The 55,746-nt window shown below is 70.4% G+C and carries 53 protein-coding genes and 1 pseudogene (1 of these 54 only partly in view); 32 read left to right on the top strand and 22 right to left on the bottom strand.

The features are described 5' to 3' along the window. From ACFXBC_RS10290 to ACFXBC_RS10275, 4 genes are all read left to right on the top strand, one after another. Positions 1-647, top strand: the 3' portion of a protein-coding gene (locus ACFXBC_RS10290) for an HAD family hydrolase (RefSeq protein ID WP_385021247.1). 148 nt of this gene lie to the left of the window's left edge; the window shows 647 of its 795 coding nt (coding positions 149-795); the start codon falls outside the window, past its left edge; it ends in the stop codon at positions 645-647. Positions 648-747: 100 nt separating this feature from the next. Further along, a complete protein-coding gene (locus tag ACFXBC_RS10285) occupies positions 748-1,416 on the top strand; it encodes a TetR/AcrR family transcriptional regulator (RefSeq protein WP_385021244.1) in 669 nt (222 codons plus the stop codon). A gap of 39 nt (positions 1,417-1,455) precedes the next feature. After that, on the top strand, positions 1,456-3,657 hold the full coding sequence (locus ACFXBC_RS10280) for a HelD family protein (RefSeq protein WP_385021241.1): 2,202 nt from the start codon (positions 1,456-1,458) through the stop codon (positions 3,655-3,657). Between the two features lie 255 nt (positions 3,658-3,912). Beyond that, complete coding sequence (locus tag ACFXBC_RS10275) at positions 3,913-4,749, top strand: hypothetical protein (RefSeq protein WP_385021238.1); 837 nt, start codon at positions 3,913-3,915, stop codon at positions 4,747-4,749. A gap of 124 nt (positions 4,750-4,873) precedes the next feature. Here the strand turns inward: ACFXBC_RS10275 and ACFXBC_RS10270 are convergent, their stop codons facing one another. Continuing rightward, on the bottom strand, positions 4,874-5,425 hold the full coding sequence (locus tag ACFXBC_RS10270) for a sugar O-acetyltransferase (protein WP_385021360.1): 552 nt from the start codon (positions 5,423-5,425) through the stop codon (positions 4,874-4,876). Positions 5,426-5,604: 179 nt separating this feature from the next. On the opposite strand from ACFXBC_RS10270, the gene ACFXBC_RS10265 reads away from it, so the two are divergent. Then, the gene (locus tag ACFXBC_RS10265) at positions 5,605-6,027 is read left to right on the top strand and encodes a helix-turn-helix transcriptional regulator (RefSeq protein WP_385021235.1); all 423 of its coding nucleotides are present in this window, start codon (positions 5,605-5,607) and stop codon (positions 6,025-6,027) included. A 39-nt stretch (positions 6,028-6,066) separates the two neighbouring features. Further along, positions 6,067-6,477: a VOC family protein gene (locus ACFXBC_RS10260; protein ID WP_385021232.1), complete on the top strand. Its 411-nt coding sequence runs from the start codon at positions 6,067-6,069 to the stop codon at positions 6,475-6,477. 101 nt (positions 6,478-6,578) lie between these two features. Here ACFXBC_RS10260 and ACFXBC_RS10255 read toward each other — a convergent pair whose 3' ends face one another. Further along, positions 6,579-8,144, bottom strand: a complete 1,566-nt coding sequence (locus ACFXBC_RS10255) for a glycosyltransferase family 39 protein (RefSeq protein WP_385021229.1) — start codon at positions 8,142-8,144, stop codon at positions 6,579-6,581. After that, complete coding sequence (locus ACFXBC_RS10250) at positions 8,128-8,844, bottom strand: TetR/AcrR family transcriptional regulator (protein ID WP_385021227.1); 717 nt, start codon at positions 8,842-8,844, stop codon at positions 8,128-8,130. Before ACFXBC_RS10250 ends, ACFXBC_RS10255 begins: the two co-directional genes overlap by 17 nt. A gap of 215 nt (positions 8,845-9,059) precedes the next feature. On the opposite strand from ACFXBC_RS10250, the gene ACFXBC_RS10245 reads away from it, so the two are divergent. Beyond that, positions 9,060-9,956 carry a LysR family transcriptional regulator gene (locus ACFXBC_RS10245; protein ID WP_385021224.1) on the top strand — a complete coding sequence of 299 codons (897 nt, stop codon included), beginning with the start codon at positions 9,060-9,062 and terminating at the stop codon, positions 9,954-9,956. A gap of 68 nt (positions 9,957-10,024) precedes the next feature. Here ACFXBC_RS10245 and ACFXBC_RS10240 read toward each other — a convergent pair whose 3' ends face one another. After that, entirely contained in the window at positions 10,025-10,831 is an 807-nt protein-coding gene (locus ACFXBC_RS10240; RefSeq protein WP_385021221.1) for an SDR family oxidoreductase, read from the bottom strand. A gap of 303 nt (positions 10,832-11,134) precedes the next feature. Beyond that, the gene (locus tag ACFXBC_RS10235) at positions 11,135-12,130 is read right to left on the bottom strand and encodes an aldo/keto reductase (RefSeq protein ID WP_385021218.1); all 996 of its coding nucleotides are present in this window, start codon (positions 12,128-12,130) and stop codon (positions 11,135-11,137) included. A gap of 194 nt (positions 12,131-12,324) precedes the next feature. On the opposite strand from ACFXBC_RS10235, the gene ACFXBC_RS10230 reads away from it, so the two are divergent. Next, positions 12,325-13,185 carry a helix-turn-helix transcriptional regulator gene (locus tag ACFXBC_RS10230; RefSeq protein WP_385021215.1) on the top strand — a complete coding sequence of 287 codons (861 nt, stop codon included), beginning with the start codon at positions 12,325-12,327 and terminating at the stop codon, positions 13,183-13,185. Between the two features lie 18 nt (positions 13,186-13,203). On the opposite strand, the gene ACFXBC_RS10225 is transcribed toward ACFXBC_RS10230, so the two are convergent. From ACFXBC_RS10225 to ACFXBC_RS10215, 3 genes and pseudogenes are all read right to left on the bottom strand, one after another. Continuing rightward, positions 13,204-14,157 carry an SDR family NAD(P)-dependent oxidoreductase gene (locus ACFXBC_RS10225; RefSeq protein ID WP_385021212.1) on the bottom strand — a complete coding sequence of 318 codons (954 nt, stop codon included), beginning with the start codon at positions 14,155-14,157 and terminating at the stop codon, positions 13,204-13,206. 232 nt (positions 14,158-14,389) lie between these two features. Continuing rightward, positions 14,390-14,821 carry a VOC family protein gene (locus ACFXBC_RS10220; RefSeq protein ID WP_385021209.1) on the bottom strand — a complete coding sequence of 144 codons (432 nt, stop codon included), beginning with the start codon at positions 14,819-14,821 and terminating at the stop codon, positions 14,390-14,392. Between the two features lie 302 nt (positions 14,822-15,123). Then, positions 15,124-15,792, bottom strand: a pseudogene (locus ACFXBC_RS10215) (methyltransferase domain-containing protein). Between the two features lie 474 nt (positions 15,793-16,266). Between ACFXBC_RS10215 and ACFXBC_RS10210 the strand changes: the two are divergent. After that, complete coding sequence (locus tag ACFXBC_RS10210; RefSeq protein WP_385021206.1) at positions 16,267-17,163, top strand: hypothetical protein; 897 nt, start codon at positions 16,267-16,269, stop codon at positions 17,161-17,163. A 31-nt stretch (positions 17,164-17,194) separates the two neighbouring features. Here ACFXBC_RS10210 and ACFXBC_RS10205 read toward each other — a convergent pair whose 3' ends face one another. Together ACFXBC_RS10205 and ACFXBC_RS10200 are read right to left on the bottom strand one after the other, a co-directional pair. After that, complete coding sequence (locus ACFXBC_RS10205; protein WP_385021357.1) at positions 17,195-17,839, bottom strand: response regulator; 645 nt, start codon at positions 17,837-17,839, stop codon at positions 17,195-17,197. Between the two features lie 89 nt (positions 17,840-17,928). Further along, complete coding sequence (locus ACFXBC_RS10200; protein ID WP_385021203.1) at positions 17,929-19,257, bottom strand: histidine kinase; 1,329 nt, start codon at positions 19,255-19,257, stop codon at positions 17,929-17,931. A gap of 848 nt (positions 19,258-20,105) precedes the next feature. On the opposite strand from ACFXBC_RS10200, the gene ACFXBC_RS10195 reads away from it, so the two are divergent. The 3 genes from ACFXBC_RS10195 to ACFXBC_RS10185 are packed head-to-tail and all read left to right on the top strand — an operon-like array spanning position 20,106 to position 23,501. Continuing rightward, complete coding sequence (locus ACFXBC_RS10195; protein ID WP_385021199.1) at positions 20,106-21,200, top strand: ABC-three component system protein; 1,095 nt, start codon at positions 20,106-20,108, stop codon at positions 21,198-21,200. Further along, entirely contained in the window at positions 21,197-21,664 is a 468-nt protein-coding gene (locus ACFXBC_RS10190; protein ID WP_385021196.1) for an ABC-three component system middle component 2, read from the top strand. The genes ACFXBC_RS10195 and ACFXBC_RS10190 overlap by 4 nt, the downstream gene beginning before the upstream one ends. Then, entirely contained in the window at positions 21,657-23,501 is a 1,845-nt protein-coding gene (locus ACFXBC_RS10185) for a hypothetical protein (RefSeq protein ID WP_385021193.1), read from the top strand. Before ACFXBC_RS10190 ends, ACFXBC_RS10185 begins: the two co-directional genes overlap by 8 nt. 58 nt (positions 23,502-23,559) lie before the next feature. On the opposite strand, the gene ACFXBC_RS10180 is transcribed toward ACFXBC_RS10185, so the two are convergent. Then, the gene (locus tag ACFXBC_RS10180) at positions 23,560-23,727 is read right to left on the bottom strand and encodes a hypothetical protein (protein WP_385021190.1); all 168 of its coding nucleotides are present in this window, start codon (positions 23,725-23,727) and stop codon (positions 23,560-23,562) included. A gap of 240 nt (positions 23,728-23,967) precedes the next feature. Between ACFXBC_RS10180 and ACFXBC_RS10175 the strand changes: the two genes are divergently transcribed. The 4 genes from ACFXBC_RS10175 (at position 23,968) to ACFXBC_RS10160 (ending at position 27,562) form a co-directional block, all read left to right on the top strand. Then, positions 23,968-25,545, top strand: a complete 1,578-nt coding sequence (locus ACFXBC_RS10175) for an integrase (protein ID WP_385021187.1) — start codon at positions 23,968-23,970, stop codon at positions 25,543-25,545. A gap of 166 nt (positions 25,546-25,711) precedes the next feature. Continuing rightward, the gene (locus tag ACFXBC_RS10170; protein WP_385021184.1) at positions 25,712-26,308 is read left to right on the top strand and encodes a helix-turn-helix domain-containing protein; all 597 of its coding nucleotides are present in this window, start codon (positions 25,712-25,714) and stop codon (positions 26,306-26,308) included. An 18-nt stretch (positions 26,309-26,326) separates the two neighbouring features. Then, positions 26,327-27,091, top strand: coding sequence for a hypothetical protein (locus ACFXBC_RS10165; RefSeq protein WP_385021181.1), 765 nt, complete (start codon positions 26,327-26,329; stop codon positions 27,089-27,091). Between the two features lie 129 nt (positions 27,092-27,220). Next, positions 27,221-27,562 (top strand): DUF2516 family protein, encoded by a 342-nt coding sequence (locus ACFXBC_RS10160; RefSeq protein WP_385021178.1) that lies wholly within the window; start codon positions 27,221-27,223, stop codon positions 27,560-27,562. A gap of 215 nt (positions 27,563-27,777) precedes the next feature. On the opposite strand, the gene ACFXBC_RS10155 is transcribed toward ACFXBC_RS10160, so the two are convergent. The 3 genes from ACFXBC_RS10155 to ACFXBC_RS10145 form a co-directional block, all read right to left on the bottom strand. After that, positions 27,778-29,016: a PP2C family protein-serine/threonine phosphatase gene (locus ACFXBC_RS10155; protein WP_385021175.1), complete on the bottom strand. Its 1,239-nt coding sequence runs from the start codon at positions 29,014-29,016 to the stop codon at positions 27,778-27,780. A gap of 366 nt (positions 29,017-29,382) precedes the next feature. Beyond that, a complete protein-coding gene (locus tag ACFXBC_RS10150) occupies positions 29,383-30,486 on the bottom strand; it encodes an NlpC/P60 family protein (RefSeq protein ID WP_385021172.1) in 1,104 nt (367 codons plus the stop codon). A 177-nt stretch (positions 30,487-30,663) separates the two neighbouring features. Then, positions 30,664-31,398, bottom strand: coding sequence for a class I SAM-dependent methyltransferase (locus tag ACFXBC_RS10145; protein WP_385021355.1), 735 nt, complete (start codon positions 31,396-31,398; stop codon positions 30,664-30,666). Between the two features lie 273 nt (positions 31,399-31,671). On the opposite strand from ACFXBC_RS10145, the gene mshA reads away from it, so the two are divergent. From mshA to ACFXBC_RS10130, 3 genes are all read left to right on the top strand, one after another. Next, positions 31,672-33,021 carry a D-inositol-3-phosphate glycosyltransferase gene (gene mshA / locus ACFXBC_RS10140; RefSeq protein ID WP_385021168.1) on the top strand — a complete coding sequence of 450 codons (1,350 nt, stop codon included), beginning with the start codon at positions 31,672-31,674 and terminating at the stop codon, positions 33,019-33,021. Continuing rightward, the gene (locus ACFXBC_RS10135; RefSeq protein ID WP_385021165.1) at positions 33,014-33,523 is read left to right on the top strand and encodes a YbjN domain-containing protein; all 510 of its coding nucleotides are present in this window, start codon (positions 33,014-33,016) and stop codon (positions 33,521-33,523) included. The genes mshA and ACFXBC_RS10135 overlap by 8 nt, the downstream gene beginning before the upstream one ends. A gap of 137 nt (positions 33,524-33,660) precedes the next feature. Next, positions 33,661-35,367 (top strand): glycosyl hydrolase family 28-related protein, encoded by a 1,707-nt coding sequence (locus ACFXBC_RS10130; protein WP_385021352.1) that lies wholly within the window; start codon positions 33,661-33,663, stop codon positions 35,365-35,367. Positions 35,368-35,453: 86 nt separating this feature from the next. Here ACFXBC_RS10130 and ACFXBC_RS10125 read toward each other — a convergent pair whose 3' ends face one another. Next, positions 35,454-35,666 (bottom strand): DUF397 domain-containing protein, encoded by a 213-nt coding sequence (locus ACFXBC_RS10125; protein WP_385021162.1) that lies wholly within the window; start codon positions 35,664-35,666, stop codon positions 35,454-35,456. Then, complete coding sequence (locus ACFXBC_RS10120) at positions 35,663-36,547, bottom strand: helix-turn-helix domain-containing protein (protein WP_385021159.1); 885 nt, start codon at positions 36,545-36,547, stop codon at positions 35,663-35,665. The genes ACFXBC_RS10125 and ACFXBC_RS10120 overlap by 4 nt, the downstream gene beginning before the upstream one ends. Before the next feature lie 221 nt (positions 36,548-36,768). Here ACFXBC_RS10120 and ACFXBC_RS10115 point away from each other — a divergent pair, with 221 nt between their 5' ends. The 3 genes from ACFXBC_RS10115 to ACFXBC_RS10105 all read left to right on the top strand — a co-directional run bounded on the left by ACFXBC_RS10115 (position 36,769) and on the right by ACFXBC_RS10105 (position 38,510). Beyond that, positions 36,769-37,086 (top strand): recombinase family protein, encoded by a 318-nt coding sequence (locus tag ACFXBC_RS10115; RefSeq protein WP_385021156.1) that lies wholly within the window; start codon positions 36,769-36,771, stop codon positions 37,084-37,086. Positions 37,087-37,184: 98 nt separating this feature from the next. Continuing rightward, positions 37,185-37,574, top strand: coding sequence for an ATP-binding protein (locus ACFXBC_RS10110; RefSeq protein WP_385021153.1), 390 nt, complete (start codon positions 37,185-37,187; stop codon positions 37,572-37,574). A gap of 174 nt (positions 37,575-37,748) precedes the next feature. Next, positions 37,749-38,510, top strand: a complete 762-nt coding sequence (locus ACFXBC_RS10105) for a phosphoglyceromutase (protein WP_385021150.1) — start codon at positions 37,749-37,751, stop codon at positions 38,508-38,510. 80 nt (positions 38,511-38,590) lie between these two features. Here the strand turns inward: ACFXBC_RS10105 and ACFXBC_RS10100 are convergent, their stop codons facing one another. The 3 genes from ACFXBC_RS10100 to ACFXBC_RS10090 all read right to left on the bottom strand — a co-directional run bounded on the left by ACFXBC_RS10100 (position 38,591) and on the right by ACFXBC_RS10090 (position 41,121). Beyond that, positions 38,591-38,770, bottom strand: a complete 180-nt coding sequence (locus tag ACFXBC_RS10100; protein WP_385021147.1) for a hypothetical protein — start codon at positions 38,768-38,770, stop codon at positions 38,591-38,593. Positions 38,771-39,551: 781 nt separating this feature from the next. Then, a complete protein-coding gene (locus tag ACFXBC_RS10095) occupies positions 39,552-40,853 on the bottom strand; it encodes an alpha/beta hydrolase (RefSeq protein WP_385021145.1) in 1,302 nt (433 codons plus the stop codon). A 46-nt stretch (positions 40,854-40,899) separates the two neighbouring features. After that, on the bottom strand, positions 40,900-41,121 hold the full coding sequence (locus ACFXBC_RS10090; protein ID WP_385021142.1) for a hypothetical protein: 222 nt from the start codon (positions 41,119-41,121) through the stop codon (positions 40,900-40,902). Positions 41,122-41,563: 442 nt separating this feature from the next. Between ACFXBC_RS10090 and ACFXBC_RS10085 the strand changes: the two genes are divergently transcribed. Continuing rightward, the gene (locus ACFXBC_RS10085; protein ID WP_385021139.1) at positions 41,564-43,033 is read left to right on the top strand and encodes an LPXTG cell wall anchor domain-containing protein; all 1,470 of its coding nucleotides are present in this window, start codon (positions 41,564-41,566) and stop codon (positions 43,031-43,033) included. A 126-nt stretch (positions 43,034-43,159) separates the two neighbouring features. Here the strand turns inward: ACFXBC_RS10085 and ACFXBC_RS10080 are convergent, their stop codons facing one another. After that, the gene (locus ACFXBC_RS10080; RefSeq protein ID WP_385021136.1) at positions 43,160-43,309 is read right to left on the bottom strand and encodes a hypothetical protein; all 150 of its coding nucleotides are present in this window, start codon (positions 43,307-43,309) and stop codon (positions 43,160-43,162) included. A 98-nt stretch (positions 43,310-43,407) separates the two neighbouring features. Next, complete coding sequence (phoU, locus tag ACFXBC_RS10075) at positions 43,408-44,088, bottom strand: phosphate signaling complex protein PhoU (RefSeq protein ID WP_385021133.1); 681 nt, start codon at positions 44,086-44,088, stop codon at positions 43,408-43,410. A 286-nt stretch (positions 44,089-44,374) separates the two neighbouring features. Here phoU and ACFXBC_RS10070 point away from each other — a divergent pair, with 286 nt between their 5' ends. Continuing rightward, on the top strand, positions 44,375-45,898 hold the full coding sequence (locus ACFXBC_RS10070; RefSeq protein WP_385021130.1) for an ATP-binding protein: 1,524 nt from the start codon (positions 44,375-44,377) through the stop codon (positions 45,896-45,898). Continuing rightward, positions 45,895-46,575: a response regulator transcription factor gene (locus ACFXBC_RS10065; protein WP_102918029.1), complete on the top strand. Its 681-nt coding sequence runs from the start codon at positions 45,895-45,897 to the stop codon at positions 46,573-46,575. The genes ACFXBC_RS10070 and ACFXBC_RS10065 overlap by 4 nt, the downstream gene beginning before the upstream one ends. 195 nt (positions 46,576-46,770) lie before the next feature. Here the strand turns inward: ACFXBC_RS10065 and ACFXBC_RS10060 are convergent, their stop codons facing one another. Continuing rightward, positions 46,771-47,466 (bottom strand): DUF461 domain-containing protein, encoded by a 696-nt coding sequence (locus tag ACFXBC_RS10060; protein ID WP_385021125.1) that lies wholly within the window; start codon positions 47,464-47,466, stop codon positions 46,771-46,773. Positions 47,467-48,061: 595 nt separating this feature from the next. On the opposite strand from ACFXBC_RS10060, the gene ACFXBC_RS10055 reads away from it, so the two are divergent. The 7 genes from ACFXBC_RS10055 (at position 48,062) to ACFXBC_RS10025 (ending at position 55,577) form a co-directional block, all read left to right on the top strand. Then, on the top strand, positions 48,062-48,544 hold the full coding sequence (locus tag ACFXBC_RS10055) for a CarD family transcriptional regulator (RefSeq protein ID WP_006380568.1): 483 nt from the start codon (positions 48,062-48,064) through the stop codon (positions 48,542-48,544). Positions 48,545-48,925: 381 nt separating this feature from the next. After that, positions 48,926-49,720, top strand: a complete 795-nt coding sequence (gene ispD, locus ACFXBC_RS10050) for a 2-C-methyl-D-erythritol 4-phosphate cytidylyltransferase (protein ID WP_385021122.1) — start codon at positions 48,926-48,928, stop codon at positions 49,718-49,720. A 118-nt stretch (positions 49,721-49,838) separates the two neighbouring features. After that, complete coding sequence (gene ispF / locus ACFXBC_RS10045; protein ID WP_385021349.1) at positions 49,839-50,309, top strand: 2-C-methyl-D-erythritol 2,4-cyclodiphosphate synthase; 471 nt, start codon at positions 49,839-49,841, stop codon at positions 50,307-50,309. A 224-nt stretch (positions 50,310-50,533) separates the two neighbouring features. Then, positions 50,534-50,938: a PPOX class F420-dependent oxidoreductase gene (locus ACFXBC_RS10040; protein ID WP_385021119.1), complete on the top strand. Its 405-nt coding sequence runs from the start codon at positions 50,534-50,536 to the stop codon at positions 50,936-50,938. 216 nt (positions 50,939-51,154) lie between these two features. Next, complete coding sequence (cysS, locus tag ACFXBC_RS10035; RefSeq protein ID WP_385021116.1) at positions 51,155-52,555, top strand: cysteine--tRNA ligase; 1,401 nt, start codon at positions 51,155-51,157, stop codon at positions 52,553-52,555. Positions 52,556-52,640: 85 nt separating this feature from the next. Then, positions 52,641-53,597 (top strand): 23S rRNA (guanosine(2251)-2'-O)-methyltransferase RlmB, encoded by a 957-nt coding sequence (rlmB, locus tag ACFXBC_RS10030; RefSeq protein ID WP_385021113.1) that lies wholly within the window; start codon positions 52,641-52,643, stop codon positions 53,595-53,597. Between the two features lie 348 nt (positions 53,598-53,945). Next, complete coding sequence (locus tag ACFXBC_RS10025; RefSeq protein WP_385021110.1) at positions 53,946-55,577, top strand: DoxX family membrane protein; 1,632 nt, start codon at positions 53,946-53,948, stop codon at positions 55,575-55,577. The last annotated feature ends 169 nt before the right edge of the window (positions 55,578-55,746 follow it).

The raw sequence follows: 55,746 nt of genomic DNA, 5'->3' as shown, positions 1-55,746 counted from the left end.
TCGACGGTCCGCTCTGCCGGCTGTTCGGACCGGCCGCCGAGCAGGCCGTGTCCGACGGGATGCGGACGTTCCTGGAGGAGCGCGGGGTCAACGCCCTCGCCCCGGACGCGGATCTCGCCGGGCTCGCCGACCCGCTCGACATCCTGCGTACGGTCGGGGCGCTGCACCCGGGCAGCGACCTGGTGGCGGACCTGGAGGAGTGGCTGACCCGCCAGGAGCAGCGCGCCGTCGCCGGGGCATGGCCCACGATGTACGCGGACGGTGTCGTCCGCACCTGGTCGGCGACCGGCGGCAGGCTGGCCGTCACCACCAGCCACTCGTCCCGGGCGGTGCGCGATTATGTGAAGGGCCGGGGTCTCGCCGAGTGCTTCGGGCCGCACATCCACGGCCGGACGACCGCCGACCTCCAGCTGCTCAAGCCGCATCCGCACACGCTGGAGCAGGCGCTGGCCGGGCTGGGCGCGGACCGCGCCACGACGCTGGTGATCGGCGACACGGTGCCGGACCTGCGGGCGGCCCAGGAGGTCGGCCTGCCGTTCCTCGGCTACGCCAGAAGCGACCTGGCCGTCGACGAACTCGCGTCGGCGGGCGCCGACCTGGTGCTCAACACCTGGGAGCCGGTCCTGGACATCCTGTGGGGCCGGTGAGCGCTACCCGCCGGGCGGCGGACGGCGCGCGGGGGCCGGGCGCCGTACGGGAGGGACTCGCGCGGCGGCCGGGCGCGTTCCTTGCGTACGCTCGTCCGTCATGAGCGGCGGGAAGGGATTGCGCGAGCACAACCGGCAGCGGACCTACTGGGCGATCTCGGACGCCGCGATCCGGCTTTTCCTGGAGAAGGGGTTCGACGCGGTGCCGGTGGCGGAGGTGGCCGCCGCGGCCGGGGTCTCCAAGCCGACGCTCTTCCGGTACTTCCCGGCCAAGGAGGACCTGGTCCTGCACCGGTTCGCCGACCACGAGCGGGAGTCGGCCGGGGTGGTGGCGGGGCGGCCCGCCGGCCGGTCGCCGCTCGACGCGCTGCGGCTGCACTTCCAGGACGGGCTCGAACGGCGCGACCCGGTGACCGGGCTCAGCGACGCGGCGGAGGTGCTGGCCTTCCACCGGCTGCTGTACGGGACACCCGCCCTCGTCGCGCGGCTTTACGCGTACACGAGCCGTACGGAGGAGGCGCTGACCCGGGCGTTGGCGGAGGCGGGGTCCGGGACGGAGACGCCCGGCGGGCCGGGTGTTCTCCTCGGGGCGCGGCTGGCGGCCGGGCAGATCGTGGCCGTCCAGCGGATCCTGGCCATGGAGAACTGGCGGCGGATCGCGGAGGGCGAGAGCGCCGACCAGGTGTACCCGGACGCGGTGTCCGCCGCGGAGTGGGGATTCGCGCAGCTGCGGGAGGGCTTCGGCGGCCGGGCGTCCGCCAAAGAGTAAAAAATGTTACTCGGTAACGTTATTCGGTAGGCTCGCCGTATGACGACGCCACCCGACGAACAGCTGAGCGCCGAACTGGGCGCGGAACGGACCTACCACGACGCCTGCCGGGCGGCTCTGTCCGGAATGGCCGAGGACGCGGAGGAACGGGTCGTCAGCGGCGAGAATGCCTTCGCCTCGGGCGCCGACGCCGAAGTGCTCGGGTACCAACTCCGGAGCCAGGCGACGGAGTTGCGGGAGGAGCCGGACAGTCCGCTGTTCTTCGGGCGGCTCACCTTCGGCGCCGACGCCCCACGCGACCACCGCGGGCAGAGCTACCACATCGGCCGCCGCCGGATCAGCCGCCACCCGTCGGTACCGCCGCTGGTCATCGACTGGCGCGCGCCCGTCTCGCGCGCCTTCTACCGGGCGAGCGTGAGCGACCCGCAGGGCGTGGCGGTGCGGCGGAGGTTCGGCTGGGCGCCCTGGAGCGACGGGGCGTCCGACGACCTCACCGGCCTGGAGGACGAACTGCTCCAGCCGGGACCGGGGCCGTACCACCGCGCGGACGGCGAGCAGCGCGCGGACTCCGAGCACCGTGAACACGGCGAGCACCGTGGACCCGGCGAACCCGGCGAACCCGGCGAACCCGGCAGGCACGGCGCCCCCGGCGGAAGCGCCATCCTGACCGCCGAGATCGAGCGGCCCCGGGTCGGCCCGATGCGGGACATCGCCGCGACCATCCAGCCGGAGCAGGACGATCTCGTACGGGGTGAACTCGCCCTGTCCGTCTGCGTGCAGGGCGCCCCGGGCACCGGCAAGACGGCGGTGGGGCTGCACCGTGCCGCGTACCTCCTCTACACCTACCCGCAGCGCATCCGGCGCAGTGGTCTGCTGGTGCTGGGCCCGAACCGGACGTTCCTGGCGTACATCTCCGAAGTGCTGCCCTCGCTCGGTGAGATCGGGGTCAGACAGTCGACGGTGGACGACGAGCTGGCCCGCCACCCGGTGCTCGGCCAGGACCCGCCCGCCGCCGCCGCGCTCAAGCACGACGTCCGCATGGCCGAAGTGCTGCGCCGGGCGCTCTATGCGCGGGTCTCGGCGCCCACCGGGGGACTCGCGGTGCCGGACGGTTCGTACCGGTGGCGCATCGAGCCGGACGAGCTGGCGCGGATCGTCGCCGGGGTGCGGGAGGAGGCGCCGCTGTACGCGGTGGGGCGTGAACGCTTACGGGAGCGCGCGCTGAACGTCTTCCGGCGCCAGGTCGAGCGCAGGGCCGGGCCGCCGAGCCGGGAGTGGCTGCGCCGGATGGGCCGGGCCCGCGCGCTGTCGGCCTTCGTCGACGCGGTGTGGCCGAAGGTCTCGGCCGAGGAGGTGGTGGCGGAGCTGCTGACCCGGCCGCAGCTGCTCGCCGAAGCGGCGGACGGGGTGCTGAGCGCGGCCGAGCAGCAGGCGGTGCGCTGGCCGAAGCCGCCACGCTCCTGGCGCGGCGCGAAGTGGTCGGCCGCCGATCTGGTCCTCATCGACGAGGTGAAGGGGCTGATCGAGCGGCCGGAGGGATACGGGCACGTGGTCATCGACGAGGCGCAGGACCTGTCGCCGATGCAGTGCAGGGCGGTGGCCCGCCGGGTCGACTTCGGTTCGGTGACCGTGCTGGGCGATCTCGCCCAGGGCACGACCCCGTGGGCCGCCCGCAGCTGGCCCGAGCAGCTGGCGCATCTGGGGAAGCCGGGGGCGGCGGTGGTGCCGCTGACGCTGGGTTTCCGGGTGCCCGAGGTGATGGTGGAGCTGGCGAACCGGCTGGTGGGCTCGCTGGGCGTGGAGGTGCCGCTGGGCCGCTCGATGCGGAGGGACGGCGAGCTGACCGTACGGCGGGTCGATGAGGACGGCGACCTGGCGGCGGCGGTCGTGGAGTGCGTACGGGCGGCGCTGGCGCAGGAGGGATCGGTCGGGGTGATCGCTGCCGATGACGCGGTCCCGGGGCTCCGGGCGACGCTGGAACAGGCGGGGGTGCTCGGCTCCGGGGCGTTCTCGGACGCCGCGCCGGGGGAGGGGGCGGCCCCGGGCCGGGTGAGTGTCGTGGCCGCCGGGATGGTGAAGGGGCTGGAGTACGACCATGTGGTGGTCGCCGAGCCGGCCGCGATCGTGGCCGCCGAGGATCGCGGGCTGCACCGGCTGTATGTGGTGCTGACCCGGGCGGTCTCCCGGCTGGACCTGGTGCACCGCCGCGACCTGCCAGCGCCGCTCACGGCCTCTCCCTGAGAAGAGGGACCTCTCCCTGAGATGAGGGAGGGGAGAGGGAGGGATGCGCGGGTCCGTTCGGGCATGCGGTTGTCCGGGCATCCGGGCATTCGGTCATACGGGCGGGGGCCGGGTGTACCCCCGGGAGCAGGCATGGCGCATATTGAGGACCATGGTTGAGCAGGCGGAGGATGGGTCCGGGAAGGCCACTTCCCCGTCCGCCCGCCGGTCTTCGTCGATGCTTGCGGGTGCCGGGGACGGCCGTCTGTTGGCTGCGTGAGTGGGGACGACATGGAAATCGTGGTGGAGTTCGACCGGGAACCCGGGGCGGAGGACCGGCTGTGGCAGGAGCTGTGCGCGGGGCTGCCCGCCGGTACCCCGGCGCCCGGCGGGAGCCGCCCGCACCCCGGGACGCTGGGCGTCGCGGTTGCCCGCTCGGGCGATGGCGTACTGCTCGGGTGGGCGCCCGTGTTCCCCGGCGATGACCCGGACGCGGTGACGGTCGAGTGGCTGCTGGTGTCCCGGGAGCGTGAGCGCATCGTCCACGGCTCCGTCGCGGAACCGGACGGTACGGGGGACGAGGAGGCGGCCCTGGTCGCCCTCTTCCGGGCGGCGGCCGACGCGGCCGGAGCGGCCGGATTCCGGGCGCTGGACTGGCTGGACCGGGGTGACACGGGCGCCGAGCTGGACGCCCGCGCGGCGGCCGAGCTGGAGGCTTCGGTCCACCGGGAGCTGGGCCGGAAGTGGGGCGTGTCGGCGCTGTCCCGCTGGCAGCGCCCCGAGGGCCTGCCGCCGGTACGGACCCGCCGGGCGCCCCGGGGCACCGGGTGGCAGGGCCTGGAACTGCTGACGGCCGACGGGCGTACGGCAGCCCGGATCGCCACAGTGGTCGCCGGCCCCGAGGTGTACGTCGAGAGAGTCGCCCACCACGGCGTCGAAGCACCCGAACTGGGCTCCCTGGTGGCGGACTTCGTCGAGCAGATCCGCGAGGACCACCCCTCGGTCGAGTCCTTCCGGGTCCGCGAGGTGGACGACGAGGTGCTGGGCCTGGCGCTCAAGTCGGCCAAGCTGCGGATCAGCCACCGCTGGTGGCAGTACCGGCTGCCTCTCTGACCGGCGCCCTGGCCCGTACCCCAGGCCCGTACCCCTGGCCCGTACCCCTGGCCCGTACCCCTGGCCCGTACCCCAGGCCCGTACCTCAGGCCGGTGCAGCAGGCCCGCACCTCAGGCCCGTACCTCAGACCTCTTCGACCTGGTTGATCGTACGGATCACACGGGCCGGACTGCCGACGGCGACGACATTCGCCGGCAGGTCCTTGGTGACGACCGAGCCCGCCCCGACCACGGTGTTCTCGCCGATCGTCACCCCCGGGCAGACGATGACGCCGCCACCGAGCCAGACGTTGTCCCCGACGGTGACCGGCTCCGCCGCCTCCCACTTGGCGCGGCGCTTCCCGGGGTCGATCGGATGGGTCGGGGTGAGGAGCTGGACGTTCGGACCGATCTGTACGTCGGCGCCGATGGTGATGGTCCCCACGTCGAGGAAGACGGCGCCGAAGTTGACGAAGGTGCGCGGCCCGATGGTGATGTTGCTGCCGTAGTCCACCCGGAGGGGCGGCCGGACCTCCACATCCTCGCCGAGTGAGCCGAGCAGTTCGGTGAGCGCCGCCCGGCGGCCCGCCGGGTCGGTGGGCGCGCTGCTGTTGAACCGCTCACTCAGCACGGCCGCCCGCAGCGCGTCCGCGACCAGTTCGGGATCGTCGGGCAGATAGAACTCCCCGGCGAGCATGCGTTCCTTCTGACTGGTCACGGCAGACGTCCTCCAGCACTCTTCCCCCTCGGCCGCACGGTGCGCCCCCGCCACGATGCACCACACCGGCTCCCGGGCGTCCCCACCGCCGGGCCGGCTGCGGGTTTCCAGGCCGGTGGAGCACCAGGACCGGTAACAGGATCGGTAATCTGGGACCCATGAAACCGCGCGATCTTGAGAACCTCGTGCATCTGCGCCGGGCCCGGGATCTGATCGACAGGGAGTACGCGCGTCCGCTCGACGTGCCGACCCTGGCGCGGCACGCGCTCATGTCGCCCGGACACTTCTCGCGGCAGTTCCGCGCCGTCTACGGCGAGACTCCGTACAGCTATCTCATGACCCGCCGTATCGAGCGGGCGATGGCCCTGCTGCGCGGTGGCACACGGGTCACCGACGCGTGCATGGAGGTCGGCTGTACGTCGCTCGGCTCGTTCAGCTCGCGCTTCAGCGAACTCGTGGGGGAGTCGCCCACCGCGTACCGGGCCCGGGAGCACGGCGCCGTCACGGCGATGCCCGCGTGCATCGCGAAGGTCCGAACCCGGCCGACCAGGGGTTTCCCGGCCCGTCCGGACGGAGATTGACCGGCCCGTCCGGACGGGACAGCCCTTAGCTTGGTCCGCATGACCATCGCTCTCCAGTACTGCCACATCACCGTCAACGACGTCGACGAGGCCCTCGCCTTCTACCGCGACGCGCTCGGCCTCGAATCGCGCAACGACGTCGCATCGGGCGGATTCCGCTGGGTCACCCTGGGCAGCGCGTCCCAGCCGGGCCTGGAAATCGTGCTGTCGGAACCGCACGCAGGACGGTCCCAGGCCGACGGGGACGCCCTCCAGGAACTGCTCACCAAGGGCGTCCTGCCGAACATCGTCTTCTGCTCCGACGATCTCGACGCGACGTTCGAGACGGTGCTGGCGTCCGGCGCCGAGGTGCTCCAGGAGCCCATCGACCAGCCCTGGGGCCCGCGCGACTGCGCGTTCCGGGATCCCTCGGGGAACGTGGTGCGGATCTCCCAGGCCCCGAAGGCGTAACCCCGGGCGCGTCGCGGGGCGGCCGCCTCAGCTGTCGTGAACGGGCCGTGGGGCGGTGCGGCCTCAGCTGTAGTGGACGGGGCCGTGGGGGCGGTGCGGCCTCAGCTGTAGTGGACGAGGGAGGGCCAGAGCCGGTCCCAGCTGCCGCGCGGCTGCCGGCAGACGTAGATCGCCGCGTGGAACTGCGTCTCCTGGTCCTTCACTCCTCCCATCCGGACCGGAGCGACCTCCGTGACCCGGGCCCATGCCCGGTGCAGTGCGGCGGGGCTGAACTCGCCCACGCAGAGCGCGACATCCGGCCGTCCGGACGGCGGACCCCAGAGCGCGTACTGGTTCTGTCCGTTCACCACCAGCTGCCGCAGGCCCTGGGCCGGACCCAGGATCGTCAGCGCGCCCGCCTCGCCGTAGTTACTGGTGAAGATGGGTGTTCCGGGCGGTAGTGTGGCGGCGGCCCGCCGTACCTGTGTGACGAACCCCGGCCAGCCGTACGTCTCGATGACCGTCGGATTCACCCGCTGCACCACACCGGACGCATGCACCGGCAGGACCGGCAGCCCGATCACGAGCGCCAGCAGCGCCGAGACCCCCAGCGTCACCGGCCGCCCCACCCGGCCCACCCATTCCACCCGGCCCACCCGGCCCACCCGACCTACCCATCCCACGCGACCCACCCGGCCCCGGGACCGCTCCGCCGCTTCGACCCGTACCGCGCCCGCCGCGAACAGCCCGGCCAGTGCGGGCGCCGGGTAGTACGCCTTGCCGCCGCTCGCGGTGAACACCACGACCGACACCGCCGCGACGACCAGCACCCACCGGTGGGCGCGCCCGGCCGGGGACGCCAGCCACCGCACGCCCAGCACCCAGAGCGCGACCAGCAGAGGGCCCGCCAACAACAGAGCGAGCACCGGGACTTGCTCAAGCGAGCCGAGCGGCCCGCCCTCCCCGGCGGCGAGCACCCGGGCCATCCGCAGGTTCGGCCAGCCGTGCAGGGCGTCCCAGACCACGTTCGGCGCGGCGAGTGCGAGCGTCACGACGGCGGCGAGCCAGGGCCCGGTGGTACGCAGCGCCTCGCGCCGCAGCAGCACCAGACCGACGACGACCCCGGCCAGCAGAACGGCCACGGTGTCCTTGTTCTCCAGGCCGACGCCCGCCGTCACCCCGGCGGCCAGCCAGGAACCGGCGGTACGCAGCCGCAGCGCGCGGGCGACCAGCACCAGCAGTGCCGTCCATACGACCTGGTCCACCACCGTCGTACCGAACAGCAGCGAAGCGGCCACGAAGGCCGGGCAGGACGCGATCGCGGCGGCCGTGAGGGTCTGGGCGCGGCGGCCACCGCCGAACTCGGCGGCGAGCAGGGCCGCGAGCACGACACACCCGGTCTGCGCGGCCACCGCCAGGACCCGCAGCGGCAGCACACCACCGGGCAGTTCGGCGGCGAACCGGGCCAGCAACGGGGTCAGCGGCGGCTGGTCGGCGTAACCCCATGCCGGATGGCGGCCGCACAGGACGAAGTAGAACTCGTCACGGTGCCAGCCGTACCGGGTGGCGACCGCCAGGTGTACGACCGCCACGGCCGTGGCGACCAGCAGCACCGGGCGCCACGCCATCGCCGCGCGGCCGGGGTCGGAGTGTGTACTCGGTAAGGCGCGTTCAGCGGTGTCTGCCATGGCTTGCCTCCACAGGGGGGAACGCGGCCACCAGCAGTTGGTGCACGGTGCGACGGCAGCCTTCGTCGGTCAGCATCCGGGAGTCCGGGTCGTGGTGCCGGTGCATGGCGAACCAGGCGACCGTCTCCACGACGAACCGGGCGGCTGCCGGCACATCGGGGACCGGGCACAGCACTCCGGCCGTGATCCGGGCGTTCAGATACGCACAGAGCCGGCCGACGATCGCGCGCCGCCGCTCCACGAAGTACCACTGGGCCAGCTCGGGCAGCTGCTCGGCGCAGCTCTCGACCAGTTGCAGCACCAGGCGGTTCTGCTCGACGAACGCGTACAACTCGTCCACCACGGAGCCCAGTTCCGCGGTGGCCGGCAGTCCGGGCGGACCGGCCGACACCCTGGCCAGCAGCGGCAGCGCGGCCCGGTCGCCCGCCCAGGACTCGGCCAGCGCGATGACCTCCTTGGCCTCCGGTGTGGGCACCGGCACAGCGAGACCGGCGACCTCGTCCGGCCGCAGCACCCGCACGAGTGCCAGGTGGAGCAGGGCCTGCTTGCTCTTCGCGTAGGTGTAGACGGCGCCATGGCTCAGCCCGAGCGCGTCCGCGACATCGGAGATACCGGCGGACCGGAACCCCCGCGTCAGGAACACCCGCACCGCCGCGTCGGCGATCTCCTCCAGGGGCCGCATCGGCATCCGTCCACGCATGCGGTCACATTAGACTGACTGAGTCAGTCACTCAAGAGCCGATGCTGAACCCGGACCCGGGCCTGTATCCGGATCCGGGCCTACCGGACCTGGGCCTGTACCTGCACCTGCACCTGGGCCCGGAGTAAATCCGCGGCCGCCCTTGTTCGTACTCTCGTCGCGACGCGTGCGGCACGGTGGGCCACGGTCCACCGCGGCGATGAGAGCGGGAGCCGATGAGCCTTCGTCAGTACGAGTACGCCCTGGCCGTCGCCGAGGAGGGCTCGGTGACAGCGGCGGCGGAACTGCTGCATGTCGCCCAGCCGTCCATGTCCCAGCAGATCCGCGGCCTGGAGCGGGAACTCGGTGTGAAGCTCTTCGCCCGCACGCCGACCGGGCTGGTGCCCACCATGGTCGGCCGGGCGTTCCTGCGGGAGGCGGAGGTCGCGGTGAACGCGTCGCGGCGGGCGAGGGCGACCGCGCGGGCCGGCGCGGACGATGTCGCGGGCGAGCTGGTGGTCGCGGTTCAGATGGGCTTCGGTACACGGCAGTTGCCCGGCGCGCTGGGTGCGCTGCGCCGCCGCTTCCCGCAGCTGGAGGTCACCGTCTTCGAGGAGCCGAGCTCAGCCGAGCTGGACCGGCTCTGCCGCCGGGGTGTGCTGGACCTCGCCCTGATGGCGGCATGCGACCAGAGCCCCGCCGACGCCCACCACCTCGGCGACGAGGAGTTCGCCGTGGTGCTGGGCGCCGGGCACCGGCAACTCGCCGCGGACCGGGTCGAGCTGAGCGAGCTGGCGGGGGAGCCATGGGTGAGGTTCGACCGTGACAGCGCGCTCGACGGTGTGCTCCTGAACGTGCTGCGGGAGAACGACCTGACCCCGGTCACGGCCGCCCGCGTGTCCCAGACGGCGACAGCGGTGCGCTGGGCCGCCCACGGGCTGGGGGTCACGCTCGTCCCGGCCTCCACGGTGCCGCACGGCCACGAGCACCTCGTACGCCCGGTGTCCCCCGCCGTGTCCCAGCCCGTCATCGCCGTACTGCGGCAGGGTGCGGGCCCGGCGGAGACGGCGCTGCTTGAACTGCTGCGCCAGGAGAGCTGGTCCAGGCCCGCCGCTGAATTCGTTCTTCCGTAGCCGGATTCTTCCGTAACCGGATTCCACGAAAGCGACTTTTCTTGATTGCTTGAGTTACCCTCGTTGAGTTACCCCCGTGGGAATTCTCCGCCGTCCACGATGATATTGCTCCCGGTCAGCCAGCTCGCCCGCCCGGACACCAGGAAAAGTACCGCGTTGGCGATGTCGTCGGGCTGCCCTTCGCGCCCCAGCGGCGGCATGTCGTCGGCGTTGGTCAGGGCCGGCGCCCCGCCCATGCGTACGGTGACTTCCGCCCACTGCTCCCGGGTCGCCACGCCGCCGGGGGTGGCGGTTCTGCCCGGGGACACGGTGTTGACCCGGATGCCGGACGGGGCCAGCTCCGATGCCAGCCCCTGGCTGTAGGTCTCCAGGGCCGCCTTCGCCGCCACGTAGTGCAGGAACGATCCGACCGGGGTGAGGACCGCGGCCGACGAGATATGGACGATCGTCCCGGAGCGCCGTTCCCGCATGCCCGGTGCCAGCAGCGCGTCCAGCCGTACCGACGCCAGGAAGTTCAGGTCCAGCGCGTCCTGCCACTCCTCGTCCGAGATGGCCGCGACGCCCTCGCGCGGCGCCGCCCCGCCCGCGTTGTGGACCAGGATGTCCACCCCGCCGAGCCGCTCCTGCGCCGCTGCGGCGATCGCCTCGGCCCCGGCCCGTGTCCGTACATCGGCCGCCACGAAGCCGGCCCCCTCCGGCACCGTGCTCGTCGCCGACCTGGCGGTCGTGAGCACCTCGGCGCCCGCGTCCAGGAGCTGGCGCACGACGGCCGCCCCGATCCCACGGGAGCCGCCGGTGACCAGGGCCCGCTTTCCCGCGAGTTCCAGGTTTCCCGGGAAATCCCGCTTTCCTGATGTCTCTCCGACTGTGGTCATGCCACCGGTCCTCTCCATGGCGTATGTATCCGCTCGACGGAAAAAGTTTCGATGTGCGCGGAGCGCGAATTCTGGGGAAGAGTTCCGGAGAAATCGCGGTGGCGTCCCATCGATGTGTTCGACGGTACGTCCGCGAAAGAGCCAGGGGCAAAGACGTAAGAACAGCGGGTGCTATAGGGGTTGCCTATATGGGCTTCCTGAAGGGATTCCTATAAGGGGTGCCCATGAGGGATTCTGTTTCTTGAGTGGATGTCTCTTGGGGAGTTTCTACGGGCCGGTGCCGTATGCCCGACCGGACGGCTCTCAGTTCCCCACGCCGAGGCCGGACATGAGCGGGGACGGGTACCGGTCCCCGCGCGCCGCGCCCGCCGGTACCGCCTTCTCGATCTCGGCGAGGTCGTCGGCGGTGAGGTCGACCGCCAACGCCGGCAGTGCCTCGGACAGCCGCTCGCGGGTGCGGGCGCCGACCAGCGGCACGATGTCCCGGCCCTGCGCGGCCACCCAGGCGATGGCGAGCTGGGCGACGGTGCATCCCTTCGCCCCGGCCACCCGGCGCAGCGCCTCCACGAGGGCGAGGTTGTGTTCCACGTTCCCGTCGGCGAACCGCGGGCTGGAGCCGCGGCTGTCGCCGGGACCCGCGGTGTGACCGGCCGACCAGTGCCCGGAGATGAGGCCACGGCCGAGCACCCCGTACGCGGTCAGGCCGATGCCGAGTTCCCGGAGCGTGGGCAGGACCTCCGCCTCCACGGCGCGGGAGATCAGCGAGTACTCGATCTGCAGGTCGGCGACCGGGTGCACGGCGTGGGCCCGGCGGACCGTCGCCGCGTCGACCTCCGAGAGGCCGAGGTGCCGTACGTACCCGGCGTCGATCATCTCCTTGACCGCGCCCACCGTCTCCTCGATCGGGACCGCCGGGTCCAGCCGGGCCGGACGGTAGATGTCGACGTGGTCGGTGCCGAGCCGGTTGAGCGAGTAGGCCAGGAAGTTCTTCACCGCTTCGGGCCGGCCGTCCACACCGACGAACCCGGAGTCGGGGCCGCGCAGCACACCGAACTTGACGCTCAGCTGGTAGCTGTCCCGGTCCCGTCCGCGCAGCGCCTCGGCGAGCAGCAGTTCGTTGTGGCCCATGGCGTAGAAGTCGCCGGTGTCGATCAGCGTGACACCGGCCTCCAGCGCGGCGTGCACGGTGGCGATGCTCTCCGTACGGTCGGCCTCTCCGTAGGCGCCCGACATCCCCATCGCGCCCAGGCCCAGCGCGGAGACGGCGGGACCGGTACTGCCCAGTGTCCGTGTCTGCATCACGTTCTCTTCCGTCCGTCGTGTTCATTACTTTTGCGGTGTTCGTAGCATTCATGGCATTCGGAGCCTTCGTGGCCTTCGCCATGGATCTTCTCCCCACCTTGCGCCTGTGCGGCGCCGTACGGCAGCGGAGTGTTCATCATGGGAGCGCCACTCCCTGGATCGGCCCGCCCGCCGCGGGCGACGATGGAGCCATGCAACGGGACCAGCTCGCCGACTTCCTGCGCCGCCGCCGTGAGGCGATCCGCCCCTCCGACGTCGGTATCTCCGACGGTCCCCGCCGCCGTACCACCGGTCTGCGCCGGGAGGAGGTGGCCATGCTCGCCGGTATGTCGGTGGACTACGTGGTCCGTCTTGAGCAGGGCCGCAGCAGTCAGCCCTCGCCCCAGCTGCTCGGTGCGCTGTCCCGGGCGCTGCGGCTGTCCGACGACGAGCGCGGCCATCTCTTCCACCTGGCCGGCCACCGGCCACCGCCCGTCGACGCGGTGGCCAGGCTGGCCCGCGCCGGCCTGGTGCGGATGCTCGACCTGCTCGGCGACACCCCGGCCGTGGTCCTCTCTGACCTGGGCGAGGCACTCGCCCAGAACCGGGCCTCCGTCCTGCTGGCGGGCGACCACACCGGCCTCTCGGGCGACCGGCGCTACGTCGTGTACCGCTGGTTCACCGACCCCGCTTCCCGCGACGGCCGACCGGTCGCCGAGCAGGAGGAACACGCCCGTCAGCTCGTGGCCGACCTGCGCGCGACCGCCGGCCGGCGGGCCGGTGACCCTGTGGTCACCGGACTCGTCGACCGGCTGCGAGCGGCGAGCGGCGACTTCCGCAGGCTCTGGGCCGAGCACCAGGTGGCGGTCAGGCGCGCCGACCGCAAGACCCTGCTGCACCCACGGGTGGGCAGCCTGCTGATGGACTGCGAAACCCTGGTCACACCCGACCAGGGGCAGATGCTCCTGGTCCTCACCCCGGCCGACGCCGAGACACGCGAGCGGCTGGAACTGCTGCGGGTACTCGGCACCGAGGAATTCTCCGGGGGGACGACGCACACGCCGGCGCAGTGAGACGGCCGGACCCTCCCGCTACCCCCGCAGCTGCTCGCCGGGATCGACGCCGGTCAGCCGGCAGCTGGTTTCCCACAGCCGTGCCGCGACAGCGCTGTCGGTCAGATGGCTCCACACCGCTTCCCGCCGGGGTGCGCCCCGCAGGCCGAAGACGCGTGGCCCCCACAACTCCCCACCGTGGACGGCCGGATCGAGTACCGCCCGCACCGCCGGCCAGGCCCCGGCGTGCTTGCCCTGGACGAGAAGACCCACGGGCGCCGCGCCGAGCCGGGCGCCGAGACTCCGCGTATGGACCGGCGGGCGGGGCGGGGTGAGGGAGTCCAGCGCACCGCCGGGATGGACCACCACGCTCTCGACCGGGCTGTCGGCGGCGCGCAGACGGCGGTCCAGTTCGAGCCCGAAATACATCTGGGCCAGCTTGGACCGCCCGTATGTGCGCTTGGCCCGGTAGTCCCGGCGTGACTGGAGGTCGTCCAGGTCCAGCCGTTCCGACTTCGCCGCGAAACTGCCGACGGTCACGACCCGCGCCGCAGGGGCGGCCGACAGCAGCGGCATCAGCAGCCCGGTCAGCGCGAAATGCCCGAGGTGGTTCGTGCCGAACATCAGCTCATGCCCGTCCCCGGTCTCCTGGCGGGGCGGGTCGTCCAGCGCGACACCGGCATTGTGGACCACGGCGTCGAGAGCACGTACGCCCAAGGATTCCGTCACCGCCCCGAGCGACGCCGGGTCCGCGAGATCCATCCGTACGGCCCGCACCTCCGCACCACGCACCCGCGAGCGGATCGAGGCAAGGGCGGCTTCGGCGCGCGCGGGATCCCGGCAGCCCAGCACGACGGTGGCCCCGGTCGCGGAGAGCTGCTCCGCGATGAAGTACCCGATCCCCGCGTTGCCCCCGGTGACCAGGAAGACACGCCCCTCGGCACGCGGCAGTCGGTGAACATCCCAGGGCGGGGCGGAGGACATCGGCGGCATGGGGGCAGGCTCCTTCGACCGGAAACGGCATGACGGTGGCGGCGACCCCGGGGGGAGCGGCCTGGCACCCACCATCCCCTCGCGCACCGACACATCACCGACGGATCACCGGCCACCGCCGCTGAGCACCGACATCCCACCGACAGGGGCCGCGGCCGCGCCGCCCTGCCCTGGACACGTGTGGGCAGGGCGGGGGCCGTGACCTGCGGCGCCTTCACGGCCGGGCGGCCCTCTAGGGGCGGATGTAGGGCCGGGTCATGATCTCCATGTTGTGGCCCTCCGGATCGTCGAAGTACGCGCCGCGTCCGCCGAAGAGACGGTTGATCCGGCCGGGCTCGGTGTGGCCGGGGTCGGCGTAGTAGATGACCCCAACCGCGTCCAGACGGGCGATCATGCCGTCGAACTGCTCATCGGGAACGAGGAACGCGTAGTGCTGGGGCTGGATCGGCTCGTCACGCTTCTCGTAGTAGTCGAGCGTCACGCCGTTGCCGAGGTCGACCGGCAGGAAGGGGCCGAACGGGGCGCTGACTTCCAGACCCAGGATCGTCGCGATGAACTCGGCCGACAAGTGACGGTCACTGGCGTAGATGGCGGTGTGGTTCAACTGGACGCCGGCCGTCGCCGACGTGGGGTACGCGTCCTGCTGTTGTTGTTCGAGTGGCATCCGAGGCATGTCTCCAGGTCTTGAATCCGCTGGGTAGGACGCCGTGCGAGGGCGTCGGTACGAAAGACATGGAAGGCGGGCGGGGCTCTTGCCCGCCTCGCGCTCACGCGGAGGCCGGGCGTCCCACTCGTGAATGGCCCTTGGCCGACCCGGCAGTCATCCCAGCGACCTTAGTGCGCACCATGGGCCGGGGCAACTGTGCCTTCCGGGGGCGGTCGGGGGCGGTTCTTCCCCGATGGCCTGGTGGGGCGTCAGGCCGTGGGTCCCGGCACGAGCCCCTGGCTGCCTTCGGCGTCTCGGCCTCAGGCGGGGCGCTTGGCCATGACGACCACACCCGGCCCACTGAACTCATTTGCCGGGAGTTGAAGTTCGGCGACGGGGCGTAGTCCGGCCTGCTCGATCAAGTCGACGAACTGTTCCGGCCGCCATTTGTGCGTCGTCCAGCGGACGGCCACACCTCCGTAGGCCTCCGTGCGTACCGCGTCCTCGTCGCCGACGTGCGTTCCGGTGATGAGGTGTCCGCCCGGCTTCAGCGCCCGCGCGAACAGGGCGAGGACCTGGGGGAGGACGCTGCGCGGGAGGTTGAACAGTGACCACCACCCGAGTACGCCGCCGAGGGACGCCTCTTCGAGGCTCAGCTCGGTGGCGGAGGAGACGCTGAAGCGGCAGTGCGGATACCGACGCCGGGCGTTTTCGATCATGCCGGGCGAGAGGTCGACTCCGGACACGTCGAGACCGCGTTCGGCGAGGTAGGCGGTCACCGTTCCAGGCCCTCAGCCGACGTCGAGGACGGGCCCGAGTCCGCTCACGGTGTCGGCGAAGATGTCGATCGATGCCTTGAGCCAGGGATGGCGACGGATGTCGCCCATTCCCGTCGCCGCGACCATCTCGGCGTAGTTGTCGGCCACCCGGTCGTAGGACGCACGGACCACGTCGAGATCGGCCGGTCGGTCAATTCGGTGTGCGCCCATCGGCCAACCATAGGGCGACGAGCCCGCGGGGGTAGGAGGTTCGACAACTCAATTTCCGCAGGCAAGTTGTCGCGGCGTGTCGGTCCGCGAGACGAGCGGCGTGTCGGTCCGCGAGGCGAGCGGCGTGTCGGTCCGCGAGGCGAGCGGCGTGTCGGTCCGCGAGGCGAGCAGGGCCAGGACCGGGCGGCCCGGAAGGCGAGATTCCGGCCGAAGGCTTCGTGGCCGTCGACGGTGAAGCGCCACTCCAGCAGAGCCGACCGCACCGTGCGCGGTCCGGGCGAGCGAAGTGCCGCCGTGCCGCGACGGGCTGCATCGTCTCTGCTCGGCCGGGGGTGTGGCGGGCCACACCCCAAGTGGATGGCATACCTCAGTGACGGGGTGGTCGACGGCGCGACATCGTGACCGGCATGACGAGGGGGCCGCCCGGCACATGGTTCGGGCTGCCCCGTGCCCGATCGAGCCGAAGGACCCTCCATGCACACTCATAAGGCCCTGCCGCGATCTGCGAAGGTGCCCGGTCGGGCGCCGGCCGTGCTCGTCGTGCTCGCCGTGACGCTCGGTGCCGCCTTCGTTCTCGTCCCGGGCAGGCTGGCGGCGATCGGGACGGAGGACGGGTTCTCCTCGCAGCGGAACCTCGTCGACACCCTGAGCCCGGCGTTCGTCAGGTACTGGAAGTCCGGGAACCGGAGATTTCCCCCTGACCTGGAGAGGGTTGTGGACTACTGGTTCCGCTTCCACGTGGTCAAGGGCGTCTTGGCGGCGGCCCTGCTGATCGTGTTCGTCGCCCTCGCGGTCAGGCTCTGGAAGGCGTTCTTGAGGCCCGGTGGTCCCGGAGCGTCCGGTGGTCCCGGGGCGTCCGGTGGTCCCGGGGCCGAGGGCAGGGGCCTCGCCTTGGCTGCCGTCCTCGTCAGCGTGCTCGCGCTGGTGTCGCTGGCGGCGCTGATGGCGAATGTCCAAGGCGCGATGGCACCCTTCTCCTCGGCGACCGGGCTGCTCCCGCTCGGTGCCCCCAGCGGCCGATTCGCCGGTGCGGTCGATCAGATCAAGCAGGGCCTGGCCCACTACCCGAGCACGCACGGCCAGAACGCGGCTGCCCTCAAGGTGATGGTCGACGACTTCGGCCGGTACCACGCGGTGCTCGCCGTACTGGCGTCCGCCGTGGCGGTCGCCCTGATCGGCCTGAGCGTGCTGGCGTGGCGGAGATTCGCCGCGACGGCCCGGCCGGACGGGCGGACCCGGCGCACGATGAGGTCGTTCGGCGTTCTCTCGGCCCTGCTCGCGCTGATGGTGCTCGTCATCGCAGTGGCCAACGCGGGTACCGCCGCGGAGCCGGCGCCGGCACTCCTGGGGTTCTACGAAGGCGGCCTGTGACGCCTCGCCGGGCATCGGCGGACGGGCCAGGTCAGGAGCGGAGATAGGCGAGGACGGCGAGGACTCGGCGGTGCTGAGTGCCGTCGGGCGGCAGGCCGAGCTTGGCGAAAACGTTGCCGATGTGCTTCTCCACCGCGCTGTTGGAGAGCGCCAGTTGCCGGGCGATGGCCGTGTTGGAGTGGCCCTCGGCCATCAGGCTCAGGAGCTGACGCTCCCGTACGGTCAGCGCCTCCAGTGGGGCAGCGCGGCGCTGCCCGGCCAGAAGCTGGGAGACGACCTGGGGGTCGAGTACGGTCGCCCCGCGGGCGACCCGGTCCAGGGTGTCCAGGAACTCCTCGACCCGGGCGACCCGGTCCTTCAGCAGATAACCGATCGCGCCCGACCCGTCCGCGAGCAGCTCGGCGGCGTAGGACACCTCCACGTACTGGCTGAGTACCAGGACGGGGGTGCCGGGCAGCTGCGCGCGGGCATCGATCGCCGCGCGCAGGCCCTCGTCCGTATGGGTCGGCGGCATCCGTATGTCGACGATCGATACGTCCGGGCGATGGGTGAGTACGGCCTGGACCAGGGCAGGGCCGTCACCGACGGCCGCGACCACCTGGTGGCCGTCATCGGCGAGCAGGCGGACCAGGCCTTCCCGTAGCAGTACCGCGTCATCGGCCACGACGATCCGCAGCGGACGGACGGCCGCGTGGTCCGGCGGTGCTCCACCGGCCGATTCGGGAGCCGATGCGGGAGTCGGTCCGGGAGCCGATTCGGCCGAGGTCAGAGCCATGGAAGTTCTCCGGTGATCGTCGTGGGGCCGCCGTCGGGGCTGGACGTCAGCAGCCGGCCGCCGACCGCGCGCACTCTGTCGTCCAGGCCGCGCAGGCCGTGTCCCTTGGCCATGGCCGCTCCACCGCGGCCGTCGTCCGTCACCCAGACCCGCAGGAGCCCCTGACTGTGGCGCATGCCGATCGTGCACCGCTGGGCGTGGCTGTGCTTGGCCACGTTGGTCAGGGCCTCGGCCACCACGAAATAGGCAGCCGTCTCGACTGCGGGATCGGGCCGGCGGTTCAGGGGCACGAGGTCGAGACCGGCGGGTACGACGCTGCGCTCAGCCAGTGCGGTGAGCGCCGTCGGCAGGCCCCGGTCGGAGAGTATCGGCGGGGCGATCCCGCGCGACAGGGCTCTCAACTCCTCCAACGTCTCCTGTGCTTGAACGATCGCGTCGGCGAGCGCCTCCCGGGCGGTGTCCGGTCTGCTGTCGAAGTGGCGTTGGGCGCGGCCCAGTTCAATCGCCAGTCGAATCAGCCGCTGCTGGGGGCCGTCGTGAATATCGCGTTCCAGCCGGCGCAGGGCCGCCGCCTCGGTCGTCACCGTGGCGAGGGTCTGTGCGCGGGCGGTGTCCCGTTCCTGCTCCAGCCCGCTGATCCTGCGGTGCAGCGCTGACAGGTCGGACAACAGGATCTTCCCCAGCCCGGCCTGGGCGGTGACGCACGCGCGCGTCACCAGCGGCAGGGTGGCCAGCGTCAGCAGGCCGACCGTGACGCCGAAGGCGATCCGCTGGCCGGGCGAGGTCAGCCCCAGGCTCAGTGCGACGTGGGACTGGGAACTGCCCGCATAGAGGTTCATCGGCCGCAGTGCGTCGGACGTCGCGTACGGGTTGCGTAGCGCAACCGTGACTGCGGCCAGGCCGACGAACCACCACAGCACCGTCACCACCGACGTGACCACGACGACCGGGATCACCAGCAGCGTGTGCGCCACGTCCAGCCACAGCCCCGGATCGGACGCCTGCCCCGGACGCCGGCGTGCGCCCTGTGCCTCGCCCGCCCCGAAGCGCACCACGGCGATCCGCCACCGTTCCACGTCGGCCGCCCACCGCGCCACTTCCGGAGCGACAGCCCTGACTGGTGACGACAGCGGCCCGACAGCGCTGAGACACAGGGAGCCGAGCACCAGCAACAGGCCGAACGCGGCACTGACCGGTGCGGTCAGCAGGTACGACGAGTCCAGCAGCGTACGGCGTCCCAGGCGCGTCGCGAACCGGCTGCCCGACCGCCACCGACCCGCAGACACGCCCGTGACCACGGGAGGCAACGATTCAGCCATGCGCCCAGCGTATGGCGCTGGACGGGTGTCGCGTCGTGGTCAGCGACGACTCCGCCGCAAAGAAGAGGCCATCGGGGCCCATCCACTCGTCATGACGGCCGTGGGAGAACCGGTGGCAGGTGCCGGAGAAGTTCGAGACACCGCCTTCTCCCTTGACCAGACCTTCGTGAGAGGCCCGCCCCCTCTGGTACGTCATGACCATGTCAGACTCGACGCCCGCACCACCAGCGGTGACGACGTTGCCATCGTGCAGGCCCGGAACCGGGCAATGCCGCTCCGCGAAAATGCGCCCAGCGCCCACCGGGAAGCCCCTGCGACGGCACGGTGTAGGGCTTGGAGGTCTTCTTCTTGCCGGCCGTATTCAGCAGGGCCTGCTCGCAACAACGGAGCTGGACGAGGCGCGGGAGTTCCTGGCCCCGCTTGTGCAGCGGTTACGTGAGGACGACCGTGCGCTCAGCATCTACTTGCGTCGACCCGCATGGATCTCGACGCCGCTGAGGGCAGCGGTCGCAGACAACGTGCCGAGCAGGGCGCATCCGGGACACTGGAGATGAGCGCAGTCTGCCGATCCAGAACCTGGCACGTCGCGGATCAAGAGATCGGCCGGTTCACGCTCGCGGCCCTGACCATGCCCCTCGGGGACCCCCCCGGGCCACGTCTGAGGGTGTACGTCGCCGAACCCTGTACCCCGGTTCACGGTGCTGTCCTCCTGCTGGGCGGCACAGGACGTGTCCAGCTTCGATTGAGGCAGCCCTGCCAGAGTTGGACCCGGTCTTCCGGGGAACGTCACGGTGGTGATATCACGGTGTCGCGGTCGGTGATCACCGGGCTATGGAAACGGGGGCGGTGTGGACGAGGAGTGCGTGGCGAGCGGCAGCGTCGACCGGCAGCCTCTGACGCTGTTGCCTCCGCAGCTGCGCACGATGCCTCTGCCCTCCCCGAAGCAGCTCGTCATTCTCTACGACCCCGATCAGTTCGAGGAGTTCGTCAAGGAGTGGGTGCCGGCACTGGACGTGGACTATCACCTCGTCGAACGGCATGGCGGTTCGGGCGATCACGGCATCGACGTAGCGGGCTACCTCACCCCGCAGCGGCTGGAAGGCGAGTGGCACAACTACCAGTGCAAGCACTACAGCAACGGGCTGGCGTGGGGGACTGCCGCGCACGAAATTCGGAAGATGTTCGCTGCGGCGGTTGATCGGCATTTCACGGTTCCGAGCCGCTACGTCTTCACCGCGCCCATCATTTCCCGGGGACTCGTCCGCCAGCTCGCCAAGCCCAGTGAGGCACGGGAGAAGTTTCTCCAGGAGCTCGCCTCCACCACGGACAAGATCTTCACCGACCTCAGCGTGGAGAAGCGCCATGAGGTGACGGAGCTCGCGGCGGCGACGGACTTTTCCATGTTCGAGTGCGTCGACATGGACGGGATGCTTGAGCAGCACCGCAAAACGCCTCACTGGTCTGCCCGTTTCTCCCATCAGGAGGTGGAAGGTGGACCCGAGCCGATGGCTCCCCCGCCGGAGCATCAGCCGATCGAGGCGCGCTACATCCAGCAGCTGATGGACGTCTACCGGGAGCGGTGGGGCCAGTCCATGAGCTCGCTGGAGCAAGTCGTCGCACATGCAGTGGCCCGTGAGCACCTGCGGCGTCAGCGGGAGGCATTCTACTCCGCCGAGGCACTGCGGCTCTTCGCACGCGACCGCACGCCCGAAGGGCACTTTGAGGCGGTTCTCGACGACATCAACGACATCGTGGTGGAGGTCGCCGCGGCCACCCACGCCTCGGGGTGGGACCGCTTGCAGGCCGCACTGCAGGCCGCTGGGAGCATCGTCCTTACACAGACGGTCCTCAGCCCGTTCGTCCGCTCCAAGGACAGAGTGGGGGCGTGCCACCACCTGGCGAACGCCGACCGCTTGATCTGGTGCCCGGAAGGAGAATCATGAACCCTCTCAACAGTCCGCTGGAGGTGGGGGTGCGTGCGCTTGCTCTCCTGTCAGAAAGCCATCCCGAGCCCCTCGACCTCGCTGAGCTCGTCCTCCTGGACTACGCACTGCTCCACAGCGGCGAGTTCAGCGGGCCGCCCAGCCTTCACCCCGACCTCCCCGGCCGGGAGGGCGAACTGGGAATGAAGCGCGCCGTGCTGGAGCAGGCGCTCCTGGTGCTCGTCCGGGCAGGCCTGGCCGAGATCAAAGCCGGCCCGGACGGCCTTGCCTACCTGGCAACCGGTCAGGGCCCCGCGTTCGTAGACGTGCTCCAGTCCTCCTACGCGGAGAACCTGCGGCAGCGCGCTGAGTGGGTCGTCCGGGAGTACGCGCCCGGGGTGGACGTACGGGCCGGTACACACGCTGTCACCGGCCGCCGTGCGGGTGGCCCCGAGTCTTCCGGATCCGAGGCGCGCCATGACTGACCTGCGGCTGCTCCACCTCACCTACGCCGGCTCTGGCAAGCCCACCGCCCGCGTCGAGTTCGACGACGCCCTCACCGTCGTCTACGGGGCGTCGGACAGCGGGAAGTCCTTCATCGTCGAGTCCATCGGGTACATGCTCGGCGGCGACAGCCCCTCGCGCATCCCCGAGGCCGAGGGGTACAGCCAGATCCTGCTGGGACTGCGGCTGCCCGACGACCAGGTGGTCACCCTGCTGCGTACGCCTGACTCGGGCGCCGTTCACCTGCACCGAGGCGACTTCAGGGACCTTGTCACCCAGCCCTCCGACGCTGTGCTGACCGCCACCCATACCGCGCGGAGCACGCACAGCCTCGCTCTCTTTCTGCTGGGTGAGCTCGGTCTCGACGGCGTGCGCATCCGCAAGAACGAGGCCGGTGACACGCGGTCGCTCGGGCTCACTGATCTCGTACATCTTTCGGTCATCACCGAGACACGCATGTGGCAGCCGTTGTCGCCCGTCTTCCGCTCGGCTGCCTCCAGTGGGCGCACCGCGGCGAAGTCCGTCCTGAAGTTCCTTCTCACCAACGATGACGACCCCGTCGTGGACACCGGGCCGAACCCTGGTCAGCGGCGCCTCAACAAGAGCAACATCGCCCTGATCGACCAGATCGTGCTCGATCTCCAGGCCAAGCTGACCACGCAGGAGAACCAGACTCAGCTCCGCGAACGCCAGCGCCGGATCCAGACCTCGATCGACACGGGGTCCCAGGCTCTCCGGGCGGCAGCCGACCGCCACCTTGCCGCGGTGACGAAACGTATGCACAGCACTAAGGAACTGGCTCGGACAGAGGAACGTCTCGCCGAGGTCACCGAGCTTCTGGAGCGGTTTGGACTGCTGGAACGGCAGTACCGTTCCGACCTCGACCGGCTCGCCATGGTCGCCGAGGCGGGCAGCCTGCTCGGCTACTTCCGCGTCGGCACCTGCGTGTTCTGCGGCGCCGAAACCCAGCACCAGAACCCCGGCCACGGCGCCCAGGAGACCACACAGCTGCACGCTGCCGTTCAGGCCGAGACGGCCAAGACCTTCGCCCTGCTCACCGACCTGCTGCCCACCATCGCCGATCTGCGTACCCAGGCTCAGGAGCTTCACTCGGACCGCCTGTCGCTGCACAACCAGATGGATCAACTGGCTATTGAGATCAGTAACTTGGAGGACCAGACCGGCCCCGATCGCGCACACCTGGACGAACTCCTTCAGGCGCGATCCACTGTGGAGCGGGAACTCGACCTCCAACAGCGCATCGCAGAGCTCGAAGAGCGCCGTTCACGACTCGACGGGGCAGGCGCCCTGGCTACGCACCGGCCTCCCGGCCATATTCCCAGCAGATTCCTGACCGCCTTCGACCGCACCCTCCAGCGCACCCTGCAAACCTGGCAGGTGCCGGCTGTGGAGTACGCCGAGTACGACCAGTACGGTGCGGAGATCCGTGCCGGAGGACGCGACCGGTCCAGTCGAGGCAAAGGTGTCCGCTCCGTTCTGCACGCCGCGTTCACCACCGCGCTCGCCCGGTATGCCCTCGATGTCTCCGGACCCCGGCTTGGATTCGTGGTGCTGGACTCACCGGTGGTGACCTACCGGGAACCAGTGGGAGAGGACGTCACCATCACCTCCCAGGTGGTGGAGCGCTTTTACCGCGACATGCTCGAGTTCCCCGGGCAGGCCGTCATCATCGAGAATGGCGATCCGCCGGCCGACATACTCGAGCACGCGCGTACCTACCAGTTCACCGCGACGTCGTCTGGACGTGCTGGCTTCTTCCCGCATCCGGTGAGGAGAGTTTCCCAAGACACGACGTGAGCAGCTCGCGGGAAAACAGTCGCCTTCACTGTCACCGTCCTCTCAGCCGTGCCCGGGTTCAGGGTATGACCATCTCGACGATCCGCGGGTCGTCGTACGCCAGCCACGTGGAGGCGTTCTCGTCGAGTTCCCTGATGGCGGCCATGCCGACGGTACTGAGTGCGAAGTCGAAGACCGCGAGGTTCTCCCCCACGCGACGGTGGGAGGCCATCTTGGGGGTGGCCACGATGTCGTGCTCACCAGTCGGCGCAGGATGCTCTGCGCCCCGGTCTTCCCGTGATGCTCACAACTCGACGCGATCACCGAAAGAGGACAAGAAGAAAGGGGCAGTGGCCATAGTTGGCGAGTGCCCCTTTAAGTCTTCCAGGAGATTAGCACGCCAGGGGAGAGCTCCGCTACGGTACCCGGCGTGAACGCATCATCACACTTCGCACCCGACTCCTATGCGAGACACGCGCTCGCACGCATGATCGACTATTTCACCGACGAAGGCACTCCATGGGCCCGGAGATTGTGGGACATCGGGTCGGTGCTGGCGCTGGAGGAACTGTGGGAAGCCGGTTCCTGGCAAGCCCAGGGCGTACTGTCGCCTGCGGCCTGCGACTGGCAGCGGGCCGAACTGCGCGCACTCATCGGCCCGGACCGGGGGCTGGGCGAGCGTGAGCTGCGCAAGGAGATCACCGCGCTGCTGAGCGCTCCTCTGCCCGACCCGAGCCCGGCCAGACGCCGTCTGCGGGAGATCGTCGATCACGCACGCTCGGGCTACCTGGAGCGCTGGACTGCCGCCGTCGCTGGTAGCAGTCGCCCCGGCCCTGAGCGGTTCTCACGCACTGTTGCCGCGCATCTGCTGGACCTCGGGTACAGCGCGAGTCATCTGCTGGCCTGGGCGCAGGGGCTGTACGCAGAGCGAGCGGACACAGTCCGCATCGCCGAGAGTGCCGCGGCCCTTGCACGATCTTCTCCCCGCTCGTTCGACGTCCTGATCGCACTGCACAGCGTTCCGCAGCGAGATCTCGCTGAACCATTGGCGAACTGGATGCCAAAGGGGAAAGTGATCGCTTGGCTTCGCGAGCACGGACACGACACCGCTGGCATTCGGTCTGGTGGGGGGTTCCTATACCAGTTCACCGCGCTGGATGCCTATGGGGCCGCCGAGCAGGCCCGCCAGATGATCGAGCGCATGGTCGCCCGGTCCTCGTTCCTGCGCCGGAATCGTGGGGGCATCGTCCCGCTGCCGTACATCTGGGTCGCGGGACACCCGCAGCCGATTCCCGTCACCCCGCCGGCCAGGGGCGCCGACGTACTGACGCTGGTCAACGAGGGGCACCTCTACCGCATCCATGAATCCCGCAGTCGCATCGACGACGCGCTGGAACTGGCCGCACCGGTCAACCAGGGCCCTCTCGGGCCTGCCGTCGCCGGCGCCTGGGCCGCCGTCGAGGCACTCCTCTCCCACCCGGACGACCCTCAGGAAGTTGAGCGTTCCGGCAAGGCGGTCGCCGCCGACCGTCTTGCGGTGATCATCGCCTGCTCTTGGCCCCGGGCCGAGTTGACCGCGCTCGCCCACCGGCACAAGCCGCAGAGTCCCGACGCTCTGTCCGAGCGCCTTGCGGCATGCAGGACTAACCTCGACCGTGCGTCTTGCCTCTCCGATGTGTTGCGCGTCTCGGGTGTGGACGCCTTCGACTTCTCGGGTGCCCGCACGAAGCACAGCGACCGCCCGGCGGCGGAGCGGATGGCTGCTTTGCTGGCAGATCCGCGCCGCGTCCTGAATGAGGTCATGGGCACCTATCGCATCGCGCTGCGTCGTCTGTATCGCACCCGCAACATCGTGCTGCACGGCGGAGCCACGCAAGGGGTGGCCCTGCATGCTTCTCTGCGCACCGCAGCCCCACTCGTCGGAGCGGGTTTGGACCGCATCGTCCACGCCGCTCAAGTTCAGCAGGTTGCCCCTCTCGACCTGGCCGCGCGCGCCGAAGTTGCCCTGCGCCTAGTCGGAGGCGAGACGGGGCTGCCCGTCGTGCGGCTCCTCGAACCGGCGTAATCGTGAACGTGCGACCTTTTGGGCACGATCAACCACGCTGATGCGACATATGTCGCGCTCAGACGACACCTACCGTGCTCAGTCACAACCCCCGGCCACCGTGGCGCGTAACACTTTTGCAAGCGCCTGCTTGCAAAAGTTAGCGACATGGGTGCAGCATCGTCCTATGGCATCACTCAACGTCGGCAATCTCGGTGGGTACCTGCGCGAGCAGCGGCGCTCGGCGCAGCTCTCCCTGCGGCAGCTTGCCGATGCCGCCGGGGTGTCGAATCCGTATCTGAGTCAGATCGAGCGCGGTCTGCGCAAGCCCAGTGCGGACATCCTCCAGCAGCTGGCGAAGGCGTTGCGGATCTCTGCGGAGACCCTGTACGTCCAGGCCGGGATCCTTGACGAGAAGGAGCGGGACGAGCTGGAGACGCGTGCCGTCATCCTGGCCGATCCCTCCATATCCGAGCGCCAGAAGCAGGTGCTGCTCCAGATCTACGAGTCCTTCCGCAAGGAGAACGGGCTCGAACTCGCACCGGATGCGCCGCGCGGCACGGCGGACACCGGCCCGGCGGACGGCAGTGGTGCCGCCCAGCGGCCCCGGCGGGCAGCGGACGACACGCGTGCGGCGCGGGAGGCGCATGAGGCGTCTGAAGTGACGGACGCTGACGAAGTGCGTGAAGTACACGAAGTACGTGAAGTACGTGAAGCGCACGGAGATGTACGAGACGTACGTGACGTGCCAGACGTACGCGACGACGACCACGAGCAGAACTGATCCGGGAGGACCACAGTCATGGCCATCACCGATGACCTGCGCAAGACCCTCACCGACCCGACCCCCCTCTACTTCGCGGCCGGTACCGCCGACCTCGCCGTGCAGCAGGCCCGCAAGGTGCCCGCGCTGCTGGAGAAGTTCCAGGCCGAGGCGCCCGCCCGTATCGACGCGGTGCGCAACACCGACCCCAAGGACGTCCAGGACCGCGTGACCACCCAGGCCAAGGAGGCGCAGGCCAGCGTCACCGCGAAGGTCAACGAGGTGATCGGGGCGTTCGACACCGACCTGAAGAAGCTCGGTGAGACCGCGCAGGATCTGGCACTGCGCAGTGTGGGCGTGGCCGCGGAGTACGCGGTCCGGGCCCGTGAGACGTACGAGAAGGTCGCCGAGCGCGGCGAGCAGTCCGTACGGCAGTGGCGGGGCGAGGCCGCCGACGACATCGTCGTGTTCGGCACGGTCGTCGAGCCCGAGGCCCCGGCCAGGCAGAAGCCCGGTACCAGGACGGCCGGCAAGGCCACGCCCCGGACCGCGCCGAAGTCGGGAGCCGGGAGCAAGGCCGCGCCGAAGCAGGGGGCCGGGAGCAAGGCCGCGCCGAAGCCCGGCGCCAGGACCGAGTCGCGGATCGCGCAGCCCAGGACCGCCGCCAAGCCCGCCTCCGCCTCCGCGCCCGCGCCCGGATCGAAGTCCGAGGTGAAGGCCGAGGCCAAGCCCGCGGCGGCCAGGAAGAGCACCGCGCCGCGCAGCACGGCGGCGAAGAAGAACACGCCGCCTGCCGGGAAGTAGGACTTCACCGTTTCACCGTCCCACCGGGTACGGATGGATCGGGCCGAGCCGGGCACCTCCTGGGTGCCCGGCTCGTTCTTTCGGTAGCGTGGCCGTGTAGGCGGCCGGTCGAACAGGCGGTGTTGTGCAGTGCTGATGCAGGGTTTCGCAGGGTTGATGTCGCTGTTGAGTCTGGCGCTCATCCTCTTCAGCGGGTTCGCGCTGGTGGACGCGGCGATCCGCCGGGAGGACGCGTACCGGGCCGCGAGCAAGCAGACGAAGCCGTTCTGGCTGATCATCCTGGCCATCGCGTTCGTAGTGAACTGGCTGTTCTCGATCCTGTCCTTCCTGCCGGTCATCGGACTGATCGCGACCATCGTCTACATGGTGGACGTGCGCCCCGCGGTCCGGCAGGTCTCGGGCGGCGGCCGCGGTCGCCGCGGCGGCTCCAGCAGCGACGGACCGTACGGGCCGTACAACGGCGGGCGGTAGACCCCCGGCTTCCCCCGCCCGATCACCGGCAGCACAAACGAAACGCCTCGGACGCCCCGGATGCCCCGGAACGGTGGCCGGGGCGTCCGTCGTCTCGGGGCGTCCGTCATCCCCAGGGCGCCGGATCCCCATGGCAACCGGGGCGTCCGCCGTTCCGGGGCGTCCGTCATCCCGAGGCGTCCGCCGTTTCCGGGTATCCCTCGTCCCAGGACCGGCTAGCCGCCCAGGCGGGTGCCCCCGCGGCGCTCCAGCAGGAGTACGGCCACGTCGTCGGTCAGCTCGTCGCCGTTGAGGTCGCGGACCTCTGCCACCGCCGCCTCCAGCAGGCTCTCGCCGCGCAGGCCGGCCGTCAGCTGGCGGTCGATCATCTCGACCATGCCCTCCTGGCCGAGCCGCTGCGTGCCCGGTCCCACCCGGCCCTCGATCAAGCCGTCCGTGTACATCAACAGGGCCCAGGACGAGCCGAGTTCGACCTCGTGCCGGGGCCAGCGGGCCTGGGGGAGCAGCCCGAGCGCCGGGCCGCCGTCCTCCTGCGGGAGGAGCCGCGCGGTACCGCCGTCGCGGGAGACCAGCGGGGCGGGGTGGCCGGCCAGGCAGAGTCCGGCCCGGCGGCCGTCCGGGGCGATGTCCACCGTGCAGAGCGTCGCGAACAGCTCCTCGCTCTCCCGCTCGTGCTCCAGTACCCGCTGGAGCGTGGAGAGCAGCTGGTCGCCGCAGAGCCCGGCGAAGGTCAACGCCCGCCAGGCGATACGCAGTTCCACCCCCAGCGCCGCCTCGTCGGGACCGTGCCCGCAGACGTCGCCGATCATCGCGTGCACGGTCCCGTCCGGGGTCCGCACCACGTCGTAGAAGTCACCCCCGAGCAGCGCGCGCGAGCGGCCCGGCCGGTACCGCGCGGCGAAGCGCAGGTCCGATCCTTCGAGGAGCGGTGTGGGGAGCAGGCCGCGCTCCAGGCGGGCGTTCTCCTGGGCGCGCAGCCGGGACTCGGCCAGTTTGTAGTGCGCGGTGTCGGCGCGCTTGCGCTCCACCGCGTACCGGACGGCGCGGTTCAGCAGCCTGCCGTCCAGCTCCTCGCGGAGCAGGTAGTCCTGTGCCCCGACCCGGACCGCGTCCGTCGCGCTCTCCAGGCGGGCGGCCGGGGCCAGTGCCAGGACGGCATGGCTGGGCGCGAGCTTCAGGACATGGCGGAGTACGGACAGCTCGTCGTCCGCGTCCGCTCCCGGCAGTGCCAGGTCGAGCAGGATGCAGTGCACGTCGTCCGTGAGCAGCCGCCCGGCCTCGGTGAGGTTGCGCGCGGTACGGACGCGTACCCGCGTCCCGGCGGCGTCGAGCAGCTCCGGGACCGTGAAAGTGCCCGCTGGATCGTTCTCGATCACCAGCAGCGTCAGGTCGGTGCTGCCGGTGGAGTCCGGTCCCCTGGTCTGGTGGGGCAGAACGGTCTGACCGTTCTCCATCGCTTCGGTTTCCTTCCCTCCCCCCGAGGGCGCGGTGGAGCGCCAGACGACGCACCACCGACGGGGACCTTAGCGGTTGGCGGGCCCACTGCGGAATGGCATCGGGGAAACCGCCTGGGTCATATGCCCACTCCAGACCCGCATCCGGCGGTTTGACGGTGTGCAGACCCATGACGAACGTCACTCGGGGACTCGCCCGCGTCATCAGTCGGGGACCCGCCCGCGTCACTCGGGGACCCGCCCGCCCCGGGGTGACGCACACCACGCGCACCCGGGAGCCAGGGGCCGCGCTGTCCCGCCGGACGGCCCACGGTCAGGTGCCGCCCGCCGGCCGGACGGCCCACGTGTCCAGTCCCGCCCGCCGGCCTACGCGTCCGGCCGGACCACCCCGAGGATCGGCATCGAGCCCGCGCCGCCGATCGTGACGTTCCGGCCGGGCCGCGGGGCGTTCACCATCGCTCCGTCGCCTATGTACATCCCGACATGGGTCGCGTCCGAGAAGTAGATGATGAGGTCCCCGGGGCGCATGTCCTTCACCGCGATGTGCGGCAACTGCTTCCACTGCTCCTGCGAGGTGCGCGGGATCGGGTCCCCGGCCGCGGCCCACGCCTGGGAGGTCAGGCCGGAGCAGTCGTACGAGTTCGGTCCCGCCGCGCCCCACACGTACGGCTTGCCGATCTGGTCCGTGGCGAATTTGACGGCCTTCTTGCCCTCGGTGCTCGCCTTGTTGTTGATCTCCTTGAGGATTCCCGAGCTGAGCCAGGCCGACTGCGCCTTGAACTCCTGCTCCTCCTCCAGCTTCTTGAGCCGCGCGCGTTCCTTCTTGGCCAGGCCCGATTCGAGCTTCTTGGCCGCCTTGATCTTCTGCTCGATGTCCTTCTTCTTCTTGGCCTGTTCCTTGCGGTTGGACTCCAGCTTCTGCCACTGGTCGCCGGCGTCCTGGGTGTACGCCGTCAGGTCCTTCTGGGTCTGGTCCATTTCGGCCAGCAGGTTCTTCTGGGCCTGCTGGCCCGAGCGCAGCCGGTCGGTGCCGTCGAGGAAGCTGTCCGGGTCGCCGCTGAGCATCAGCTGCGCCGCGGGCGGCAGACCGCTGTCCCGGTACGCGGCACGGGCCTCGGCGCCCGCCTGTTTCTTCAGCGCGGAGATCTTCGACTGGCCCTTCACGATGCGCTGGGCGAGCTTGACGATCTCGGACGACTGCTTCTCGGACTGCTCCTTGGCCAGGTTGTACGCGTCGGTGGCGGATCCGGCCTGGCGGTAGAGGTCGTCTATCCTCTGGCGGACGGCTTCGAGACGCTCGGTGCCCGAGTCCGACGACCCCGACCCCGACGACCCTGACCCCGAGTCCGAGTCCGACCCCGAGTGCGACGGCCCGGGATCGGCGTACGCGGCGGTGGCGGTCGGCGCGGTCAGTACGGTCAGTGCGCAGACCAGCGTGATCGCGGCGGCAGCACAGCGGCGTCGGTTCACGAGCTCCCCCTCCAGAGCTGAAACCCAGAGCTGAAACAGACCTGATTTACCGTCAGTAACTTGGGTGGCGTTGGCGCGATAGTGCCATGCCCTGCGCGAATGCGACAGAGGTGTACAACAACTCCCCGGCCCCACCCGTGCCCCCGCGTCACTCCCTGCCCGTTCCGACGAACGGCGTCAGGCCCGAGTTCCCGTCCGGGGCGCCAGCGCCGCCCACCGCACGGTGATTTCACCCTGCCGCCAGCGGCGGACGTCGTCGGCCAGCGGCCAGTCGGCGGCGAGTGAGCGTACGGCGGCAACCCAGCGCTGCCGGGCGCCGAGCGAGGCGTACGGGGCGGCCGAGGCCCACGCCCGGTCGAAGTCGCGCAGAAAGGCGTGCACCGGTTCGCCGGGGACGTTCCGGTGGATCAGCGCCTTCGGCAGCCGTTCCGCCAGGTCGGACGGCTGGTGCAGCGAGCCGAGCCGGGTCGCGAACGTCACCGTGCGCGGCCCGCCGGGCCCGAGTGCGACCCACACATGCCGCCGCCCGATCTCGTCGCAGGTCCCCTCCACGAGCAGCCCGTCCGGCGCGAGCCGGGCGCACAGCCGCTGCCAGACGGCGGCGACCTGCTCCTCGTCGTACTGCCGCAGCACGTTGGCCGCCCGGATCAGCGCGGGGTCGCGGCCGTCCAGCGGCACCTCGAACCCGCCGTGCCGGAAGGTGAGCCCCGGCCGTTCGTACGGCTTTGCCGCCGCGACCCGGGCCGGTTCGATCTCGATGCCGACGACCTCGGCGGCGGGCGCGGCCGAACGCAGCCGCTGGAGCAGTTCGACGGCGGTCCAGGGGGCCGCCCCGTACCCGAGGTCCACCGCGAGGGGGTCGGCCGAGCGCCGCAGGGCGGGGCCGTGCACGGCGGCGATCCAGCGGTCCATACGGCGCAGCCGGTTGGGGTTGGTCGTCCCGCGCGTCACGGCCCCCACCGGCCGCGCGCCCGCCGTACGGACTCCGGCGGAGCGGTCGCCGGTGAGGCGGCGGGGAGAGGGCGGGGCCATGGACCGAAGGGTATGCGGAAGGGTATGCGAGGCGTGTCAGGGTAATGATTCGGTAAAGCGGAAATGCGGCGGCGCATCCCGCTGTTCCAGACGTCAGACGGGGTACGCCAGCCCTGGAGTCGAGCGTGCCCGCGCGAGGAGAGGACCGTCCACGTGAGCCAGTACGTGTCCCGGCTCGGCGGCCGGATCACGGGACCCGCGCGGCCGCCCAGGCTGAAGTTCGCCGGGCACCGCAAACCGCGCAGGGTCGCCATGCTCAGCGTGCACACATCGCCCCTGCACCAGCCGGGCACCGGCGACGCGGGCGGGATGAACGTCTACATCGTGGAGCTGGCGAAGCGGCTGGCCGCGATCAACATCGAGGTGGAGATCTTCACCCGCGCCACCACCGGCGGTCTCCCGCCGCTGGTCGACCTCGCGCCCGGCGTGCTCGTACGCCATGTGGACGCCGGCCCGTACGAGGGCCTGGCCAAGGAGGAGCTGCCCGCCCAGCTCTGTGCCTTCACGCACGGGGTGATGCAGGCCTGGGCCGGACACCGGCCCGGCTACTACGACCTGGTGCACTCCCACTACTGGCTCTCCGGCCATGTCGGCTGGCTCGCCGCCGAACGCTGGGGCGCGCCCCTCGTCCACGCCATGCACACCATGGCGAAGGTCAAGAACGCGGCGCTCGCCGAGGGCGACACCCCCGAGCCCGCCGCACGGGTCATCGGTGAGACCCAGGTGGTGCGGGCGGCCGACCGCCTGATCGCCAACACCGACGAGGAGGCCGACGACCTGGTGCGCCACTACGAGGCGGACGCCGGCAAGGTCGCCGTGGTCCACCCCGGGGTGAACCTCGACCGCTTCCGCCCCGCGGACGGCCGGTCCGCCGCGCGGGCCCGGCTCGGACTGCCGCAGGACGCCTTCGTACCGCTCTTCGCCGGCCGCATCCAGCCGCTCAAGGCGCCCGACATCCTGCTGCGCGCGGCGGCGGTCCTGCTCGACCAGGACCCCTCGCTGCGCAAGCGGATGGTGGTGCCGGTGGTCGGCGGCCCCAGCGGCAGCGGCCTCGCCAAGCCGGAGGGCCTGCAGAAGCTGGCCGCCCGGCTCGGTATCGCCGACATCGTCCGGTTCCATCCGCCGGTCGGCCAGGACCAGCTCGCCGACTGGTTCCGGGCCGCGTCCGTGCTGGTCATGCCCTCGTACAACGAATCGTTCGGCCTTGTCGCCATCGAGGCCCAGGCGGCCGGGACGCCCGTGGTGGCCGCCGAGGTCGGCGGGCTGCCCGTCGCCGTACGCGAGGGGTCGACCGGGTTCCTGATCCCCGGCCACGACCCGGCGCGGTACGCGGTGGCGCTGCGCCGGTTCATCGAGAACCCGTCGCTGGTGGACACGATGGGCGGCGCCGCCGCCCGCCACGCCGGCCGGTTCGGCTGGGACACGGCCGCGTCGGCGACCGCCGACGTCTACACGGCCGCCGTGCACGAACACCGCCGTCGCGTACGCTCGCACCATGGCTGATCAGGCTGGCGACGGTGGCGTACGGGCGGTCCTTGAGCGGGCGTTCGAGAACGCCGGGCTGGAGTGGGAGAACCCGGAGCCCGGCTCGTACGTGGTGAACCTCCCCGGCACCCGGAAGCTCTCCACCACCTGCTCGCTGATCATCGGCGGGCACTCGCTGTCGGTCAACGCGTTCGTGATCCGCCATCCCGACGAGAACGACGCGGCCGTCCACCGGTGGCTCCTTGAGCGCAACCTCCGGCTGTACGGGGTGAGTTACGCGATCGATCCGCTCGGCGACATCTACCTCGCAGGGAAGCTGCCGCTGTCCGTGGTGACACCGGACGAGATCGACCGGCTCCTCGGCTCGGTCCTGGAGGCGGCCGACGGGCCGTTCAACACGCTGCTCGAACTGGGCTTCTCCAGCGCGATCAAGCGGGAGTACGCGTGGCGGGTGGCGCGCGGCGAGTCGACCCGGAACCTGGATGCGTTCACGCATCTGACCCGCGAGGTGGAGGGCTGACGCAGCTCGGCCCACCCGTACGGCCGCGCTCGCGCACAGTTTTCTCCGCCGCCTTCTCCGCCGCCCGGCGCGATCCCCGCATGCACGCCCCTTCCCCGCCCCGCCCTGCTCGTGGCATGCTCACGGCCGACGCACTCATGAACTATGTTCATGTACGTGAAAACCCGGGAAGGGTGGCTCTCGTGGGGATCATCAGCAGACGTGCACTGCTCGCCAGCACAACAGCCGTCGCGGCCGCTGTCGCGACAGGAGGGGTGGCCAAGGCGGCACCGCGCGGGCCGGCCCCGTCCACCACCCCCCTCTGGCGGGAGTTCACCCGGTCCCCGTACACCCACCCCCAGATCCCGTACATCGGCGGATCCGGCCGCCGTACGGGCGAGCGCCGCTTCCCCCGCCCTCCCGTCGTGGCCGACGTCCGGGAGTACGGCGCGGTCCCCGACGGCTCCGCCGACGCGGCGCCCGCGATCAACCGGGCCATCGCCGCCGCCGGGCGGCGCGGCGGCGGCACGGTCCTCATCCCGCCGGGCACCTTCCGTATCGACGGCCTCATCCGTATCGGGCACAGCGATGTCGTACTGCGCGGCGCCGGCAGCGGCCGCACCACCCTCCACGCCACGAAGAGCCTCACCGAGCTGATCGGCCCGTACGGCTCCCGGTACGGGGGCGACAAGTCCTCGTGGTCCTGGGCCGGCGGGCTCATCTGGCTCTGCCCCGAGGCGCGGTTCGCGAGCCTGACCGCCGCCATCACCTCGGGGGCCTGGCCCTTCGAGGGCTGGACGGGCAACAAGCGCGACGAGTGGCGCACCCTCACGACCGTCGCCCCGGCCCGGCAGGGCGACCGCACGGTCACCGTCGCCGACCCCGCGAAGCTCCGGCGCGGCGACCTCGTACTGCTCAGGCTCGCCGACGACGCGGAGCACACCCTGCTCGCACATATGGCGGGCGGCGGTCCCGGCCCCGAGGCGTACGAGTGGGACGACAAGACCAAGCTGATCTCGTACGTCCCGTACGAGTGGCCGGTCCGCGTCACGTCGGTGCACGGACACCGGCTCACCCTGGAACGCCCCCTTCCGCTCGACATCCGGCCGGAGTGGGACCCCCGGCTCACCACGCACGTCGCGCCGCTGACCGGGTCGGCGGTGGAGGGCCTCACGCTCGAAGCGGTCCTCACCCCGCAGTCCCCGCATCTGCTCGACAGGGGGTACAACGGCGTCGCGTTCCAGTGCGCGTACGACTGCTGGGCGGACGACGTCGTCGTACGGAACGTCGACAACGGCTTCGGACTGGTCGCCGCCTCCGCCACCACCTTGCGCCGCACCCGCGTCGAGGGCCGGGGCTCGCACCACCCGTACTTCTGCCGGGAGGGCTCGCACGACAACCTGGTCGAGGAGTTCACGATCGCCGAGCGCACCGTGCCCGCCCCGGCCGGCACCCAGCTGCACGGCATCAACGTCGAGGGGCTCTCCAGCCACAACGTCTGGTCGCGCGGGGTGATGGAGATGGGCACCTTCGACTCGCACCGGGGCCTGCCGTTCGCCAATGTGCGGACCGACATCACGGTCGACAACAACGGGCAGCACGGCGGGGACGCCTCGGCGGGGCCGCTCTTCGGGGCCCGGTTCACCCACTGGAACATCCGGGTCACCAACGGCCGCGAGGGCCTGATGAAGATCGACGGCCTCGCCCCGTACAGCGCGAGCGTCGGCATCAGCACGGTCAGGCCGTTCGGCCAGATCGACGTGCCCGACTTCACCGGCGATCTGCATACGCGCCTGGAGGCGTACGGTGCGCCGGAATCCGTACGCCCCGCCAATCTGTACGAGGCGCAGCGGGCGCTGCGCTGACCGGGGCGCCCGCCACCGCACAGCCAGGAGCGCCCGACCAGGACAATGGATCGGGCGCTCTTGGAGACTGCGGGAGGGGGCGCGTGTTACGGCCGTGTGAACTCGCCGTCGCCCACGCCACCCTCGAACGCGGCCCACTCCCCGGGGGTGAAGACGAGAGCGGGGCCGGTGCCCTTGTCCTTGCTGTCACGCATGGCCACGCGGCCATCGTCGAGGAAGGCGACCTCGACGCAGTTGGCGTCACCGTTGCTGCGGCTGCTCTTGCGCCAGACCGCACCTGCCAGGTCGGCACTGTTCACTTGCTCAGCTCCCTCGCTGCTTGCTTGAGGAGGCTCGTGCTGTCTGCTGCGCCCAGCGCCGAGCCCCAGATGGATTTGAAAGCACCGTCGTAGCGTTCGATCTCGTTGGGCTTGTCGAGGTACAGCGCTCCGGTGAAGCCCTCCACGTAGACCGTGGGCGGCTCCACGTACGGGCTGTCGCCGTGGGTTGGGAAGCGCAATGTGACGAACGGGCCGGACATGAGCCCCTCGTGGAGCCCGGCGGCAAACGGGACAACCCGGATTGAGATGTTGTCCAACTGATTCAAGTGAACCAGGTGTTCAAGCTGCTCGGCCATGACCTCATTGCCGCCCACGGGCCTACGCAGGATGGCTTCATTGAGCGCCACGTCTACGTTCGGCGGTGCCGTCACCCGCGTGAGCAGTGCCTGGCGCGTGACGCGAACGTGAACGCGCCGTTCTACTTCCGCGTCGTCCCGCTCGGGGTCTGACCGCTTGATGAGTGCTCGGGCGTACTCCGGCGTCTGGAACAGACCGGGGATCAGTTCAGCTTCGTACCAGGACAGACGTTCGGCGGCCTCCTCCAGTCCGATGTAGAGGTCGAAACCGTCGGGGATCACGTCGCCGTAGGCGTGCCACCAGCCCCGGTTCTTCGTCTCCTTGGCCAAGCCCATGAGGCCCTTGGTCAGCTCGGTGTCCGCCCCGTACGTCCGGCACATGGCTTCGACATCGAGACTCCGAAGCGATACCTGGCCCGTCTCGATGCGCCAGATCTTCGGCTCCGACCACTCCAACTGTTTGGCGGCGGCGCGCACCGTCAGACGCGAAGCATTGCGCAGGTCGCGCAGGTGCCGACCGAGTTGCCGTCGAGGAACCGTCGAACCAGTCGTTGCGCCACTCACAGGCGGCCCGCCTTCCTTCAATACGGATGCCTCTTGCACCCGGAATGTAGTCGCCTGCGGTTTCGATCCGCAATGTCGCATGAGCGTTCGGGTACTGCGAATCGATTATTAAAAAATGTAGTCTTGCATAATGGAGTCCTGTGGTGCTTCACTCGGTTACCCACGGAACTGCTGCGAACGCCGTGTGTGATCGCAGGCATGGCGAGGGAGGGCGAAGCGCGATGAATCCGCTGATCTTTGGCTACATGCGGGTGCCCGATGACATGAGCGACCAGGAGGCGAAACAGACCCAGGACGACCTGCACACCTACGCCGAGGCCAACGGCTTCCAGCTGGCGACGGTGTTCCACGAGTACGCCTCCGGTGCGCAGTCGGCCTTCACCGAGCTGATCGAGGCGGTCGAGCGCGCTGAGGCGAAGCACGTGGTCGTGCCGTCCTACCGGGAGCTGGCTCTCAACAGGTCACTTCAGGACGCCATGCTGACGCACCTGTCCCACGCGACCGGCGCGGATGTCGTCAGCCTGGACGAGTGCTCGTGATGCGCCAGGAACCGCCGTACCGGCCGCAGAGCATTCGCTTCTCCGACCAACTGTCGCTGGCCGCTGTCCGATCGGCCGCTTCCACGTCACGTCACTTCTTGAGGCTCACCCTGTCCAAGTGGCAGGCCGCGCTCATCGAGGATGACGTACTCCTGGTCGTCTCGGAGCTGGTGACCAACGCCGTCACGGCCACCGGGACGCTGACCGGACATCCGACGTGGGGCGAGCTGGAGAAACTCAACCTGATCACGGTGCGTCTGATCGGCTTGCAGGACAGTGTGGTCATTGAGGTGTGCGACACGTCGGACGAGCTGCCCGCGCTCGCGTACGCCGACGACGACGCCGAGAACGGGCGCGGTCTCTTTCTGGTGCAGCAGCTCGCGGAGCGATGGGGTTCCTACCGCGCCGCAGGCGGCAAGGTGGTGTGGGCCGAACTCGTGGTTCGTCCGCCGCTTCGCGTTCCGGCGGGGCTGCACACGGCGTTGTGACTGCGGCTGGCGGCGCGCACGCGAGCGGACAGCTACGCGGGTGAGCGCCGAACGGGCCGAATGTAAGTGGTGCTCCTGCGATCGAGACGTTACGCAGAGGGCGTTCCGGGCCGCCACTCACTTGACGAAGGGCGTCAATCGGCGGCCGTCGTGCCGTCGATTAGGCTCGGGGGCATGGCCGACGCACCGTACAAGCTGATCCTCCTCCGCCACGGCGAGAGCGAATGGAACGCGACGAACCAGTTCACCGGTTGGGTGGACGTCAACCTGACGCAGAAGGGCGAGAAGGAGGCGGTCCGCGGCGGTGAGCTGCTCACGGACGCCGGCCTGCTCCCCGATGTCGTGCACACCTCACTCCAGAAGCGCGCCATCCGCACGGCCCAGCTCTCGCTGGAGGCGGCGGACCGCCACTGGATCCCCGTACACCGTTCCTGGCGCCTGAACGAGCGGCACTACGGCGCGCTCCAGGGCAAGGACAAGGCGCAGACCCTCGCCGAGTTCGGCGAGGAGCAGTTCATGCTGTGGCGCCGCTCGTACGACACCCCGCCGCCGGCCCTGGAGGACGGCGCGCCGTACTCGCAGAGCGACGACGCCCGCTACGCGACGATCCCGCCGGAGCTGCGCCCCCGCACGGAGTGCCTCAAGGACGTCGTGGTCCGCATGCTGCCGTACTGGTACGACGGCATCGTCCCGGACCTCCTCGCCGGCCGCACGGTCCTGGTCGCCGCCCACGGCAACTCGCTGCGCGCACTGGTCAAGCACCTCGACGGCATCTCGGACGCGGACATCGCGGGCCTGAACATCCCGACGGGCATCCCGCTCGCCTACGAACTGGACACGGACTTCAAGCCGGTCAACCCGGGCGGCACCTACCTCGACCCGGACGCGGCTGCGGCGGCCATCGAGGCGGTCAAGAACCAGGGCAAGAAGAAGTAAGCAGCTTGCTGTAAGCCCCCTGCCCATGGGTTCTCCCGCCGGCAGGGGGCTATTTGCTGTACTGGGCCGTGTGCGGTCGGTCAGACTCGACTGCGGCAGCGGTGCACGCGGATGTCGAGCAGAATGAGTAGGGCTGCCGGGATCGCGATCTTGGCGGGTGCGTCTGCCCACAGCGCCAGCGCTCCACCGCTTGCGCCGATCATGACGATCGACCGATCGCGAGGATGGATGTCGACGCTGACGCCTGTGCGTGGGACCATGAAATTCTCCTGTCGTGCTTCGGTTGCACCGGATCTAGGTCATGACTGAAAACGGCACGGAGGCGAATGCCGCCCCTGGACGGGCGGCATTCTTATGCCGCTGCGACTTTCCCACGAATGTTGTTCCGGCGACAAACGCCCAGCTTGTGGGCGGTGCTTCAATGCGCTCCCCGTGGTTCCTTCGAGTTGAGCATGCGTAAATGCAGAAGTGCATAAGGAGCTGCTCCTGCTTGCCTCGTTTCATGGATGAAACGTCCCCGGCCTGGTACGGGAGGCGAGCCGACAGCTCGGGGCCCAGGTGAGGGGCCCCGCTGTGGCTGTGGGGACTTGGGCTGAAACCTCGGCGTGCTTACTTGTCAGCAAGATTTCTTGCTTTCTTTCTTTCAAGAAAGAAACCTTGCTATCCAGCAAGAAAGATCCTGGCGTAGGAGGGAACCCACCCGGGCTTGGGGGAGGTTCGTGATGCTGCTTCTGCTTCAGTAGATGCAGATACCGGCTTCGCCAGTTGCAGTATTGGGCGGCTGCAGGTGACTCTCGGGTGCGCAGGGGAGCCAAGGACAAGGTAGGAAGCACCGTTGTGTAACGGAAAATCAATGCTGGGCCGTCTCCGGGCCGTCAGAGGTCCTCAACGGCGCCCGACGAGGACCGCTCAACTGCGTCGAGCAGGGGGCTTTCAGCTGGGCCGGGGTGGGTCGGTGTGTGCGTGTGGAGAGCCTCGGGCTCGAAAGCGCCGAGGCTCCCTGTCACTCTCACCCCACCGTCAACCCGGTGGGGTAGGCGCTCAGTTGATGCCCCCGTCGAACTGGGTGCTGACCGCACCGCCCGTACCGGGGAACGGCTTCTTTCCCGTCAGGTAGGGCTCGTACTGTGTCCGGCCGAGCAGGTGGTCGGAGAAGTAGGCGTTCACGTAGTCCTTGGTGATCCGGCGCTGTTGCTGCTCCGAGAGTTCCTTCTGGTCGGTCTGGGGGGTGGTGGTTCCGGGGAACTGGGATGTGCAGGTGCCTGGCTTGCTGCCGGGGATGGCGTCGTCGTGTGCGCTGACCTGGCCGCTGCTGGGTGACCACTGCTTGTTGTAGAAGTCGTGGACACCGCCGCGCACCGTGTACTGGGCTATCGGTGCGCTGTTGTCCTTCTTGTTCCAGGCGAAGTACTCCCCGGTGTTCACCTGGTCGCACGTGCCCCACATCACCGCGAACGATGTCTTGGTGATGGGATCGACGTCCCAGGTGGCGGTGGGTGCGAGGGCGAATGCGGCCTTGATGGAGACGCCCTTGGGCCACGTGCCACGGCTGCTGTCGGCGATCTCCTGCATCACTCCGCCGCCGCCCATGGAATGCCCCATCAGGCCCACGTTCTGCACGTCCACATGGTTCTTGAAGTTCACCGGCGACGGACGTCCGGACTTGGCGTCGACGAGGCTGCCGCGCAGTGGGCCCTTGCCTGTGGACGACAGTTGCTGCCACATGCGCAACTGGGCGTTGATCAGTGCCGCGCGCTCCTGATAAACCGTGTCGGCCTGACCGGAGGACGTGGAGTTGATGCCGTTCGCCCCGATGGAGACCACGACGAACCCCTGGCTCGCCAGATCACGGCCCAGGTAGTCGTATCCGAGATAGCTGGGGATCTGCCGCACTCCGGATGCGCACGGCCAGGCCGACAGCCGGTCCGATGCGGCCTTGATGATCGCCTCCTGCTTCGCCGCGTCGGCCTTGTCACCGTTCTTCTCGTCCTTCGCCAGCGCGGCTTGCGCCGCGGCGAGTGACGCGGAGGCGCCAGCGTCGGCGCAGGTGTCCCAGAGTCCGTGTTCGATCATGATCAGGGGGTGGGTGCCGGAGGAGAGGTCGTCGGGGTAGTAAACGGCCCCGTTCAGCTCGTTGTTGCCCACGTATCCGAGGGACTTGGGCGGGTGGAAAGCCTCGTCGCCCAGGTTGTAGTGCACCTCGCGCACTCCGTGCCGCGCAGGCTGAGTACCGGACCCACCGGCGGCGGCGAGCGCCTCTGTCGAGGTGAAGCCGACAGCGCAGGCTGTCAGTGGCGCGGCAAGCAGCAGCAGCTTCGCACGCGCTGTGCGTCCAGGTTTCATATTCGCCTCACCCATATGGAAGGTAGATGTCGGACTGGGGCGCCACTCAGGGCCGCTGGGCCCGGTCGTGCAGCGGCTCGGTGATCGCCGGACCGAACTGCGGACCGACGAGGTGACGTCGGCAGCCGTCGTGGGAGGAGACGGCGCAGGACGCGCCCGTGGCGTCGAGGAACCCGCCCTGCGCGTGGTTGTCCGCCGCCCCGGCCGCCGCGGTGATGTGCCGCGACGGACGGAGGGCCGGCCGACGGAACGGGCGGGGGGATCGCATGGGATGGAGGGTACGGAGAGAGTGTCAGGAGGCTGTCAGGTTTCTGTTTTCAGCCGGTGCCGGGCCGCACGGCACCTCTCGACGTGTTCACCCAGTTCCGCGTTCACGGTGACCGCCTCAGGCCGTCGCCCAGGCGGGGCCCACGACAGGTGCCGGAGGGCTGCCTTGTTCCTGCGCCGTATATCGATCTTGAAACGTGTACGGCGCGCTGCCGGATGGACCGAACTTCAGCCCCCGGCAGGCGCGTTGCGTTGTTTGTCACCGGGAACGATGTGCATCTCCGGGTGCCCGTGACGGGCAGCGAAAGAGTCGGCTCAACCGGAGCCGCCGCGCGGCCGGAATCGAGCCGGGCCCCCGGCAGAAGAAGTAATTCCGTGCGGACGAGGCCCCTGCCTGCGGCGTCCTCGCGGGTGGTCGGCTTTTTTTGCGATATGCGTCTCTTATGACGAGAGAAGGAACAAAGCGGATCTCTGCCCGGTCCGTCCCCACCGTCGTGGCCGCGTCCACTACGGCGGCGGCGCTGGCCGGGGTGCTGCTCATGTACTCCGCTGCCGACCGGGCCGGTGCCGCTCCGCCGGGAACGCCGGGAACGACCAGTGCCGAGCTCGTCCACCTGAACATCTCCCGCGTCCCGGCACTCCATACCGAGGCCTTCGACGGTACCTACGGAACGGCCGGCTCACCGCCGCTGAACGGCGGTGAGGACACCGGCGACTTCTCCGACCCGGACGGTGTGCTCGCCCACTACAAGGACGGCACCCATGCCGTGGTGACCTCGAACGCCGACGCGAAGCACTACGCGAAGGTCGACGCGGCCGGGATCGAGGTGAGGCTGCGGGACGCGGACCTCATCACGACGCCGCCCGCCGGCTCGGTCGGCTCCCTGAACACGTACGCGGAGTGCACCCCGCCGCCGTACGGCCCGTACGCCCTCGGATACGCGCACACGGACGGCCAGCAGATCGGGATCCTGGGCCACCGCGTCGGCGTCGGCACCACGGAACTCCAGGTCAGTGGGGCGGAGTTGGGCGAGCCGGACACGCTGGGCGTCAATACGTTGCGGGTGACCTTCACTCAGCACGTCGTACCGGCCGACGAGGTCCAGACGCCGGGGGCGTACGAGGCCGAGGCGTGGTTCGACGTGAAGGTGTCGGGGGCGCTGCGCGACCCGGAGGGCGAGGTGGTCTACGACGGGCCGATCGCCGGCGCCCGGCTGGGGGAGGTGCACGCCCGGTGCGGCCCGGAGTCGCCTTCTCCCTCTCCTTCTCCTACGGATACGGGAACTGAGTCCCCGTCACCCTCGCCCTCACCTACGGAATCGGATTCACCGTCCCCGTCACCTACGGACACCGGCTCGCCCACTCCTTCGCCCACGGAGACGGAGTCGCCGATGCCTTCGCCTTCGCCGACGGACACGGAGCCGCCCTCTCCGTCGCCTTCGCCGACGGGCACGGAGTCGCCGACCCCCTCGCCCTCACCGACGGACACCGGCTCGCCCACCCCGCACCCTTCACCGTCCCCATCGGACAGCGATTCCGGTACCCCGGCCCCGCCCCCTACACCGAGTCCCACCTCATCGGAGAGTGAGAGCCCGACCCCGACGCCCACCACCACCGGCGGTGGCACGGGAGGCGACACAGGGGGCGGCACAGGCGGTACCGACGGTGGCAGCAACGGCGGCGCCGGTGGCGGGTCCGGTGGCGGCACCGATGGCGGCGATGACAGTGGCGCCTACGGCAGCGGCGGCAGCCACGGCGGCGCCTACGGCAGCGGCGGCAGCCACGGCGGTGGTGGTGAGCTGGCCGACACCGGGGACCAGGTCGCGCTGATGGGAGGTGCGGCCGCTGTGCTCACCGCTGTCGGCGGAGTGCTGTTCGTCCGCCGCAGGCGCGCCTACCTGGAACGCGGCTGACCGGAACGCGACCGACTGCGGGGTCCCCGCAGCACGACGAGAGCCCCGCAGTACGACGAGGGCCCCGCCTCCGCCACCGCAACCGGTGGGGGACGGGGCCCTCGCTGTCGTAAGGAGCGTTCCGCGTCAGCCCTGGCAGCCGCCGCACTGGCACGGAGCGCCGGACTGGCAGCCGCAGCCGCAGCCCGAGCCGCAGCCGCAGGCGCCGAGAACGCGCAGATGGTGCACTTCGATCGGGGCTTCCTGCTGAGGGTCGGTGACGGGGGAATCGGCCATGATTTCCTCCTGCTCGGCATGCGAGGACGTACTGCCTCCGCCATCCCATACCCACCCGGGCGGGGCGCATCAACGGCGCATGCGCGCAAGCGCGCCGTTCACGCCCCCTCGACCTGCGGGGGAGCGGACTGGATCTCGTCGGCGTGCTCCCCTGTCACCAGATAGACCACCCGCTTGGCCACCGAGACCGCGTGGTCGGCGAAGCGCTCGTAGTAGCGGCCCAGCAGCGTCACGTCGACCGCCGTCTCGATGCCGTGCTTCCACCGGTCGTCCATCAGGTGCTGGAAGAGGGTCCGGTGCAGCAGGTCCATCTCGTCGTCGTCCGTCTCCAGCTGGAGCGCCAGATCGACGTCCATCGTGATGATGACCTCGGCCGCCTTCGCCATCAGCCGCTGCGCGAGCTGTCCCATCTCCAGGATCGTGGCGTGCAGATCATGCGGAACGGCACGGTCCGGGTAACGGAGCCGGGTGAGCTTCGCGACATGCTGGGCAAGATCGCCCGAGCGCTCCAGGTCGGCGCTCATCCGCAGCGAGGTGACCACGATGCGCAGATCGGTGGCGACGGGCTGCTGCCTGGCGAGCAGGGCGATGGCCCGTGCTTCGAGGTCGTGCTGAAGGTCGTCGACCTTCTGATCGGCTGCGATCACGCTCTCGGCGAGCTTCAGATCGGCGTCCAGCATCGCGGTCGTGGCCCGGCCGATCGCCGAACCGACGAGCCGGGCCATTTCGACCAGGCCCTCGCCGATCGAGTCCAGTTCCTCGTGGTACGCGTCCCGCATGGGAGTCCCTCTCTAGTGCAGCTCTCGTCCAGATGGTCCGGCTGGTCCGGTCCGGTGAGCCGGTTCGGTGGTCCGGTCGGGTGGTCCGGACCGTTCCGGCCGTCACGGCCCGGAGGCGCCCGACGGGTGTCCGCCTCCGTTGTCTCCACGGTCGGTGGGCCACGCGTCCGTTTCCGCCCTGTCAAGTGAACCGGCCCTATCCCCTCGGTGAACTCTGGGCGACGAACGTTCGAGCAGGCCCTCGTATGGCTGGGGGTGTGTCGGTGGGGCCGCATAACCTGGACACATGGACGTGAACGCGGCGGTCGCCGCAGCAAGCGCGATCGCCGGGCTGTGCACCGGTGTCATCGGCGTGCTGGCGTTCCGCTGGAGCGAGCGCGAGCTGGCACGCCCCACCCGGACCTCCCTGCACACCGGCGATGTGCTGCCGCCCGGCGTGGACACCGTCCTCTCCGTGCTCAGCTCGTCCGCCGTGGTGCTCGACGAGAGCGACTCGGTGGTCAAGGCCAGCTCGGCGGCGTACGCCCTGGGGCTTGTCAGGGGCGGAAAGCTGGCCGTGGAGCCCATGCTGCACATGGCCAGGGACACCCGTCGTGACGGGGAGATACGACAGGTCGAGCTGGACCTTCCCCGCCGGGGCACCGGCCGTGGCGAGGCGCTGGCGGTCTCCGCCCGGGTCGCGCCGCTCGGCTCCCGGCTGGTGCTGCTGCTGGTCGAGGACCTCACCGAGGCGCGGCGCATCGAGGCCGTACGGCGCGACTTCGTCGCGAACGTCAGCCATGAGCTGAAGACCCCGGTCGGGGCGCTCTCGCTGCTCTCCGAGGCGGTCATGGGCGCATCCGACGACCCCGAGGCGGTCACCCGGTTCGCGGGCCGGATGCAGACGGAGGCCACCCGCCTCACCAATCTGGTCCAGGAGCTGATCGACCTCTCCCGGGTCCAGAACGACGACCCGCTGGAGGACGCCGAGCCGGTCCGGGTCGACGTCCTGGTGGCCGAGGCCATCGACCGCTGCCGTCACCAGGCGGGCACCAAGCAGATCACCATGGCGGCGGGTGGCACGGCCGACCTCCATGTGTGGGGCAACCGTTCCCAGCTCGCCGCCGCGCTGGGAAACCTCGTGGAGAACGCGGTCAACTACTCACCGGCCCGCACCCGGGTCGGCATCGCGGCCCGCCGTGCCTCCGCGCCCGGCGGAGGGGGCACCTCCCAGGCTTTCGGCTCCGGGGGACTCATCGAGATCGCCGTCACCGACCAGGGCCTCGGTATCACCGAGAAGGACCGCGAGCGGATCTTCGAGCGCTTCTACCGTGTGGACCCGGCCCGCTCGCGCGCCACCGGCGGCACCGGTCTGGGCCTCGCCATCGTCAAACATGTGGCCGCCTCGCACGGCGGGGAGGTCACGGTGTGGAGCTCGGAGGGCCAGGGCTCCACCTTCACGCTGCGGCTGCCGGAAGCCGGTTCCGCACGCGACCGGCGCGGCGGCCTTAGGGATCCGGCGCACGCCGCCGACCCGCAGCAGCAGCCCCCCGGGCCTGCCGACTCCACCGGGCCTGCCGACTCCGCCGGACGTACCGGGTCCGCCGACCCCACGGATCTCGCCGATCCCGCCAGTCCCACCGGCCCCACTGGCCCCGCGAGCTCTGCCGGCCCCACGGGCCCTGCGAGTTCCACCGGCCCTGCCGGCCCCACCGCTCCTGCACTTCCCCCCGCCGCCGGTCCCACCGATGCTGCCGGCGATGACGGCGTCCAGCCGTTCGCGACCCTCCTGTCCTCTGAACCCATTCCTGCCCCGGAGGTCCTTCCGTGACCCGAGTGCTTGTCGTCGAGGATGAGGAATCCTTCAGCGACGCCCTGTCCTACATGCTCCGTAAAGAAGGGTTCGAGGTCGCCATCGCGGCCACCGGCCCGGACGGACTCGACGAATTCGAGCGCAACGGTGCCGACCTCGTCCTGCTCGACCTGATGCTGCCGGGCCTGCCCGGCACCGAGGTGTGCCGCCAACTGCGCGGCCGCTCCAATGTCCCGGTGATCATGGTGACCGCCAAGGACAGCGAGATCGACAAGGTGGTCGGCCTCGAAATAGGAGCCGACGACTACGTCACCAAGCCCTTCTCGTCACGGGAACTGGTCGCCCGTATCCGCGCGGTGCTGCGCCGCCGTGGTGAGCCCGAGGAGGTCTCCCCGGCGGCGCTGGAGGCCGGCCCGGTCCGGATGGATGTGGACCGCCACGTCGTGACGGTGTCGGGCGCCAAGGTCGATCTGCCGCTCAAGGAGTTCGACCTGCTGGAGATGCTGCTCAGGAACGCGGGCCGGGTGCTGACCCGGATGCAGCTGATCGACCGGGTCTGGGGCGCGGACTACGTGGGGGACACCAAGACCCTCGACGTCCATGTGAAGCGCCTGCGCGCCAAGATCGAGCCGGACCCGGGCGCGCCCCGGTATCTGGTGACGGTGCGGGGCCTGGGCTACAAGTTCGAGCCGTAAACGGCAGGGCCCTACGCACATCACGCCGTACATCGGCTCCGTACATGCGCGGCTCCGTACATGTGCGGCTCGTGGCTCTGTACATACGGAACGGGTGTGCCCCACCGGAGTCGGGCTTTCCGGTGGGGCACACCCGTTGTGCGCTCGCCCGTGTAGGAGCGTGTATGAGCTTGTACGAACTGGTGCTGACGCGGTTCAGCTGCTCGGCGTGTTGCCCGTGGTGGAACCGCCCGGCGTCTCGTTGCCGCCGGGAGTTGTCTTGCCGCCCGGGGTGTTCTTCCCGCCGGGGGTGTTCTTGCCGCCGGGCGTCTCGTTGCCGCCCGGGGTGTTCTTGCCGCCGGGCGTGGCCTGGCCCGAGGGGGAGGCCGGCGTCGAGGGCAGGCTGCTCGGGCCGAAGCCGTGGAAGTAGCTGGTGGCCGGGACGACGAGCGCGTTGAGCGCGACACGGCCGGTCTCGCTGAACTGGAAGACCAGGTTCTGCGTGGAGCCGTTGGCGGCGGCGCGGCCGTCGGTGAGCACGGCGACGGCGTTGTTCTTGCCCCCGATGATGACCGAGCCGTGCGCCGGCACCGAGAGCGGTCCCTTGCCCGTGGCCGGGGTGAGCTTCACCGTGGAGCTGGAGCCCGCGAGCTTGACGTTCTGGAGCGTCTGGCTCGTGTCACCGTTGTTGAAGAGGGTCGCCGAGATGACGGCGGGGCCCTTGACCGTGGCCTTCGGCTGGGTGATCACCGTCGCGTTCTGGACGCGGATGACACCGACCGACGTAGCGGCGTTGTCCGGCTTGACCTCGATCGACGCCGCGTTGGTGCCCGCGCCACAGGCGGACAGGGCGGCGATCGAGACCACGATGGCAGAAGCGGCGAGGACGCCGCGTCGAAGGCTGCTGCTCACGGCGGCGGCTTCTCCTAGGACGTACGGACAGGACGGACAAGGGGTCGGGAGGGGGTAAAGCCTCCCTAAGGGTGTGTCAGCGGCCTCAGGTTACCGAGCCCTCGTCACGGCCCCGCACCCGACCCGCCCCGCGGCCGCTCCCGGTGCCCGGCGTAAGCGCGCGGGCCGCTTGATCCGAAGACTTCGTACGCCGTTCACATATCGCGAGTGATCAATTTCTTCTGCCGCTCTCGGCCAACTCCCGATCGACGCTTATTCCATACGGAAAACCCTCTTCCGGCGCACAGTGATCAATTCCTGATTGCGGCCGTATGGGTGATCGACATCCGAACTGACGCCGCGAAGTTCACCGTTTCGAATGCGGCAAATCGGGATGTTTGCCACCTGCGGGAAGGCTTCGGATGCCCGTGGCGCCCACGTTTCTCTCCGTGTGCAGAGCCGCTCCGACCTGCGAATACCGTCTCGCGGGAGCTGTCCGCAGCACGTTCGTGTTGCTGTTGTCAAGCCCCGAGATATGCCCTGACCTGCGAAAACGTCATTCAGTAGAAGCAGTTCTCGTGTTAGACTGGATAGCCACGGAAGGGGTACCTGTCACATGACGTTCAAGGTTGGCGACACCGTGGTCTATCCCCATCACGGGGCCGCGCTGATCGAGGCTATCGAAACTCGTCAGATCAAAGGCGTGGACAAGACCTACTTGGTGCTCAAGGTCGCCCAGGGCGACTTGACTGTGCGCGTGCCGGCGGACAATGCGGAGTTCGTAGGCGTGCGTGACGTGGTTGGTCAGGAAGGGCTGGACCGGGTCTTCGAGGTGCTGCGTGCACCGTATGCCGAAGAGCCCACGAACTGGTCCCGTCGCTACAAGGCGAATCTTGAGAAACTCGCCTCCGGCGACGTCATCAAGGTGGCCGAAGTGGTCCGTGACCTGTGGCGTCGTGAGCGTGAGCGCGGACTTTCCGCTGGTGAGAAGCGCATGCTCGCCAAGGCCCGCCAGATCCTGGTGAGTGAACTCGCTCTCGCGGAGAACACCAACGAAGACAAGGCCGAGGCTCTGCTCGACGAGGTCCTCGCGTCCTGAGGCGCTGGATCCGTCAGATCCGCCGGGCCCGGTGGATCTGATCGACCCCGCCTGATCGCTGCTCGGCGCTTGACCGCTGCTCGACTGGTTCGATCACTGCTCGACCGCTCGAACCGTTTCACCTGCTCGATGCTTTGAATGCCGTGGTGCCCGCTGAGCACATGGAGATGCCTCCGTGTGTCGCCGGGCGCTACGGCATGTTTTTTCCCGCACATTTTCCGTACGGCCTCTGGTGTGCCGGGCCCGGGATGCCGACTCGACCAGTCGTCACGGAAGGGGCCGGTCAGGGCGTCGCGCCCGGCACTCCCCCAACCTACGGTCGGGGGCACCCCCAGGCCATACCCACGTCGGCTGAGGACACAAACCCTGAACGCGCAACCGATGTCAGACGAGCCCGGGGCCCCGTCCCCAGGCAGCTCCCCTGCCCGATCCCGAGCCGCCGTTCCGTCCGGTTCCGGCCACACCACCGCCGCGGTGATTCCCGCCGCCGGCCGCGGTGTCCGGCTCGGCCCCGGAGCCCCCAAGGCGCTCCGCACTCTCAACGGAACCCCGATGCTGGTCCACGCCGTCAGGGCGATGGCCGGATCGCGTGCCGTCTCGCTCGTGGTCGTCGTGGCCCCGCCGGACGGCGCCGCCGGGGTCGAGGCCCTGCTGGCCGAATATCCCTGCCCGCCGGGCACCGAACTCCTGGTCGTACCCGGCGGCGACACCCGTCAGGAGTCCGTCCGCCTCGGGATCGGCGTACTCCCCGAGAGCGTCACCGCGGTACTCGTGCACGACGCGGCCCGCCCGCTCGTACCCGTCGACACCGTGGACGCGGTGGTCGCGGCGGTACGGGACGGCGCCCCGGCGGTCGTGCCCGCTCTGCCGCTCTCCGACACCGTCAAAGAGGTCGAGCCACGGACGGACGGCGGCCCCGAACCGGTCGTCGCCACCCTGGCGCGGGCCCTGCTGCGTGCCGTGCAGACTCCGCAGGGCTTCGACCGCGCGCTGCTCGCCCGCGCACACGCCACGGTCACCCACGACGTCACGGACGACGCGAGCATGGTCGAGCAGCTCGGGGTACGGGTCGTGGTCGTACCCGGACACGAAGAGGCGTTCAAGGTGACCAGGCCGCTGGACCTGGTCCTGGCCGAGGCGGTTCTCGCCCGTAGGAGGATCAACAGTGGCTTCTGACCACGAGCAGTCGGGACACGAGCAGTCCGGCCGCGACCAGCCCGGCCGCGACCAGCCGGTACCCGAGCAGCCCTCGGCGCAGCCCGTGGCGCCGGTGTCGGCGCCGGTGCCGGTGGTGATGCCGCAGGTCGGTATCGGCACCGACATCCACGCCTTCGCGGAGGGCCGCGAACTCTGGTGCGCCGGCCTCCGGTGGGAGGGCGAGGGCCCCGGCCTGGCCGGGCACTCGGACGCGGACGTGGTCGCGCACGCCGCCTGCAACGCGCTCTTCTCCGCCGCCGGGATCGGTGACCTCGGCGCCCACTTCGGCACCGGCCGGCCCGAGTGGTCCGGGGCCTCCGGCCTCACGCTGCTCACCGAGGCCGCCAGAATCGTCCGTGCCGAGGGGTTTACCATCGGCAATGTGGCCGTCCAGGTGGTCGGCGGCCGGCCGAAGATCGGCAAGCGCAGGGACGAGGCGCAGCAGGTCCTCTCGGGCGCTGTCGGCGCGCCCGTCTCGGTCTCCGCGGCCACCAGCGACGGGCTCGGCTTCACCGGCCGCGGCGAAGGACTGGCGGCCATCGCGACAGCGCTGGTGGTCCGTACGTGACGAGCAGGTGGTCCCTACGTAAGGACGTGGGGGCGTAAGGACGCGCGGGCCGGTGCGTGCGCAAGGGCGCGCGGGCCGGCCCGTATGCATGCGGGCGGCGTGGGCGGGAAGCCGGGACAGGGCCGCGCGGTTGGGGTAGGGATGAGGGCGCGTCCCCGTGACCGCGTTCGCATCCGTTCCGCAGTCCCCTTCCGCATCCGTTCAGCAACCCGGAGGCCAAGCCCGTGTCTGCCGTACTCAGCGACAAGCTCAAGGAACTCCTCGACAGCCCCGTCTTCGTCAACATCGCCACCATCCAGCCCGACGGCAGCCCCCAGGTGAGCCCGGTCTGGGTGAGCCGCGACGGCGACGACGTCCTGTTCTCGACCACGGTCGACCGCCGCAAGGAGAAGAACCTGCGCCGCGACCCCCGTGTCACCGTCCTGGTGCAGCCCGCCGACAACCCCTACTCGTACGCCGAGATCCGGGGCACCGCGACCGTCACCACCGAGGGCGGCCAGGAGCTGATCGACCAGCTGGCGCTGAAGTACCAGGGCAAGCGGTACGCGGAGTTCAACCCGGACTCCGTCAACGACGCCACCCGGGTCGTCGTGAGGATCACCCCGCGCAAGGTCGTCGGCAGCATCTGAGGCCGCCGATTCCACCGACAGCGCCCCGCCCGCCCGGCCCCGGCCCGGCCCCCGCCCAGGCGGTCGTCCACCGGCCGCCGGGCGGGGCCCCGGGGTGCTGTGACGGCGGCTCCGGGGCGTTGTGACGGCGGCCCCGGGGCACTGTTGCGTCACACTTCCCTGCCCCGTTGCCCAAAGGGTCGCGGGGCACTGGTATGGGGCCACTACCCTGGTGCAGTGACTATTCGCCTGTACGACACCAGCGCCCGGCAGATCCGCGACTTCGTCCCGCTCACCGCGGGCTGTGTCTCGATCTACCTCTGCGGCGCCACGGTGCAGGCGGCCCCGCACATCGGGCACATCAGGTCCGGGCTGAACTTCGACATCATGCGCCGCTGGTTCGCGTACCGCGGCTACGAGGTCACCTTCATCCGGAACGTCACGGACATCGACGACAAGATCATCAAGAAGGCGGCGGAGCAGAACCGCCCCTGGTGGGCGATCGGCTACGAGAACGAACGCGCGTTCAACACCGGATACGACGTGCTCGGCTGCCTGCCGGTCACCTACGAGCCGCGTGCCACCGGTCATATGACCGAGATGATCGAGATGATGCGCGTCCTCATCGAGCGCGGCCACGCCTACGAGGCCGATGGCAACGTCTACTTCGACGTGCGTTCGTACGGCGACTACCTCCAGCTCTCCAACCAGGACCTGGACGGCCTGCGCCAGCCCGCCGAGGACGGTGTGACCGGCAAGCGCGATCCGCGTGACTTCGCGATGTGGAAGTCGGTCAAGCCCGGTGAGCCCTCCTGGGAGACCCCGTGGGGCCCCGGCAGGCCCGGCTGGCACCTGGAGTGCTCGGCGATGGCCCACAAGTACCTGGGCCGCGCCTTCGACATCCACGGCGGCGGGATCGACCTGATCTTCCCGCACCACGAGAACGAGATCGCGCAGTCCAAGGCGTACGGCGACGACTTCGCGGCCTACTGGCTGCACAACGCCTGGGTCACCATGAGCGGCGAGAAGATGTCCAAGTCGCTGGGGAACTCCGTGCTGGTCAGCGAGATGGTCAAGCAGTGGCGCCCCATCGTCCTGCGCTACTACCTGGGCACCCCGCACTACCGGTCGATGATCGAGTACAGCGAGGAGGCCCTGCGGGAGGCCGAGTCCGCTTTCGCCCGTATCGAGGGATTCGTCCAGCGGGTGATCGAGAAGGCCGGCGGGCCGGTGGCCCCGGCCGCCGAGGTGCCGCCCGCCTTCGCCGAGGCGATGGACGACGACATGGGTGTGCCGCAGGCGCTCGCGATCGTGCACACCACGGTCCGCCAGGGGAACTCGGCACTGGCCGCCGACGACAAGGAAGCCGCCGTCGCCAGACTGGCCGAGGTGCGGGCGATGCTCGGCGTCCTCGGCCTCGACCCGCTCGACGAGCAGTGGGCGGGCGAGGGGGACCGCGGCGAGGACCTGCACGGGGCGGTCGACACGCTCGTCCGGCTCGTACTCGAACAGCGGGAGGCCGCCAGGTCCCGCAAGGACTGGGCCACCGCGGACTCGATCCGTGACCAGCTCCAGCAGTCCGGCCTGGTCATCGAGGACGGGCCGAACGGTCCCCGGTGGACCCTCGGCCCGCGGTGAGCGCCCCGCAGCCGTTCGCGGCACACTTTCCTATACGTAGTACGTACGCGTAGTCCGTACTGAGCAGCAGAGAAACAGGTACGTCATGGCCGGGAACAGCCAGCGCAGGAACCGCCGCACGTCCAACAAGAAGGGCGCGCAGGTCGGCAGCGGGGGCCAGCGACGCCGCGGCCTGGAGGGGAAGGGCCCGACGCCGCCCGCGTCCGCCCGCAAGGGGCACAAGAAGAACCGCATCGCGGGCGCCCAGGCGCGGCAGGCCGCGGCCCGCCGCCCCGCGCCCCGCCGGGGCGGCGTCAAGGGCACGTCCGAGATGGTCGTCGGGCGGAACCCGGTCTACGAGGCGCTGCGCGACGGCGTCCCGGCGGTGACCCTGTACGTCCAGCAGTACATCGACAACGACGAGCGGGTCCGCGAGGCGCTCCAGCTCGCCGGGCAGCGCGGCAACATCAACCTGATGGAGGCCCCGCGCCCGGAGCTGGACCGGATGACGAACGGCCTGAACCACCAGGGCCTCGTCCTCCAGGTCCCGCCGTACGAGTACGCGCACCCCGAGGACCTCACCGCCGCCGCGTACGACGCGCACGAGGACCCGCTGATCGTCGCGCTCGACGGCGTGACGGACCCGCGGAACCTGGGTGCGATCGTCCGGTCGGTCTCAGCGTTCGGCGGCCACGGCGTGGTCGTCCCCGAGCGCCGTGCGGCCGGGATGACGGCGGGCGCCTGGAAGTCCTCGGCGGGCACGGCCGCGCGTACGCCGGTCTCCCGGGTCACCAACCTGACGCGGGCGCTTGAGGGCTACCAGAAGGCCGGCATCACGGTCGTCGGCCTCGCGGCGGACGGCGAGCACGAGGTGCAGGACCTGGAGGCGCTGGGCGGCCCGGTCGTCGTGGTCATCGGCAGCGAGGGCAAGGGCCTCGGCCGGCTCGTCGGCGAGACCTGTGACTACCGGGTACGGATCCCGATGCCGGGCGGCGCCGAGTCGCTGAACGCGGGGGTGGCGGCGGGCATCGTCCTGTACGAGGCGGCGCGCCGGCGCGCCTGACGGGGGCGCCTGACCGGGGCGCGCCGGTGGTCCTGTCCGGGTGTGGGTCCGCCGCGCCTGACCGGGAGCGGGTCCTGCGGGGCTGACCCGGAGCGGGAAGTACGCGGCCCGGTGGCGCACGGCCCGTCCGGCGGGCGGGGCGCACCGGGCCGTTTCCGTGGGTGAACCGGTCCGTTTCCGTGGGTGTGATCCACCCGGTCGGCGCGGTTGCCGCTGGTGAGGGGCGGGTGCCGGAACCCGTGGGCGGCGTGCCGGGTGGCGGTTCGCCTTACGGGCAGGGCCTGTTGACGGGTCGCGGACAGATCCGGGGTGTCAAGGCAGTGTCCTAAACCTGTGTCACTCGGTTAGATGAGCGTGGACACCAGAACACCCGGGTTCGACGACCTGCCCGCGCTGAGCATGGTCAAGGTGCCGTGCGATCCCGCACAGGTCGTCGTCAACCACGCCAGCTTCCGGGTGCAGCTCGCACCGAACTCGATTGTGCGGCCCGCCGGTTCGGGCCTGAGAGACACGGCACGTATCCCCGCGGTCGCCGGCGCGCGCGGGCGGCGCCGGGCCCCCGTCGTGTGGAGCGGGAAGTCCGCCCCCGACGACACCGGGGCCATCAGACTCCTCCAGGCCGTGCGGAACTCCGGCGTACAGGAGGTCGGTTACGCGTCCGGCCATGACGCCGGAGCGACCCAGGTCATCCCGCGCGTCGGAGTCGACGGAGCGGACGGCCCCCCGCGCGGCGGCCCCGGGGGGGAGGGCCCCGGCACACAACTCCTGCCCAGGATGCGCGAGGCCGTCGGCGCGTACGACGACCAGGAGCGGTTCTCCGGTACCCCGTACGACGGCACCGCAACCGAGGACGACGCGTTCGACGACGGCCTGGGGTACGGCCCGGACGGCGAGGGGTCCCGTACGGAGACCAAGCGGTCCGGCGCGGACGGCATCCGGCACGCCTACTACCCCGACCGCCGGATGAACCTCGGCGTGGTGCTGCTCCCGCTCCGGGTCTTCCTCGGGTTCATCTCGATGTACGCCGGCATGGGCAAGCTCTGCGACCCCGTCTACTTCGACGGCGGCGAGCGCGGCTCCATGGTCAAGTGGCTGCACTCGCTCCACCCTTGGGCCCTGGCGGGCCCGCTCCGGGACTTCGCGCTGTCGCATCCGGTGGGCGCCGGGCTGACCATCGCGTTCCTTCAGGTGGTCGTCGGTGTGCTGACCGTGCTCGGGCTCTGGCAGCGGGTCGCGGCCGTCGTCGGCGCACTGCTCTCCGCGGCGCTCGTCGTCACGGTCAGCTGGCGGACCGTCCCGGTGTACGACGCACCGGACATCATCTATCTCGCCGCCTGGTCGCCGCTGATCATCGCGGGCGCCCCGGTCTACTCGGTCGACAGCCGCCTCGCGGGCGAGGCCTGGCGCACGCTCGGCCCGCGCTCCGAACTGGCCGAGCTGCGGCGGCGGGTGCTGCGGCGCGGCGCGGTCGTCGCCTCGCTGGTCGTGGGGCTGACCCTCGTCATCGGTGCGGTGCTCGGCGGTGCGGTGCGGTCCGCCCAGGTCGTGACCGTACCGGGTCCGAACACCGATCCCACCAACCGGCTCCCGGGACAGCCGCTGCCGCAGGAGCCCGGCGCGTCGGGCAGCCCGTCGCAGCAGCGCACCTCGCACGCGCCCGCCCCGTCCGCGAGCGGCGCGGCCCGCCCGTCGGCGCATCAGTCGACGCCCGGCGCGGTCCGGCAGAGCGCGACGGCCGGCTCCACGGGCCGGCAGCAGCCCAGCGAGACCCAGGGCACCGGTCAGCAGCAGCCGTCGCAGCGACAGCAGCAGCAGGCCCCGCCGCCCCCCGCGGCGACCAGCGCGGGCCCCACGGCATCGGGCGGTACGAGCACGGGCGGCGGGAGCACCGGCGGCGGCTCCGGTACGTCGGGCGGCGGCGAGGGCGGCTCGTCCGGCGGAGGCAGCAACAAGAACCCCATCGGGGGGCTTCTCGGCTGACGGAGGCGCTGGGCGCCGGGATCGGGCGCGGCAGAGTGGAGGGGCGATCGCCCGGGGCGGGCGCCCCCCGCGCGGGGCCGCGCCCCCGCCCCGCGCCCCAAAACGTAACCGTGCCCGCGCCCCCCACTGTGCGGCCGCCCCCCACCAGGCAGATATAAACCACATACCC

Origin of the sequence: Streptomyces sp. NPDC059398, from assembly GCF_042751845.1 — a bacterium.
In the GTDB taxonomy this organism is placed as follows: domain Bacteria; phylum Actinomycetota; class Actinomycetes; order Streptomycetales; family Streptomycetaceae; genus Streptomyces.
Note: the sequence above shows the minus strand (reverse complement) of the source record. Positions and strands in the feature narration are given on the sequence as shown.

Excerpts from the sequence above, each read along its gene's own strand:
- ACFXBC_RS10285 (WP_385021244.1), top strand. The coding sequence starts at position 748 with ATGAGCGGCGGGAAGGGATTGCGCGAGCACAACCGGCAGCGGACCTAC.
- ACFXBC_RS10280 (WP_385021241.1), top strand. The coding sequence starts at position 1,456 with ATGACGACGCCACCCGACGAACAGCTGAGCGCCGAACTGGGCGCGGAA.
- ACFXBC_RS10270 (WP_385021360.1), bottom strand. The coding sequence starts at position 5,425 with ATGCTCGCCGGGGAGTTCTATCTGCCCGACGATCCCGAACTGGTCGCG.
- ACFXBC_RS10265 (WP_385021235.1), top strand. The coding sequence starts at position 5,605 with ATGAAACCGCGCGATCTTGAGAACCTCGTGCATCTGCGCCGGGCCCGG.
- ACFXBC_RS10260 (WP_385021232.1), top strand. The coding sequence starts at position 6,067 with ATGACCATCGCTCTCCAGTACTGCCACATCACCGTCAACGACGTCGAC.
- ACFXBC_RS10255 (WP_385021229.1), bottom strand. The coding sequence starts at position 8,144 with ATGGCAGACACCGCTGAACGCGCCTTACCGAGTACACACTCCGACCCC.
- ACFXBC_RS10250 (WP_385021227.1), bottom strand. The coding sequence starts at position 8,844 with ATGCGTGGACGGATGCCGATGCGGCCCCTGGAGGAGATCGCCGACGCG.
- ACFXBC_RS10245 (WP_385021224.1), top strand. The coding sequence starts at position 9,060 with ATGAGCCTTCGTCAGTACGAGTACGCCCTGGCCGTCGCCGAGGAGGGC.
- ACFXBC_RS10240 (WP_385021221.1), bottom strand. The coding sequence starts at position 10,831 with ATGACCACAGTCGGAGAGACATCAGGAAAGCGGGATTTCCCGGGAAAC.
- ACFXBC_RS10235 (WP_385021218.1), bottom strand. The coding sequence starts at position 12,130 with ATGCAGACACGGACACTGGGCAGTACCGGTCCCGCCGTCTCCGCGCTG.
- ACFXBC_RS10230 (WP_385021215.1), top strand. The coding sequence starts at position 12,325 with ATGCAACGGGACCAGCTCGCCGACTTCCTGCGCCGCCGCCGTGAGGCG.
- ACFXBC_RS10225 (WP_385021212.1), bottom strand. The coding sequence starts at position 14,157 with ATGCCGCCGATGTCCTCCGCCCCGCCCTGGGATGTTCACCGACTGCCG.
- ACFXBC_RS10220 (WP_385021209.1), bottom strand. The coding sequence starts at position 14,821 with ATGCCACTCGAACAACAACAGCAGGACGCGTACCCCACGTCGGCGACG.
- ACFXBC_RS10210 (WP_385021206.1), top strand. The coding sequence starts at position 16,267 with ATGCACACTCATAAGGCCCTGCCGCGATCTGCGAAGGTGCCCGGTCGG.
- ACFXBC_RS10200 (WP_385021203.1), bottom strand. The coding sequence starts at position 19,257 with ATGGCTGAATCGTTGCCTCCCGTGGTCACGGGCGTGTCTGCGGGTCGG.
- ACFXBC_RS10190 (WP_385021196.1), top strand. The coding sequence starts at position 21,197 with ATGAACCCTCTCAACAGTCCGCTGGAGGTGGGGGTGCGTGCGCTTGCT.
- ACFXBC_RS10185 (WP_385021193.1), top strand. The coding sequence starts at position 21,657 with ATGACTGACCTGCGGCTGCTCCACCTCACCTACGCCGGCTCTGGCAAG.
- ACFXBC_RS10175 (WP_385021187.1), top strand. The coding sequence starts at position 23,968 with ATGATCGACTATTTCACCGACGAAGGCACTCCATGGGCCCGGAGATTG.
- ACFXBC_RS10170 (WP_385021184.1), top strand. The coding sequence starts at position 25,712 with ATGGCATCACTCAACGTCGGCAATCTCGGTGGGTACCTGCGCGAGCAG.
- ACFXBC_RS10165 (WP_385021181.1), top strand. The coding sequence starts at position 26,327 with ATGGCCATCACCGATGACCTGCGCAAGACCCTCACCGACCCGACCCCC.
- ACFXBC_RS10155 (WP_385021175.1), bottom strand. The coding sequence starts at position 29,016 with ATGGAGAACGGTCAGACCGTTCTGCCCCACCAGACCAGGGGACCGGAC.
- ACFXBC_RS10145 (WP_385021355.1), bottom strand. The coding sequence starts at position 31,398 with ATGGACCGCTGGATCGCCGCCGTGCACGGCCCCGCCCTGCGGCGCTCG.
- ACFXBC_RS10135 (WP_385021165.1), top strand. The coding sequence starts at position 33,014 with ATGGCTGATCAGGCTGGCGACGGTGGCGTACGGGCGGTCCTTGAGCGG.
- ACFXBC_RS10130 (WP_385021352.1), top strand. The coding sequence starts at position 33,661 with ATGAACTATGTTCATGTACGTGAAAACCCGGGAAGGGTGGCTCTCGTG.
- ACFXBC_RS10115 (WP_385021156.1), top strand. The coding sequence starts at position 36,769 with ATGAATCCGCTGATCTTTGGCTACATGCGGGTGCCCGATGACATGAGC.
- ACFXBC_RS10105 (WP_385021150.1), top strand. The coding sequence starts at position 37,749 with ATGGCCGACGCACCGTACAAGCTGATCCTCCTCCGCCACGGCGAGAGC.
- ACFXBC_RS10100 (WP_385021147.1), bottom strand. The coding sequence starts at position 38,770 with ATGGTCCCACGCACAGGCGTCAGCGTCGACATCCATCCTCGCGATCGG.
- ACFXBC_RS10095 (WP_385021145.1), bottom strand. The coding sequence starts at position 40,853 with ATGAAACCTGGACGCACAGCGCGTGCGAAGCTGCTGCTGCTTGCCGCG.
- ACFXBC_RS10090 (WP_385021142.1), bottom strand. The coding sequence starts at position 41,121 with ATGCGATCCCCCCGCCCGTTCCGTCGGCCGGCCCTCCGTCCGTCGCGG.
- ACFXBC_RS10085 (WP_385021139.1), top strand. The coding sequence starts at position 41,564 with ATGACGAGAGAAGGAACAAAGCGGATCTCTGCCCGGTCCGTCCCCACC.
- ACFXBC_RS10080 (WP_385021136.1), bottom strand. The coding sequence starts at position 43,309 with ATGGCCGATTCCCCCGTCACCGACCCTCAGCAGGAAGCCCCGATCGAA.
- phoU (WP_385021133.1), bottom strand. The coding sequence starts at position 44,088 with ATGCGGGACGCGTACCACGAGGAACTGGACTCGATCGGCGAGGGCCTG.
- ACFXBC_RS10070 (WP_385021130.1), top strand. The coding sequence starts at position 44,375 with ATGGACGTGAACGCGGCGGTCGCCGCAGCAAGCGCGATCGCCGGGCTG.
- ACFXBC_RS10055 (WP_006380568.1), top strand. The coding sequence starts at position 48,062 with ATGACGTTCAAGGTTGGCGACACCGTGGTCTATCCCCATCACGGGGCC.
- ispD (WP_385021122.1), top strand. The coding sequence starts at position 48,926 with ATGTCAGACGAGCCCGGGGCCCCGTCCCCAGGCAGCTCCCCTGCCCGA.
- ispF (WP_385021349.1), top strand. The coding sequence starts at position 49,839 with ATGCCGCAGGTCGGTATCGGCACCGACATCCACGCCTTCGCGGAGGGC.
- rlmB (WP_385021113.1), top strand. The coding sequence starts at position 52,641 with ATGGCCGGGAACAGCCAGCGCAGGAACCGCCGCACGTCCAACAAGAAG.
- ACFXBC_RS10025 (WP_385021110.1), top strand. The coding sequence starts at position 53,946 with ATGAGCGTGGACACCAGAACACCCGGGTTCGACGACCTGCCCGCGCTG.